The 54,411-nt window shown below is 68.1% G+C and carries 53 protein-coding genes and 1 pseudogene (2 of these 54 cut by a window edge); 23 read left to right on the forward strand and 31 right to left on the reverse strand.

All coding sequences use genetic code 11. The annotated features are described in order from the left end of the window. Window positions 1–865, forward strand: partial view of a DUF1501 domain-containing protein gene (locus tag ACS5PN_RS06510; RefSeq protein ID WP_439463111.1) — the 3' portion only. Its footprint begins 308 nt before the window's first position; the window shows 865 of its 1,173 coding nt (coding positions 309–1,173); its start codon lies beyond the left edge, outside the window; it ends in the stop codon at window positions 863–865. Here the strand turns inward: ACS5PN_RS06510 and ACS5PN_RS06515 are convergent. Both ACS5PN_RS06515 and ACS5PN_RS06520 read right to left on the reverse strand, forming a co-directional pair. Continuing rightward, window positions 862–1,422 carry a flavodoxin family protein gene (locus ACS5PN_RS06515; RefSeq protein ID WP_439463112.1) on the reverse strand — a complete coding sequence of 187 codons (561 nt, stop codon included), beginning with the start codon at window positions 1,420–1,422 and terminating at the stop codon, window positions 862–864. The two genes, ACS5PN_RS06510 and ACS5PN_RS06515, sit on opposite strands and share 4 nt — an antisense overlap. Before the next feature lie 37 nt (window positions 1,423–1,459). Further along, window positions 1,460–2,185 carry a pirin family protein gene (locus ACS5PN_RS06520; RefSeq protein ID WP_439463113.1) on the reverse strand — a complete coding sequence of 242 codons (726 nt, stop codon included), beginning with the start codon at window positions 2,183–2,185 and terminating at the stop codon, window positions 1,460–1,462. A 101-nt stretch (window positions 2,186–2,286) separates the two neighbouring features. Between ACS5PN_RS06520 and ACS5PN_RS06525 the strand changes: the two genes are divergently transcribed. From ACS5PN_RS06525 to ACS5PN_RS06550, 6 genes and pseudogenes are all read left to right on the forward strand, one after another. Then, window positions 2,287–3,255: a LysR family transcriptional regulator gene (locus tag ACS5PN_RS06525; protein WP_439463114.1), complete on the forward strand. Its 969-nt coding sequence runs from the start codon at window positions 2,287–2,289 to the stop codon at window positions 3,253–3,255. Continuing rightward, complete coding sequence (gene gluQRS / locus ACS5PN_RS06530) at window positions 3,255–4,130, forward strand: tRNA glutamyl-Q(34) synthetase GluQRS (RefSeq protein ID WP_439463115.1); 876 nt, start codon at window positions 3,255–3,257, stop codon at window positions 4,128–4,130. The genes ACS5PN_RS06525 and gluQRS overlap by 1 nt, the downstream gene beginning before the upstream one ends. After that, a pseudogene (locus ACS5PN_RS06535) lies at window positions 4,127–4,471 on the forward strand (FKBP-type peptidyl-prolyl cis-trans isomerase); the annotation flags it as partial. The gene gluQRS and the pseudogene ACS5PN_RS06535, both read left to right, overlap by 4 nt. 30 nt (window positions 4,472–4,501) lie before the next feature. After that, a complete protein-coding gene (locus ACS5PN_RS06540; RefSeq protein ID WP_439463701.1) occupies window positions 4,502–4,849 on the forward strand; it encodes an FKBP-type peptidyl-prolyl cis-trans isomerase in 348 nt (115 codons plus the stop codon). 90 nt (window positions 4,850–4,939) lie between these two features. After that, window positions 4,940–5,356 (forward strand): PilZ domain-containing protein, encoded by a 417-nt coding sequence (locus tag ACS5PN_RS06545; protein ID WP_439463116.1) that lies wholly within the window; start codon window positions 4,940–4,942, stop codon window positions 5,354–5,356. An 88-nt stretch (window positions 5,357–5,444) separates the two neighbouring features. Then, complete coding sequence (locus tag ACS5PN_RS06550) at window positions 5,445–6,197, forward strand: MgtC/SapB family protein (RefSeq protein WP_439463117.1); 753 nt, start codon at window positions 5,445–5,447, stop codon at window positions 6,195–6,197. Here the strand turns inward: ACS5PN_RS06550 and ACS5PN_RS06555 are convergent. After that, on the reverse strand, window positions 6,194–7,117 hold the full coding sequence (locus tag ACS5PN_RS06555; RefSeq protein WP_439463118.1) for a LysR family transcriptional regulator: 924 nt from the start codon (window positions 7,115–7,117) through the stop codon (window positions 6,194–6,196). The two genes, ACS5PN_RS06550 and ACS5PN_RS06555, sit on opposite strands and share 4 nt — an antisense overlap. 96 nt (window positions 7,118–7,213) lie before the next feature. Between ACS5PN_RS06555 and metE the strand changes: the two genes are divergently transcribed. Together metE and ACS5PN_RS06565 are read left to right on the forward strand one after the other, a co-directional pair. Next, window positions 7,214–9,544 carry a 5-methyltetrahydropteroyltriglutamate--homocysteine S-methyltransferase gene (metE, locus tag ACS5PN_RS06560; protein WP_439463119.1) on the forward strand — a complete coding sequence of 777 codons (2,331 nt, stop codon included), beginning with the start codon at window positions 7,214–7,216 and terminating at the stop codon, window positions 9,542–9,544. A gap of 96 nt (window positions 9,545–9,640) precedes the next feature. Continuing rightward, complete coding sequence (locus tag ACS5PN_RS06565) at window positions 9,641–10,066, forward strand: hypothetical protein (RefSeq protein ID WP_439463120.1); 426 nt, start codon at window positions 9,641–9,643, stop codon at window positions 10,064–10,066. Between the two features lie 70 nt (window positions 10,067–10,136). On the opposite strand, the gene map is transcribed toward ACS5PN_RS06565, so the two are convergent. Beyond that, window positions 10,137–10,928 (reverse strand): type I methionyl aminopeptidase, encoded by a 792-nt coding sequence (gene map, locus ACS5PN_RS06570; RefSeq protein WP_439463121.1) that lies wholly within the window; start codon window positions 10,926–10,928, stop codon window positions 10,137–10,139. Beyond that, window positions 10,925–11,173 carry a ParD-like family protein gene (locus ACS5PN_RS06575; protein ID WP_439463122.1) on the reverse strand — a complete coding sequence of 83 codons (249 nt, stop codon included), beginning with the start codon at window positions 11,171–11,173 and terminating at the stop codon, window positions 10,925–10,927. Before ACS5PN_RS06575 ends, map begins: the two co-directional genes overlap by 4 nt. A gap of 271 nt (window positions 11,174–11,444) precedes the next feature. Between ACS5PN_RS06575 and ACS5PN_RS06580 the strand changes: the two genes are divergently transcribed. Both ACS5PN_RS06580 and ACS5PN_RS06585 read left to right on the forward strand, forming a co-directional pair. Next, window positions 11,445–14,255, forward strand: coding sequence for a TonB-dependent receptor (locus tag ACS5PN_RS06580; protein ID WP_439463123.1), 2,811 nt, complete (start codon window positions 11,445–11,447; stop codon window positions 14,253–14,255). A 65-nt stretch (window positions 14,256–14,320) separates the two neighbouring features. Continuing rightward, complete coding sequence (locus ACS5PN_RS06585) at window positions 14,321–15,130, forward strand: endo alpha-1,4 polygalactosaminidase (protein WP_439463124.1); 810 nt, start codon at window positions 14,321–14,323, stop codon at window positions 15,128–15,130. Window positions 15,131–15,187: 57 nt separating this feature from the next. On the opposite strand, the gene ACS5PN_RS06590 is transcribed toward ACS5PN_RS06585, so the two are convergent. From ACS5PN_RS06590 to ACS5PN_RS06605, 4 genes are read right to left on the reverse strand one after another with little or no spacing between them, the layout of a single operon-like run. Further along, complete coding sequence (locus tag ACS5PN_RS06590) at window positions 15,188–15,634, reverse strand: acyl-CoA thioesterase (protein WP_439463125.1); 447 nt, start codon at window positions 15,632–15,634, stop codon at window positions 15,188–15,190. Then, window positions 15,627–18,443 (reverse strand): ATP-binding protein, encoded by a 2,817-nt coding sequence (locus ACS5PN_RS06595; RefSeq protein WP_439463126.1) that lies wholly within the window; start codon window positions 18,441–18,443, stop codon window positions 15,627–15,629. Before ACS5PN_RS06595 ends, ACS5PN_RS06590 begins: the two co-directional genes overlap by 8 nt. Then, window positions 18,443–19,126 carry a hypothetical protein gene (locus ACS5PN_RS06600; RefSeq protein WP_439463127.1) on the reverse strand — a complete coding sequence of 228 codons (684 nt, stop codon included), beginning with the start codon at window positions 19,124–19,126 and terminating at the stop codon, window positions 18,443–18,445. Before ACS5PN_RS06600 ends, ACS5PN_RS06595 begins: the two co-directional genes overlap by 1 nt. After that, complete coding sequence (locus tag ACS5PN_RS06605; RefSeq protein ID WP_439463128.1) at window positions 19,123–20,427, reverse strand: hypothetical protein; 1,305 nt, start codon at window positions 20,425–20,427, stop codon at window positions 19,123–19,125. Before ACS5PN_RS06605 ends, ACS5PN_RS06600 begins: the two co-directional genes overlap by 4 nt. Window positions 20,428–20,593: 166 nt before the next feature. Here ACS5PN_RS06605 and ACS5PN_RS06610 point away from each other — a divergent pair, with 166 nt between their 5' ends. The 5 genes from ACS5PN_RS06610 to ACS5PN_RS06630 all read left to right on the forward strand — a co-directional run bounded on the left by ACS5PN_RS06610 (window position 20,594) and on the right by ACS5PN_RS06630 (window position 23,984). Then, the gene (locus ACS5PN_RS06610; RefSeq protein ID WP_439463129.1) at window positions 20,594–21,463 is read left to right on the forward strand and encodes an L-type lectin-domain containing protein; all 870 of its coding nucleotides are present in this window, start codon (window positions 20,594–20,596) and stop codon (window positions 21,461–21,463) included. Between the two features lie 78 nt (window positions 21,464–21,541). Continuing rightward, on the forward strand, window positions 21,542–22,342 hold the full coding sequence (locus ACS5PN_RS06615) for a DODA-type extradiol aromatic ring-opening family dioxygenase (RefSeq protein ID WP_439463130.1): 801 nt from the start codon (window positions 21,542–21,544) through the stop codon (window positions 22,340–22,342). Between the two features lie 63 nt (window positions 22,343–22,405). Then, window positions 22,406–22,774 (forward strand): hypothetical protein, encoded by a 369-nt coding sequence (locus tag ACS5PN_RS06620; RefSeq protein WP_439463131.1) that lies wholly within the window; start codon window positions 22,406–22,408, stop codon window positions 22,772–22,774. Beyond that, on the forward strand, window positions 22,771–23,319 hold the full coding sequence (locus ACS5PN_RS06625; protein ID WP_439463132.1) for a MerR family transcriptional regulator: 549 nt from the start codon (window positions 22,771–22,773) through the stop codon (window positions 23,317–23,319). Before ACS5PN_RS06620 ends, ACS5PN_RS06625 begins: the two co-directional genes overlap by 4 nt. Continuing rightward, window positions 23,316–23,984 (forward strand): hypothetical protein, encoded by a 669-nt coding sequence (locus ACS5PN_RS06630; protein WP_439463133.1) that lies wholly within the window; start codon window positions 23,316–23,318, stop codon window positions 23,982–23,984. Before ACS5PN_RS06625 ends, ACS5PN_RS06630 begins: the two co-directional genes overlap by 4 nt. Here ACS5PN_RS06630 and ACS5PN_RS06635 read toward each other — a convergent pair. Both ACS5PN_RS06635 and ACS5PN_RS06640 read right to left on the reverse strand, forming a co-directional pair. Then, window positions 23,962–24,564 carry a DUF1294 domain-containing protein gene (locus ACS5PN_RS06635; RefSeq protein ID WP_439463134.1) on the reverse strand — a complete coding sequence of 201 codons (603 nt, stop codon included), beginning with the start codon at window positions 24,562–24,564 and terminating at the stop codon, window positions 23,962–23,964. The genes ACS5PN_RS06630 and ACS5PN_RS06635 overlap by 23 nt on opposite strands. Window positions 24,565–24,628: 64 nt before the next feature. Beyond that, window positions 24,629–26,326 carry a DEAD/DEAH box helicase gene (locus ACS5PN_RS06640; RefSeq protein ID WP_439463135.1) on the reverse strand — a complete coding sequence of 566 codons (1,698 nt, stop codon included), beginning with the start codon at window positions 26,324–26,326 and terminating at the stop codon, window positions 24,629–24,631. A gap of 521 nt (window positions 26,327–26,847) precedes the next feature. Here ACS5PN_RS06640 and ACS5PN_RS06645 point away from each other — a divergent pair. Then, window positions 26,848–27,387 carry a DUF2087 domain-containing protein gene (locus tag ACS5PN_RS06645; protein ID WP_439463136.1) on the forward strand — a complete coding sequence of 180 codons (540 nt, stop codon included), beginning with the start codon at window positions 26,848–26,850 and terminating at the stop codon, window positions 27,385–27,387. On the opposite strand, the gene ACS5PN_RS06650 is transcribed toward ACS5PN_RS06645, so the two are convergent. After that, window positions 27,367–28,200 (reverse strand): helix-turn-helix transcriptional regulator, encoded by an 834-nt coding sequence (locus ACS5PN_RS06650; protein WP_439463137.1) that lies wholly within the window; start codon window positions 28,198–28,200, stop codon window positions 27,367–27,369. The genes ACS5PN_RS06645 and ACS5PN_RS06650 overlap by 21 nt on opposite strands. A gap of 104 nt (window positions 28,201–28,304) precedes the next feature. Between ACS5PN_RS06650 and ACS5PN_RS06655 the strand changes: the two genes are divergently transcribed. Beyond that, entirely contained in the window at window positions 28,305–29,192 is an 888-nt protein-coding gene (locus tag ACS5PN_RS06655) for an SDR family oxidoreductase (protein ID WP_439463138.1), read from the forward strand. On the opposite strand, the gene ACS5PN_RS06660 is transcribed toward ACS5PN_RS06655, so the two are convergent. From ACS5PN_RS06660 to orn, 3 genes are read right to left on the reverse strand one after another with little or no spacing between them, the layout of a single operon-like run. Further along, window positions 29,177–30,934: a bifunctional chorismate-binding protein/class IV aminotransferase gene (locus ACS5PN_RS06660; protein WP_439463139.1), complete on the reverse strand. Its 1,758-nt coding sequence runs from the start codon at window positions 30,932–30,934 to the stop codon at window positions 29,177–29,179. The genes ACS5PN_RS06655 and ACS5PN_RS06660 overlap by 16 nt on opposite strands. A 10-nt stretch (window positions 30,935–30,944) precedes the next feature. After that, window positions 30,945–31,328 (reverse strand): hypothetical protein, encoded by a 384-nt coding sequence (locus tag ACS5PN_RS06665; RefSeq protein ID WP_439463140.1) that lies wholly within the window; start codon window positions 31,326–31,328, stop codon window positions 30,945–30,947. Next, entirely contained in the window at window positions 31,325–31,885 is a 561-nt protein-coding gene (orn, locus tag ACS5PN_RS06670) for an oligoribonuclease (RefSeq protein WP_439463141.1), read from the reverse strand. The genes ACS5PN_RS06665 and orn overlap by 4 nt, the downstream gene beginning before the upstream one ends. Window positions 31,886–31,936: 51 nt before the next feature. Here orn and ACS5PN_RS06675 point away from each other — a divergent pair, with 51 nt between their 5' ends. From ACS5PN_RS06675 to ACS5PN_RS06690, 4 genes are read left to right on the forward strand one after another with little or no spacing between them, the layout of a single operon-like run. Continuing rightward, window positions 31,937–33,208: a M48 family metallopeptidase gene (locus ACS5PN_RS06675; protein ID WP_439463142.1), complete on the forward strand. Its 1,272-nt coding sequence runs from the start codon at window positions 31,937–31,939 to the stop codon at window positions 33,206–33,208. Continuing rightward, the gene (locus tag ACS5PN_RS06680) at window positions 33,205–33,540 is read left to right on the forward strand and encodes a 4a-hydroxytetrahydrobiopterin dehydratase (protein WP_439463143.1); all 336 of its coding nucleotides are present in this window, start codon (window positions 33,205–33,207) and stop codon (window positions 33,538–33,540) included. Before ACS5PN_RS06675 ends, ACS5PN_RS06680 begins: the two co-directional genes overlap by 4 nt. Then, entirely contained in the window at window positions 33,537–34,439 is a 903-nt protein-coding gene (gene rsgA, locus ACS5PN_RS06685; RefSeq protein WP_439463144.1) for a ribosome small subunit-dependent GTPase A, read from the forward strand. Before ACS5PN_RS06680 ends, rsgA begins: the two co-directional genes overlap by 4 nt. Further along, window positions 34,436–35,305, forward strand: a complete 870-nt coding sequence (locus ACS5PN_RS06690) for a DUF3047 domain-containing protein (RefSeq protein WP_439463145.1) — start codon at window positions 34,436–34,438, stop codon at window positions 35,303–35,305. Before rsgA ends, ACS5PN_RS06690 begins: the two co-directional genes overlap by 4 nt. Window positions 35,306–35,340: 35 nt before the next feature. On the opposite strand, the gene ACS5PN_RS06695 is transcribed toward ACS5PN_RS06690, so the two are convergent. The 6 genes from ACS5PN_RS06695 to ACS5PN_RS06720 all read right to left on the reverse strand — a co-directional run bounded on the left by ACS5PN_RS06695 (window position 35,341) and on the right by ACS5PN_RS06720 (window position 41,934). Beyond that, entirely contained in the window at window positions 35,341–35,592 is a 252-nt protein-coding gene (locus tag ACS5PN_RS06695) for a hypothetical protein (RefSeq protein WP_439463146.1), read from the reverse strand. Between the two features lie 93 nt (window positions 35,593–35,685). After that, on the reverse strand, window positions 35,686–36,435 hold the full coding sequence (locus ACS5PN_RS06700) for an SDR family oxidoreductase (protein WP_439463147.1): 750 nt from the start codon (window positions 36,433–36,435) through the stop codon (window positions 35,686–35,688). Between the two features lie 55 nt (window positions 36,436–36,490). Continuing rightward, a complete protein-coding gene (locus tag ACS5PN_RS06705) occupies window positions 36,491–37,447 on the reverse strand; it encodes a CsgG/HfaB family protein (protein ID WP_439463148.1) in 957 nt (318 codons plus the stop codon). 95 nt (window positions 37,448–37,542) lie between these two features. Next, a complete protein-coding gene (locus ACS5PN_RS06710; protein ID WP_439463149.1) occupies window positions 37,543–39,903 on the reverse strand; it encodes a penicillin acylase family protein in 2,361 nt (786 codons plus the stop codon). Beyond that, entirely contained in the window at window positions 39,903–40,691 is a 789-nt protein-coding gene (locus ACS5PN_RS06715; RefSeq protein ID WP_439463150.1) for an SDR family oxidoreductase, read from the reverse strand. The genes ACS5PN_RS06710 and ACS5PN_RS06715 overlap by 1 nt, the downstream gene beginning before the upstream one ends. A gap of 130 nt (window positions 40,692–40,821) precedes the next feature. Next, a complete protein-coding gene (locus ACS5PN_RS06720) occupies window positions 40,822–41,934 on the reverse strand; it encodes an ABC transporter substrate-binding protein (protein WP_439463151.1) in 1,113 nt (370 codons plus the stop codon). A 191-nt stretch (window positions 41,935–42,125) separates the two neighbouring features. Between ACS5PN_RS06720 and ACS5PN_RS06725 the strand changes: the two genes are divergently transcribed. Then, window positions 42,126–43,760: a sensor histidine kinase gene (locus ACS5PN_RS06725; RefSeq protein WP_439463152.1), complete on the forward strand. Its 1,635-nt coding sequence runs from the start codon at window positions 42,126–42,128 to the stop codon at window positions 43,758–43,760. Here the strand turns inward: ACS5PN_RS06725 and ACS5PN_RS06730 are convergent. From ACS5PN_RS06730 to ACS5PN_RS06775, 10 genes are all read right to left on the reverse strand, one after another. Then, complete coding sequence (locus ACS5PN_RS06730) at window positions 43,754–43,954, reverse strand: hypothetical protein (protein ID WP_439463153.1); 201 nt, start codon at window positions 43,952–43,954, stop codon at window positions 43,754–43,756. The two genes, ACS5PN_RS06725 and ACS5PN_RS06730, sit on opposite strands and share 7 nt — an antisense overlap. A 56-nt stretch (window positions 43,955–44,010) precedes the next feature. Beyond that, window positions 44,011–45,507: a sucrose phosphorylase gene (gene gtfA, locus ACS5PN_RS06735; RefSeq protein WP_439463154.1), complete on the reverse strand. Its 1,497-nt coding sequence runs from the start codon at window positions 45,505–45,507 to the stop codon at window positions 44,011–44,013. Beyond that, window positions 45,504–46,808, reverse strand: a complete 1,305-nt coding sequence (locus ACS5PN_RS06740) for an MFS transporter (RefSeq protein ID WP_439463155.1) — start codon at window positions 46,806–46,808, stop codon at window positions 45,504–45,506. The genes gtfA and ACS5PN_RS06740 overlap by 4 nt, the downstream gene beginning before the upstream one ends. Next, window positions 46,805–47,701, reverse strand: coding sequence for a PfkB family carbohydrate kinase (locus ACS5PN_RS06745; RefSeq protein ID WP_439463156.1), 897 nt, complete (start codon window positions 47,699–47,701; stop codon window positions 46,805–46,807). The genes ACS5PN_RS06740 and ACS5PN_RS06745 overlap by 4 nt, the downstream gene beginning before the upstream one ends. A gap of 5 nt (window positions 47,702–47,706) precedes the next feature. Beyond that, window positions 47,707–49,998, reverse strand: a complete 2,292-nt coding sequence (locus ACS5PN_RS06750) for a TonB-dependent receptor (RefSeq protein WP_439463157.1) — start codon at window positions 49,996–49,998, stop codon at window positions 47,707–47,709. Between the two features lie 227 nt (window positions 49,999–50,225). Then, entirely contained in the window at window positions 50,226–51,284 is a 1,059-nt protein-coding gene (locus ACS5PN_RS06755; RefSeq protein WP_439463158.1) for a LacI family DNA-binding transcriptional regulator, read from the reverse strand. Between the two features lie 119 nt (window positions 51,285–51,403). Further along, window positions 51,404–53,083: an MFS transporter gene (locus ACS5PN_RS06760; protein ID WP_439463159.1), complete on the reverse strand. Its 1,680-nt coding sequence runs from the start codon at window positions 53,081–53,083 to the stop codon at window positions 51,404–51,406. Window positions 53,084–53,415: 332 nt separating this feature from the next. Continuing rightward, window positions 53,416–54,075 carry a 2-hydroxychromene-2-carboxylate isomerase gene (locus tag ACS5PN_RS06765; protein WP_439463160.1) on the reverse strand — a complete coding sequence of 220 codons (660 nt, stop codon included), beginning with the start codon at window positions 54,073–54,075 and terminating at the stop codon, window positions 53,416–53,418. Beyond that, window positions 54,072–54,299, reverse strand: a complete 228-nt coding sequence (locus tag ACS5PN_RS06770; RefSeq protein ID WP_439463161.1) for a DUF1289 domain-containing protein — start codon at window positions 54,297–54,299, stop codon at window positions 54,072–54,074. The genes ACS5PN_RS06765 and ACS5PN_RS06770 overlap by 4 nt, the downstream gene beginning before the upstream one ends. After that, on the reverse strand, window positions 54,296–54,411 hold the end of the coding sequence (locus ACS5PN_RS06775) for a YbaK/EbsC family protein (protein ID WP_439463162.1). Its footprint extends 388 nt past the window's final position; only the last 116 of its 504 coding nucleotides appear in the window; its start codon lies beyond the right edge, outside the window; its stop codon occupies window positions 54,296–54,298. The genes ACS5PN_RS06770 and ACS5PN_RS06775 overlap by 4 nt, the downstream gene beginning before the upstream one ends.

A 54,411-nucleotide genomic window follows, 5' to 3' on the forward strand; every position in this document is an offset into this window, starting at 1 on the left:
CACGACGCGCAGCCATTTCGAAACCCAGGACCACATCGAGCTGGGCCAGGCCGACGAAGGCTCTCGCGACTTCCGCAGCGGCTTCATGAACCGCCTGGCTGGCGTACTGGGTGCGGGATCGCGCCTGGAGGCCATGGCCTTCACCGACCAGGTGCCGCTGATCCTGCGCGGCAACCTGCCTGTCGCCAACCAGGCTCTGCGCGACCTCGGCAAACCGGCCATCAATGCAGCGCAAGCCCAGGTCATCGCCGGCATGTATGCCAACACGCGCATGGCCAACACGGTCAGCGGCGGCTTCGAGGTGCGTGACGAGGTGTCCAAGGAGATGGCCGGCGAGATGGAAGCCGCCAGCCGCGGCGCCATCGCGGCCAAGGGCTTTGCGTTGGAGGCACGGCGCATCGCGCGGCTGATGCGCGAGCGCGTGACCCTGGGCTTCATCGACGTCGGCGGCTGGGACACCCATGTCGGCGAAGGCGGCGCCACCGGCCAGTTGGCGACCAAGCTGGGTGAGCTCGGCAAGGGCCTGGCCTTGTTCGCCGACGAGATGGGGCCGCAGTGGAACAACACCGTGGTGGTGGTGGTCAGCGAGTTCGGCCGTACCTTCCGCGAGAACGGCAACCGCGGCACCGACCATGGCCATGGCAGCGCCTATTGGGTGCTGGGCGGTGGGGTGAAGGGCGGGCGCATTGCCGGCGAGCAGGTGGAGGTCAAGGCCGCCACGCTGTTCCAGAACCGCGACTACCCGGTGCTCAACGAGTACCGGGCCCTGTTCGGCGGCCTGTTCAGGCGCATGTACGGCCTGAACGACGCGCAGCTGGCCCAGGTCTTCCCCGGGGCCAGCGCGCGCGATATCGGCCTCGTTTAAGCCGACTTGCTCCAGCGCTCAACGACCGCCTTGACGCGCTCGCCGAAATGGCGGGCCGTGGCGATGTCGCCCGGGATCATTTCTTCGGCCGAAGCGTCGCTGGGCGTCTGGGTGATCAGGCCGGCATAGCCGCCGAGGTTGTTGACCTCGTCGCGCGTGGCGGCCTTGTGGTTGGGCGCCTTCAGGCCCATGCCGACCCAAATCATGCCGTGCTGCTGGCTGAGGGTGTGCAGGTACTGGATGGTGCCCTGCTTGTCGCCGTTCAGCGTGGCCGAGTTGGTGAAGCCGGCGGCGATCTTGTCCTTCCAGACCTGGGCATACCAGGGCTTGCTGCTGGCATCGGCGAACTTCTTGAACTGCCAGCTCGCGCCGCCCATATACGTCGGCGAGCCGAAGATGATGCCGTCGGCCGCAGCCAGCGAAGCCCAGTCGGCTTCGGTGATGTTGCCTTCGGCGTCGATGGCGATCAGCTGCGCGCCCGCGGAGCCGGCGACGGCCTCGGCGACCTTCTTGGTGTGGCCGTAGCCGGAGTGGTAGAGAACGACGATCTTGCTCATGGAGGACTTCCTCTGTGGGTGGGGGGAATGAGAAAACTCAGGCTGCGAGGTCGAACACGAGAACTTCCGCGTCCTTGCCCGCCGTCAGCGCGAGGCGCAATGTTTCGCGAAGCTGCAAGGCATCACCTGCCGTCAGGTCTTGGCCGTTTGCGGTAAGCGCGCCGCGGATGACATGCACATAGGCGATGCGGCCCGGCGCCAGATTCAGTTCGGCGGCTTCGCTGCCGTCGAACAGGCCGGCATACAGCTTGGCATCGGCGTGGATGGTCACCGAACCCTCCGCGCCGTCATTGGCCGCCACCAAGCGCAGCTGGCCGCGCTTGGAGCTGGCATCGAAATGTTTCTGCTCATAGCTGGGCGCAATGCCACGGGCATCGGGCTGGATCCAGATCTGCAGGAAGTGCGTCGTCTGGTCCTTGGCATGGTTGAACTCGCTGTGCAACACGCCGCTGCCGGCACTCATGCGCTGCACATCGCCGGGGCGGATGACGCCGGCGTTCGCGCCGCCCTTCTCGCCATTGCCCATGCTGTCCTTGTGGGCCAGCTCGCCGGACAGCACATAGCTGATGATTTCCATGTCGCGGTGGCCATGGGTGCCGAAACCGGTGCCCGGGGCGATCTTGTCCTCGTTGATGACGCGCAGCGGCCCGAAGCCCATGCGGGCTGGATCGTAGTAGTCGGCGAAGGAGAAGCTGTGGAAGGACTTCAGCCAGCCGTGGTCGGCGTAGCCGCGGTCACAGGACTTGATGAGTTGGCTGGTCATGCTTGGACTCCTTGCTTGTGGTCGATGGACTCAATGTAGGAGTCGACGGCACGATGACCACTCAGCCTGCCTTGAGGACATCGTTCAAATAGACTGAACTGATGTCGACCTCCCAAGACAAGCGCCGCGCCCTGACGCCCGAAGCCCTGTCCATGATGGACACCATCGCCCGCACCGGCAGCTTTGCCGCCGCGGCACGCGAGATGGGGCGGGTGCCGTCGGCCCTGACCTATTCCGTGCGCCAGCTGGAAGACGCGCTGGATGTGCTGCTCTTCGACCGCAGCTCGCGCCAGGCCGTGCTGACCTCGGCCGGCCAGGAGCTGCTCGTCGAGGGCCGGCGACTGCTGCAGGAGCTGGACGCCGTCGCCAACCGCGTGCGCCGCATCGCCACCGGCTGGGAGAGCGAGCTGACCTTGGCCGTCGACGACGCCATCGCCCGCCGCGCCCTCTTCGACCTGATGGAAGAGTTCTACGCCCAGAAGACCGAGGGCGGTGGCCCGCCGCCGACGCGGCTCAAGCTGCGCATCGAAGTGCTGGCCGGCACCTGGGAGGCCCTGCTCAATGGCCAGGCCGACATCGCCATCGGCAAGCGGCCCGAGCAGCCCACCAGCAGCATCGTCTGCGAGCCCGCCGGCGAGATCGAGTTCGTCTTCTGCGTCGCGCCCCATCATTCGCTGGCCAATGCGCCCGAGCCGCTCACGGCGGCGCAGATCTCCGAGCACCGCATCATTGCCGTGGCCGACAGCGCCCGCCAGCTGCAGCCCATCACCATCGGCGTGCTGCCGGGCCAGGATGTGCTGACCATGCCGTCCCTGGCCAGCAAGCTCGAAGCCATGCTGCGCGGCCTGGGCTGCGGCTCCCTGCCGGCGCCCATGGTGCGCCGCCATGTCGAGGCCGGCCGCCTGGTGCAGAAGTCCACCTACGAAGGCCGGCGCGTCAGCGCCATGAGCTTCGCCTGGCGCGACACCGGCCAGGCGCCGGGCAAGGCCCTGGCCTGGTGGCTGGCCAAGCTGCGCGGCGCGGCGACCCAGAAGGCATTGCTGGAGCAGCACGAGGGGCTGCTGCTCTGATGGGCCTGTATCGCGGCCGTTTTGCGCCCTCGCCCACCGGCCCCCTGCATGCCGGCTCCCTGGTCGCCGCGCTGGCCAGCTGGCTGGACGCCCGCGCCCACGGCGGCCAGTGGCTGGTGCGCATCGAGGACGTCGACGGCCCGCGTTGCCCGCCGGGCCTGGACGAGGTCATCCTCGGGCAACTCGATGCGCTCGGCCTGAGGTCCGACGAGCCGCCGGTCTGGCAGTCGCGCCGTGGCGACCTCTACCAGGCGGCGCTGGACCGGTTGATCGCGTCCGGCCACGCCTATGGCTGCGCTTGCACACGCGCCGAGATCGCGGCAGCGGCCGGCCCTCGGCCCAAGCATGGCGAACTCGTCTATCCCGGCACCTGCCGCCACGGCACGAATGGCCGGCCCGTGCGGGCCTGGCGTTTCAGAGTGCTGGGTTGCATCGACTGGATGGACCGCCGCCTGGGCGTCCAGTCGCAGGACCTGGAAGCCGAGGTCGGCGACTTTGTCCTGAAACGCGCCGATGGCCTCTGGGCCTACCAGCTCGCCGTCGTCGTCGACGACGCCGATCAGGGCATCACCGACATCGTGCGCGGGGAGGACCTGGCCGACAACACACCGCGCCAGATCGCGCTGCAGCGCGCCCTGGGCCGGCCCACACCCCGCTATCTGCACACGCCGCTGGTGCTGGCCGAGGACGGGCACAAGCTGTCCAAGCAGAACGGGGCGGCGGCCATTGATCTCTCCGATCCCGAGTCGCGGCTGCGCGAAGCGGCTGCCCGCCTCGGCTTGCATCTGCACACCGCCGATCCCCTCGCCGAGGCCATCGAGCGGTGGCGCGCGGCGACAATCGCCGGATTTCCCCAACTCAAGGATCCCCCATGAACACCACCCCCAGCGGCCTGCAGTTCGAAGACACCGTCGAGGGTGACGGCAAGCAGGCCCAGGCCGGCCAGGACGTGACCGTCCACTACACCGGCTGGCTCTGGGTCGATGGCGCCAAGACGACCAAGTTCGACTCCAGCAAGGACCGCGGCGACCCGTTCGAGTTCGAACTCGGCGCCGGCATGGTCATCAAGGGTTGGGACGAAGGCGTGCAGGGCATGAAGATCGGCGGCAAGCGCACGCTCATCATCCCGGCCGACCTTGGCTATGGCGCACGTGGCGCCGGCGGCGTCATCCCGCCCAACGCCACGCTGTGCTTCGACGTCGAGCTGCTCGGCCTGGCCGGCGGCCCCGAGCATGTCGAGCTGAACCTGCACACCACCTCCACCGGCCTGCAGTACGAAGACCGTGTCGTCGGTGAAGGCGCCGAGGCTGCCAAGGGCCAGCGCGTGTCGGTGCATTACACCGGCTGGCTCTACAAGGACGGCATGAAGGGCAAGAAGTTCGACTCCAGCAAGGACCGCGGCCAGCCCTTCAAGTTCCGCCTCGGCGGCGGCGAAGTCATCGCCGGTTGGGACGAGGGCGTGCAGGGCATGAAGGTCGGTGGCACGCGCATGCTGGTGCTGCCGCCCGAACTGGGCTACGGCGCCTATGGTGCCGGCGGCGTCATTCCCCCCAACGCCACCCTGCTGTTCGAGGTCGATCTGCTGGCGGTTTAACCGTCCTCAAATCAGGGGACGGCGGCGCTGCTGACAAGCGCCTGTCATTCGCGGATGCTGTGATCCAAACTCCACGTTCAAGCTCACACCATGTCGATCGACCAACGCCGTTTCCCCCGCGTCGAGTTCTTCCTCGTTCCTGAGCAGCACGAGCAGCTGCCGGTCTGGGTCATCAAGCCCGAGGGCCTGGCCGAGGCGCGTGGCGGTGTCGTCGTCAACCTCAGCGAGGCCGGCCTGCAGATCCTGGCCGCGGCCGATCCGCCGCTGGACGCCCAGCACTACGAGCTGCGCCTGCTGCTCGGCGAGGACGAGGGCGTGCCCCTGTTCAGCGCCGATGTGCGCCGCGTCTGGACCCGGCCGCTGAGCCGCATCGTGCAGCTGGGCGGTTTCGAGTTCGAATCGGCCAACTCCCAGGCCGAGGAATTCCTGCTGGCGCAGACGGCGCACGTCACGGCGCGCAAATGGGTGCGCTGCGTGCTCGTGGAGCGCATGACCGCCCTCGCTTGAGCATGCCTGCAACGCCCCCTCTGGCGGGCCGAAACAGACTGCGTTAGCGTGGCCCCGGGGCAGCATCGCCCCGCCATGGTCACGCCCGATGCTCGAACCCGACCACCTGCTGCGCTACTGGCTCCACAACCAATGGGCCGCCAATGTACTGATGCTGATGCATCTGCTGGGCGCCATGGTGCTGGGCCTGCTGCTGGGCTACGAGCGGGCCTATCACGGCCGCGCGGCGGGCATGCGCACCTACGCTTTGGTCTGCATGGCCTCCTGCGCGGTGACCATCCTCGTCGGCTACCCCGACCAGTGGTTTGGCGGCCACGCCGCCGGCGGTTCACTGCCGCAATTCACCGACCCGACGCGGGTCATCCAGGGCGTCGTGACCGGCATCGGCTTCCTGTGCGCCGGCGTCATCATGCGCGAGGGCATGAACATCTCCGGGCTGACGACGGCGGCCTCGCTGTGGGCGGCTGCGGCCATCGGCATCGTGCTGGGCATGGGCTTCTATTTCGCGGCCATCGCGCTGACGCTGCTGTGTGCGTCGCTGATGATGTGGGGCGCCCGGCTGGAGAACTACCTGCCCTCGCACCCGGCCATTGCCGTGACGCTGCGTAGCGAGTCGGGTCGCAGCTTCACCCAGGTCGAGCTGGCCGAGTTTGCCGACGGCCTGGGCTACCGCTTCGCGCCGGGCTCACTCAGCATCGAGAAACAGGGCGATCACGAGGAATGGCGCTTCGTCTGCACGGCCAAGAAGAACTTCAAGGGCCAGACGCTGTGCCGCTTCACCGGCCGACTGCACGAACTGCCGGGCGTGGCGGGCTACCGCGTCACACACGCTCGCAACTAGAGAAGACTCACGGCCGCCAGGTTCAGCAGCGAGGTCTCGCGCATCAGCCGCACGAAGTCGGCCAGGAAGGGCTTGGCTGCCAGGTTCGGCGTGCTGACGGCATAGAGCCGCCCCGTCAGCCCTGACTCGCCAATGCGCTGTCGCGCCACATAGCCGCGCGCCAGATAGCCTTCCACCGCCCACAGCGGCAGCGCCGCAATGCCGCGGCCGCTGGCCACCAGCTGCAGCATGGCCACCGTCAGCTCGCTGGTGCGGCGCGGCGGCGCGATGCCCGCGGGCTGCAGCACGCGGCGCACCAGGTCCAGCATCTCGTCGGGCACCGGGTAGGTGATGAGGGTGTGATCGGCAAAGTCGGCCGCGTCCAGCCACGGCTTGGCCAGCAAGGCGTGCCCCTTGGGCAGCAGGGCAATGATCTCGAAGCTGAACAGCGGGTGCACGACGACGCCGGTCTCGTCGGCATCCACGTCGGACACGATGGCCAGCTCGGCGCGGTCCTGGTGCAGCAGGCCCACGGGGTCGGCCTGGAAGCCCGAGACGATGTCCAGCTCCACCTCGGGCCAGCGTTCGCGGAAGGCGTCCATGGCCGGCATCAGCCAGTCGAAGCAGGTGTGGCATTCCACGGCAATGCGCAACTGGCCGGCCGAGCCGTCCACCAGGCGGCGCACATCGCGATCGGCCTCGTCGACCTGGGGCAGCACGGCATCGGCCAGTTTCAGCAGCCGCTGGCCGACGGCACCGAAGGCCAGCGGGTTGCTCTTGCGCGCGAACAGCTCGGCGCCGTAGTGCTCCTCCAGCCCCTTGAGCTGGTGGGACAGCGCCGACTGCGTCAGGTTCAGCAGCTGCGCCGCGCGGGACAGATTGCCGGCCTCGCGAAGGGCGACCAGGGTGCGCAGATGGCGCAGTTCGAGCGGCGTTTGCATGAGCAGAACTGTTGATGAACCCGAAAACGTTTCGTTTGATTCATTGTGCCCGACTGCGGATCATCACGAACGAAATTCATCTACTTCTCGATAGTCATGATCAAGACTCATATTCTGGGCTTCCCGCGCATGGGCGAGCACCGCGAACTGAAGACCGCGCTGGAGCGCCACTGGCGTGGCGAACTGCCCGCTGCCGAGCTGGAGGCCCAGGCCGCAGCACTGCGCGCCCGCCACTGGCAGCTGCAGCAGGACGCGGGCCTGGACCATGTCACCGTCGGCGACTTCGCCCTCTATGACCATGTCGCCCACCTGATCCAGCTGTTCGGCTGCGAGCCGGCCCGCTTCGGCTTCAGCGACCAGCAGACGCCCCTGGAGCGCTATTTCGCGATGGCCCGCGGCATCACGACCAGCCACGCCCGCACCGAGGCCTGCGGCTGCAGCGGTGCCCACGTCGACGGCGTGCCCGCGCTGGAGATGACCAAGTGGTTCGACACCAACTACCACTACCTCGTGCCCGAGTTCGACAGCACCACCGAGTTCAGCCTGCATGCCGAGCGCCTGCTCGCCGAGGTCGACGAAGCCATCGCCCTGCCCGCCAGCCCCAAGGTCGCGCTGCTGGGCCCGGTCAGCTTCCTCTACCTCGGCAAGAGCAAGCAGGAAGGCTTCGACCGCCTGGTGCTGCTCAAGCGCCTGCTGCCCGCCTACGAACAACTGCTGACCCGTCTGGCCGCCCGCGGCGTGACCTGGGTGCAGCTGGATGAGCCCATCCTCGGCCTGGACCTCACACCTGCCTGGCAGGACGCGCTGCGCCTGGCCTATGCGCGCCTGGGCGTCGTCGGCCAGCCGCTGCTGCTGGCGACCTATTTCTCGCCGCTCGGCGACAACCTCGCCCTCGCCTGCGAACTGCCCGTGGCCGGCCTGCATGTGGACGCGGTGCGCGCCCCCGACGAGCTGTTGCCCGTCGCCCTGCGCCTGCCGCTGGACCGCGAGCTGTCGGTGGGCATCATCGACGGCCGCAACATCTGGCGCAGCGACCTGGACCAGGCTCTGCTGCAGCTGAACAAGGCGCGCGAACTGCGCGGCGGCCGGCTGTGGGTGGCGCCGTCCTGCTCACTGCTGCACGTGCCCTTCAGCCTGCGCCGTGACACGGCCCTGGATACCGAGCTGCAGGGCTGGCTGGCGGGCGCCGTCGAGAAGCTGGACGAGCTGCGTGTGCTCAAGCGCGCGCTGTGGGGCGATGAGGCCGGCGTGGCCCGCGAGCTGGCCGAGTCCCGCGTCGCCCGCGCCACCCGCGTCACCAGCCGGCGCGTGCGCAACGGCACCGTCTCAGCCCGACTCAGGGCCCTGCCAGCCGATGTCGACCAGCGCCGCTCGCCCTTCCCCGCCCGCCAGGCCGCGCAACGCCATCGCCTCAAGCTGCCCGCCTTCCCGACGACCACCATCGGCTCCTTTCCGCAGACACCCGAGATCCGTGCCGCCCGCGCCGCCTTCAAGCGCGGCACGCTGGCTGAAGACTCCTACCGCGAGGCCATGCAGCGCGAGATCGAGCTGGCGGTCCGCAAGCAGGAGTCATTGGGCCTGGACGTGCTGGTGCATGGCGAGGCCGAACGCAACGACATGGTCGAGTACTTTGGCGAGCAGCTGTCGGGCTTTGCCTTCACGGCCAACGGCTGGGTGCAGAGCTACGGCTCGCGCTGCGTGAAGCCACCAGTGCTGTTCGGCGATGTGTCGCGGCCCCAGGCCATGACGGTGGACTGGACCGTCTTCGCGCAGGGCCTGACGAACAAGCCCATGAAGGGCATGCTGACCGGCCCCATCACCATCCTGCAATGGTCCTTTGTGCGCGACGACCAGCCGCGCGCCGATACCGCCCTGCAGATTGCGCTCGCCATCCGCGATGAAGTGGCCGACCTGGAGGCCGCCGGCATCGCCGTCATCCAGATCGACGAGCCCGCCATCCGCGAGGGCCTGCCGCTGCGCCGCGCAGCCTGGGGCGCCTACCTCGCCTGGGCCACGCGCGCCTTCCGCGTCTCCGCCAGCGCGGTGCGCGACGACACCCAGATCCACACCCATATGTGCTACTCGGAGTTCAACGACATCCTGCCCGAGATCGCGGCCATGGACGCCGACGTCATCACCATCGAGACCAGCCGCTCCGACATGGAGCTGCTGCGCGGCTTTGGCGACTTCCGCTACCCCAACGAGATCGGCCCCGGCGTATACGACATCCACTCACCCCGCGTGCCCGACACGGCCGAGATGCTGCGCCTGCTGAAGAAGGCCGCCGAAGTCATTCCGCCGGGGCTGCTGTGGGTCAACCCGGACTGTGGGTTGAAGACGCGGGGATGGGTGGAAACGGAGGCGGCGTTGGCGCGCATGGTGGAAGCCGCGCGCGAGTTGCGAAGAGAAGTGCCGCAGGCTGGCTGAGTGGCGAAACCCTCAGGTAGTCGGCGGCCCGGGCCAACTCGATTGGCATGATGGCGCTCGCCCGGTGCCGAAGGAACGCTTTGCAGCAGATCAGCAATGAGCAACGACTACTTTGAACACCCGAGCCGCTTTCCGAAGAATGCGGCTGGGGCCTTCTACACGTTGGGCGACATCGCTTCCGACGGAACCTGGTGCGGGCAGTGCCTCTCATGCGCTGCGCCCGAAAACGAAGCCCCCGCGCTGCTCGCGCCACTGACCGACACCAACTCTGATACCTACTTCGTCAGGCAGCCAGAAACAGAGGCAGAGATTGAGCAAGCCTGTCGTGCGATTGAAGTGTGCTGCGTCGACACGCTCCGATACGGCGGGCAAGACCCAAGAATCCTGGTCCGATTGAGACGAACGGACTGCTGCGACTATTCAATTGATGGAGATGGCGCCATCACCGGCCCATCTCTCGAAAGCAAGCCTGCGTCCACAGCAATTCCAGAACCCTGGAAGTGGTGGCAGCTGTGGAAGTAGCTCCCCAGCAGCCGAGTGCGCAGCGAATAGCAAAATTCGCCACCCAGCGCGAATCAAGCTCAAGCCCCCATCAATCAATCGCCGGATACTCGCCCACCCCATCCGGCCAAGGCGTCAGGATCTCGAAGCCGTCCTTGGTCACGGTGACCATGTGCTCCCACTGCGCCGACAGCGACTTGTCGCGCGTGACGACGGTCCAGCCGTCGTTCAGTTCGCGGATGCCGGCACCGCCCGCATTGATCATGGGCTCGATCGTGAAGATCATGCCCTCCTGCAGCTTCAGGCCTTCGCCCGGGCGGCCGAAGTGGTTGACGTGAGGTTCGTCGTGATAGACGTCGCCGATGCCATGGCCGCCGTACTCGCGCACCACGCTGAAGCCAGCCGCATGGGCCACCTTCTGGATGGCATGCCCGACATCGCCTAACGTCGCACCCGGGCGCACCTGGCGGATGCCGGCGCGCAGGGCTTCGTAGGTTGTCATGACCAGGCGGCGCGCCAGCACATTGGTCTCGCCGACGATGAACATGCGGCTGCTGTCGCCGAACCAGCCGTCCTTGGTCAGCGTGACATCCACGTTGACGATGTCGCCCTTCTTCAGCTTCTTGTCCTTGGACGGGATGCCGTGGCAGACCACATGGTTGGGCGAGATGCAGGCCGTCTTGGGGTAGCCGTGATAGCCGACGTTGGACGGGATGCACTTCAGCGTGCCCACGATGTAGTCGTGGCAGATGCTGTCCAGCTCCTCGGTCGTCACGCCGGCCACGACGTGGGGCTTGAGCATGGCCAGCACCTCGGCGATCAGGTGGCCAGCCTCGCGGGCCTTGGCCACCTCGTCGGGCGTGCGCAGTTTCAGGCTCTTCATGCCCGGGCTCCCTTGGCCTTGGCCGGCTGAGCCCAACCCGCGACGCGCGCCAGGTCCAGGCCGCCTTCCTGCTCGGCACGGATCAACAGCTGGCAGATCTCGCTGTGGCTGAGTTGCGGATGCAACTCGGCCAGCATGCCGATGCGCATCCAGTGCTCGGCCTGGGCATTGATGGAACGCGACAAGGCTTGGCTGGCGACGCGCAGGCTCTCGTGCATCGGATCGGAGATTTTGACGATTCCCATGCCGCGACTATATACGGTTCGTATACGAAACATATAAGCGCCGGGCAGATGTGCGTCATGGCGCCGCAGATGCCATCGGTTGCACGTTGTTTTCTTTTGTTTCGATTTCGATTTTTCACCTTCGAAAACACCAATTTCGAAAGTACAAATCCTGGGTGCAAACCATATACGAAAGCAAACGAAGTAATTCGTAGACTTTCGCCAGCCCAAAACGGGTTGAGACCTGATGGATTTGCGCCGCCTCGATGCGGCATCACCGAGGAGGAATCCGATGACCCCGAGCCTGCGCGCAACCCCTGGCGGCCGCTTCGCCCTGCACCCCGTGGCCGTGGCGGCCTTGATGTCGCTGGCCGGCCCCGCGCTGGCGCAGATGGCGCCGGCTGACGCACCGGCCGGCACCAAGGAGACGGATACCTCGCTGACACGCGTCGAGGTGGTGGGCGCCCGCGCCAGCCTGGAGCGCTCGCTGACGCTCAAGCGCAATGCGGCCGGCGTGCAGGACAGCATCAGCGCGACGGAGCTGGGCCGCTTTCCCGACGACAACGTGGCCGACTCGCTGAGCCACATCACCGGCGTGGCCATCCGCCGCGCGCCGGGTGGCGAGGGCCTGTCGGTGAGCGTGCGCGGCCTCGGGCCCGGCTATTCGCTGACGACGCTGAACGGCCGCATCCTCGCCACCGACGGCGCGGGCCGCGACTTTGCTTTCGACGTGCTGCCAGCCGAAATCCTCAGCGGCGCCGACGTCATCAAATCGGCCCAGGCCTCGAACACCGAGGGCGCCATCGGCGGCCTGATCGCCTTGCGCACCGCCCGCCCGCTCGACCAGAAGGGCCAGCGCGGCATGGTCAGGCTCGACGCCGACCGCAACCAGATGTCCCGCCTCAACGGCAGCAAGCTCAGCGGCGTGTGGAGCAACAGCTTCGCCGGCGACACCGTCGGCGTACTGCTGGGCGCGGTGGTGCAGCACCGCAAGGTGCGCACCGACATGGCCGAGTACACCTACTTCCGCGACTACGACATCGACGTCAACGGCAACGGCCAGATCGACGCCGACGAGCACAAGCTCTTCACCACCTGCTGCATGACCTTCGGCGCCATCATGGAAGACAAGCGCCGCAGCGCGCTGTCGGGCACGCTGGAATGGAGGCCCTCGGCGGCGTTGCGCAGCAGCGTCGACCTGCTGGCCACCGAGCTCAAGTCGCCCCAGGTCGGCTACCGGCAAGCCTACTACCCCGACTACGCCGAGGGCCGCTGGCACGACGTGCAGGTTAATAGCGACGGCATGGTCACCGGCATGGCGATGAACGACCTCGTGCCCGAGCTCGCCAACATCACCACCGACCGGCGCGTGCGCACCCGCATGCTGGGATGGGCCGGCGAGTGGAAGCCCAGCGACAAGCTGACGCTGAACAGCGACCTCTACGTGTCCACGTCGCGCCGCAGCAGCGGCGGCAACGACACCTATGTGGTGGCCGACCTGACGGCCCCGGCATCGGCCACCTGGAAGGCCGACGGCGACGCCCTGCCCCGGTTGTCGGTCACGCTGCCGGGCGGCGGCGACCTCGCCACGGCCCTGGCCCAGGGCAAGCTCGGCAATGCCGACTTCGGCCCGCACTACGTCGGCCTGCGGGGCGACAACCTGAAGGACCGCGTCACCGGCATCAACCTGGGCGGCAAACTCGCGCTGGACGCGCGCTGGGGCGGCGTGACCTGGGACGCGCTGAACTTCGGCATCTCGGCCACGCGCCGCCAGAAGTCGCGCGACACCTACGACAACGACTTCACCAACGGCTCGGTGCAGTACTCCGGCAGCGAGGCCACCAGCTTCGCGTCCCTGGGCGCGGACGTGCTGCAGCGCCAGTTCACGCTGCCCAACTACATGCCCAAGGCCGGCGGCAACGTGCCGGGCAGCTTCCTGGCCTTCGACGTGCAGGCCTACCTGGACGCGCTCAAGAAGCTCGACGGCAAGACCAACCCCGCCGACGGCACGCCCTTCGACCTGAACAAGACCCTGCCCATCCTCAACCCGATGCAGAGCTACCGGGTGCAGGAGAACACCACGGCCGCCTTCGTGCAGGCCGACCTGTCGGGTGACAACTGGAACGCCGACTTCGGTCTGCGCCTGGTGCGCACCCGCACGCAGGCCCAGAGCGCCACGAGCAACATCCTCGTGACCTACCAGGTCGACCCCACGGTCCCCACCAGCGCCTTCATCGTCCAGTACAGCGACCCGCAGGCGGTGTCAGACAGCGGCCACTACACCCAGGCCCTGCCCTCGGCCAACATCTCCTGGCAGTTCGCCCACAACTGGCAGCTGCGCGCCGGCGCGGCCAAGACCATGGCCCGCCCGGGCGTGGACCAGCTCGCCCCGACGCGCTCGGACGGCGCCGCCGGCGGCATCGACGTCATTACCGTCTCCGGCGACCCCAAGCTCAAGCCCTATAGCGCGCGCCAGCTCGATGCCTCGCTGGAGTGGTACTACCAGCCCCGCTCGGCCCTCACGCTGGCGGTGTTCTCCAAGCGCATCCGCAACTTCGTCACCCAGGTGTCCGACCGGGACCTCGACCTCGGCACCAAGGACGACCACGGCCAGCCGGTGCTGTTCACCGTCATCCACCCCGTCAACGGCGACCGCGCCAGCGTCAGCGGCGTGGAACTGGGCTGGCAGCATCTGTGGGACAACGGCTTCGGCGTGCGCGCCCAGTACACGCGCAACCGCTCCCGCTCCGTCGTCAACGGCCAGTACGCAGGCCCGCTGGAGAACGTGGCGCCCGCCACCACGTCGCTCGGGCTGCTGTACGAGCGCGGCCCGTGGAGCACCAACCTCGCCTGGGACCGCACCCAGTCCACCGTGGTGGCCAACGACGCTGCGGGCCTGGGCTTGCGCTCCATCGCGCGGCCGCTGACCTGGGTGACCGCGCAGGTGTCCTACGAGATCACCAAGGGCTTCAAGCTCAGCCTCGAAGGCCGCAACCTGACCAACAGCGTCGAACGCACGGACCTCGAGATCGGCTATCGCCCGCCGCTGAACTATTCGGCCTATGGGCGCTCGATCACGGTCGGCGCCTCGTACGCCTTCTGACTTTTGCGCCACGGCGCAACCACCCGCCCGGCATGGCGCCGGGCAACACCCCTGGAGACGCACGGATGAAGAAGGCAACTTCCTGGATCAAGCACGGCGCTGCACTGGCGCTGGGGTTCTCGCTGCTGTCGGCGGCACAAGCACAGTCGTGGTGGAAACCGCCCGTCAACCTCAGCTGGCAATGGCAGCTTAAAGGCACGGTCAACACCAGCTACAACGTGGCCGCCTACGACATCGACCTGTTCGACACGCCCCAAGCCACCATCAACGCACTGCACGCCCAGGGTCGCAAGGTGATCTGCTACTTCTCGGCCGGCAGCTCGGAAGATTGGCGCCCCGACTACAGCAAGTTCCATGCAGCCGACAAGGGCAACGACCTGGACGGCTGGCCCGGCGAGAAGTGGCTGGATACGCGCTCGGCCAATGTGCGATCCATCATGCTGAGCCGCCTGGACCTGGCCCGCTCCAAGGGCTGCGACGGCGTCGAGCCCGACAACGTCGATGGCTACACCAACGGCACCGGTTTCCCGCTGACCTCCGCCACCCAGATCGACTACAACAAATACATCGCCAATGCAGCCCATGCGCGCGGCCTGGCGGTGGGCCTGAAGAACGACGTGGATCAGCTCACGACGCTGGAGCCCTTCTACGACTTCGCGCTCAACGAGCAGTGCAATGAATACAGCGAGTGCGGCGGCTACTCGGTGTTCACCAGCAAGGGCAAGCCGGTGCTGAATGCCGAGTACGCCAGCAAATACCGCAAGAACACCAAGGGGGCGCGCGACAAGCTCTGCACTGCGATGAATGCCGCCAAGATCCGCACCCTGGTGCTGGCGCTGGACCTGGACGACACCTACCGCTATTCCTGCTTCTGACAGGACCCGCAACGCCCGGTAAGGCGGCTCACACCCGAGCCCGCCCGCCGGGCTTTTTCATGCTGCGGCGCTGGGCACCACCGCGGCGTCGTAGATGCTCAGGAATTCGGGCGGCATGCGCTTGGGCCGGCCGCTGCTGATCTCGATGCAGATCAGCGCCCAACGGCCGCGCATCAGCGTCACGCCGTCACTGGCACGCTGGAGCTGAAAGCGCCGCTCCATCGTCAGCCTGCTGTCGCTGGCCGTCAGCCAGGTGCCCAGCACCAGGGCCTCGCCTTCGAAGGACGGCAGCAGGTACTCGTAGTGCCCCTCGCGGATGGCCATGGCGCGGTCCAGGCGGCGGTAGTCGTCCAGCGACAGGCCCAGCGCCTCGGAGTGAGCCCACCCCGCCTGTTCGCACCACTGCACGTACACCGCGTTGTTGGTGTGGGCCAGCCCGTCGATGTGCTCAGGCGCCGGCGTCAAGGCCAGCGTGAACGGCGACGGGTAGTCCCAGTCACTCATAGACGGACACTTCCGGCCGGCGCGCCAGCACGGCGATGGGCGGCGCCCAGCGTTCGCCGCGCGGCTTCTTGCTCGTCACCAGCGTGATCTCGCTGGGCTCGAAGACCTCGACGTTGTGCGTGATCGGCGTCGTCAGCAGGTATTGGGCCCGCGTGCTGCGCAGGAAATGGCCGACCAGTTGGATGTTGCGCACGTCCAGGTGGGCGAAGGGCTCGTCGATGAAGACAAAGCCGCCCGGCGTCTCGTCGTCCTTCATCAGGCCCACCAGCAGGATCAGGCTCTTCAGCACCTGCTGGCCGCCCGAGGCCTCGCCATCGTTCAGGCCGACTTCGCCCTTGCCGTCAAAGTTGAACTTGACCTGCAGGCCGGCCTGCGACAGCACGGTGTCGTCGTTGTCCAGGTGCGGCAGCACGGCCTCGGCGGTCGTGCCGGCCAGCTCGCCCAGCTCGGCGACGTTCTTCTTGTAGCGGCGCACCGTGGCGCGCAGCACATCGATATAGCGCTCGCGGGCATTGAAGGCGGCGATACGGGCCATCTCGTTGCTGGCGCGGCGGTCGCTGAGCTGGCTGTCCTGCTCATGCACCTGGGCGGCCATGCGGGCGTGGCGCTCGACGACGCTGGCATCTACCTCCCAGTGGCCGCCTTCCAGTTCCTGGTCGACGTGATGGGCACGGATCTCGGCCTGGCGAGCGTTCTCGAATTCGTCGCGCGCGGCGGCAAGGGCCGCGGGCGTAACCCAGGACTTGGGGAACTGGCTTTTTTGCTTGCGCGACTCCTGCGACGCCTTGCGCAGCGCCTCGCGCCTGGCCTCATGCTCGCGCAGACGACCTGCGGCCGAGCCCTCGCCGTCCTTCAGCGCAATCTGCGCGCCTTCATAGGCCTGCTCACTGCGCGTGGACTCGCGCACGACGCGGTCGTGCTCGCTGTCCAGCGCGCTCATGCGCGTGGACGCTTCGGCACGCGCCTGGCGCAGCACGGGCAAGCGCGAACGCGCTTCGGCGAACTCGTCGGCGCGCTCGCTCAGCTCCTGCGCCGCCTTGTGGCCGACAGCCGCGCGCTGCACATCCTTGAACTGGCGCTCGACCTCGGCCTGCGCCTTGGCGATGCGGCTCAGCTCGCCGTCCCAGCGGGCGAGTTCGCTCTCCAGCGCGCCACGGCGCGAATCGACGGCGGAAGCACCGAACTGGTGGTCGCGCGGCTCGACAAAGACGCTGCGACCACCGCGGCCATCGCGGTAGTAGGCGTCGGTCGTGATCCATTCGCCGCCGACCTGGGCGCCCTCTTCCGTCGACGTGACACAGCGGATGCCGCCGAGCTGTCGAGCGAGCCAGGAAGGCAGCGGTGCGCTGACGTTCAGCGCTGCGAGCAGCGTGCCAGCAGGTGCCTGCGTGACCGGTGATGTGTCGGCGACGACATAGTGGCGGTAGCGCTGCTTGGCGGCGATGTCGAAAGCACGGCCTTCGTCGCTGCGGTGCTTGAGCACGACGACCCAGCGCGACGGGCGCAGCAGGCCTTCGGCGGCGGCGCGCCAGGTCTCGTCGGCGATGTCGATGCTGTCGGCGACGAGGTAATGGGCGATGCCCGCATCGTCCAGCGCCCGCTTCATCGGCGCGACCTCGGGCGGCGGCGGAGGCAGGCGCTTGCCGCTCAGCTCGCCGAGCTGAGCCTGGGCGCGCGAAGCCTTGTCGCTGGCGCGGGTGTAGTCGGCCCGCAGGCGCTCGCGTTCGCTGGCCAGCTTCTGCATCCTGGCCGTCAGCGCGGCGGCATCGGCCTCGACGTCGGCCAGGGCCTTCAGCTCGTCCTCGCGCTTGACCAGGGCCTCGGCGGGCCGTTCGGCCTCACGGGCGGCGTCGAAGGCGGCGCGGGCTTCGCGGCGCTCGCCATCCAGCGCCTTCAAGCGCTCCTTCGCCGCTTCCTGTGCGGTGAACAGGCCGTGCAGGGCCGCGCGCTTTTCACTCAACGCCTTCACGTCGCCCGACGCAAACAAGCGCTGGCGGTGCAGTTCGCGGGCATCGCGGGTGATGCGTTCGCGCGCCTCGCTCCAGCGCAGCACAGGCAGCACCTCGGTGGCGAGGCGCTCGCGCTCCTGGATCTTGAGCTGGTACTGGCGGTGGCTGTTGACGCGGTTGGCCAGGTCGCTGAGCTGGGCCTGGGTGTGCGCCAGTTCGGCGCCGGCCTGCTCGACTTCCTTGCCCAGATGCTGCTGGTGGCTGCGGGCCTGCTCGTAGCGGTCCAGCACTTCCTGGTCGCCGAAGACCTCGAAGACGAGGCGCAGCAGCTCCTTGGGCGACAGCTCGCACAGGCGGTCGGTCTGGCCCTGTTCCAGCGCCAGCACGCGGCCGATGGCGCGCGTCAGCCCGGCGGCTTCCAGCCGCTTCTTCCACGCCTCGATGCCCAGCCAGTCGCGGTCGCCCTTCTCGGCGAGCTGCTCGATCTCGTGCACGCCGTCCAGGATGGTGTAGCGGCGCACCCAGTCGCCGCCGTGGCGCTCGATGCGGCAGGCCAGCGTCACCTGGTCGGCATACAGCAGCGAGCTGGCGAACGGCCGGCTGCTGTTCTGGCGCGAGCGGGGACGGTTGTCGACGAGGGCGCGCAGCCAGGCCGTTTCGGCATTGGCATGGCGGGCATAGGTCTTGTAGGTGCGGCCGCCCGAGCATTCCAGGCCCAGCAGGGTGCGCATGGCATCCAGCAGCGTGGTCTTGCCCGAGCCGTTGGGGCCGGCGATGGTGATGATGGCGCCGTCCAGCGGCAGCGTGACGCGCTGGCAGTAGTCCCAGTGCAGCAGTTCAAGCGATTGCAGGTGGAACATCAGTCGTCGATATCTTGTTGTTCGGCTTCTTCGGGGCGCGATACGGGATGGCCAGCGCGGGCCAGCACGTCACCCAGGGCGCCGTCGAGGATGCGCGGCGCCAGCAGGTCGTAGTCGATCAGCAGGTCCAGCAGCGGGCCTTCGGCGATGTCCTCGCCGCGGCGCGTGACGAAGCCATGGCGCTCCAGCAGCTTGAGGTTGGTGTCCAGGCGCAGCTTCTTGCCGAGCTGGTCGCCGAAGTCGGCCAGCAGGCTGCGGTAGCTGATCAAGGGCGCAACGCTCGCAGCCTGAGGCATGGGCTTGTCGGTGGCGAAGAACTCGCCCTGGCCGGCGTGGATGGCGTCGCTGCGGGCCACCTGGCGCTGGCGCTTGGGCAGCACGATCAGCGACCACAGCACCACCAGCAGGGCCACGCCATCGCGCGGGATGTCGAGATTGTTGTTGGCGGCCAGGCCGGTCTCGCCGAAGACGGCGCTCTCGGCCGGACGCATCAGCGCGACGGCGATGTGGTCGGCGTGCACGTTGTCCACCAGTTGCAGGCCGACGCCGGCCAGGCGGGCGCCGAGCTGGTTCCACAGCTCGGTGTCGATCAGCGCGCGCTTCACGAGGGGGTGGCTGCGCGGCAGCCAGCGGCGGGCCAGCAGTTGCGCGGCGAGTTGCTGGGAGTCGTCGAGTGGGCTCATGTAGCAGGAGATTCAGGGGTGAGGACGCCGCGGCTCATCCATTTGACGAACTCGTCGTCGACTTCGCCTTGCTCGGCGGACCAGCGCACGCTCCAGGGCTGGCGGGCCATGTCGCCGGTGGCGCCCTTGAGGTGACGCGCCTGGGCGTCGCCCAACAGGGGCAGCAGCTGGGCGCGGTAGGCGGCGCGGGCGTAGCTGCCGCCGAGGATGGCGGGTGTCAGGTCGCGCTCGACGGGGTCGGAAGCGGCCCAGGTGGTCAACAGGGCCTGCATCTGGTCCATGTCGGGCGGCAACTGCATGACGGCCAGCTCGCCGGTCGGCGCTGCCTGGCCTTGGGGCAGTGCGGCGGCTTCGGAGGGCTTGGGGCGATCGCGCTCGAACTCGGCCTCGGCGGTATCGACGAGGTCTCGCTGGGCGACCAGCACCGGATGCACCGGGCGCTGCAAGCCACCGGCCATGAGCGCGGCCAGGTCGCCCTGGCTCTGCAGCCAGCGGCGCACGTCGGTGGTCGTGATGCCGGTGGAGCCCAGAGTCACACGCTGGCGGTCGGCCTGCTGAAGGGCACGGTTGAACTGGCTGGCCATGGCCAGCAGCCGCGCCTGGGCCAGGCCCAGTTCACGCGCCAGCCGCTCCAGGCGCGCCTCGCCGGCCGATTCGGCCTGCGCAATGATGGCGCCCAGGGCCTCGCCGGCCCGGTCCACCAGGGTCAGCGCCTTCTCGAAACGGGTGCGGGCGCGGCGCAGCGCGAACTCGCTGCCGCTGGCAATGGCGTCGGCAAACTCGTCATACAGGCGGGAGAGCTGGGCCAGCAGATGCTGCAACTGGGCCGGTTGCAGGGTGCCGAGCTGGTGGGCGCCGGCCACACCGGCCAGCAGGGAGGCCAGGTCACCGTCGGGCGCCTGTTCCTGCGTGAGGGGCTGCAACAGGCCGACGACCTGCTGGGCCAGAGGCGTCACCGCATAGGTCTGGGCTGTCGAGTCCCAGACCAGCAGCTCGGCCTCGCGCAGGCGCTTGAGCACGTTGTCCAGGGCTTCGTCGCGCAGCACATGGAAGGCCTGGTTCAGCGCCTCGCGGGTCAGACGCGATTCGCGCAGGGCCATGAGCTCGAAGAACACCCAGAGGCGCAGCCGGGTCAGGCCGGCCGGGCCCTGGAACAGCGCCCGCAAGGCGATCTGCAGCGCGTCCTGGCGCTCGAGCTGCCACCACAGCAGCGCCTCCACCGGCGCCGCGCCGTCACGGAAGTAGTCCTCCACGCGGTCGGGGCGCAGCGAGTCGTCGGTGTCCTGGGGAGTCGTCAACATGGGGCGCGGATTATCGACGGGCCTCGATGCCGACAAATTAGGGGGTGTCGAGGGCTTTGACAACGGAGGCCGGCGCAGAGCGATGGGGAGTCGTCCGCCCCCATGAACGAATGGCTCTGGCATCGGTTTTGCATACCTGATGCCAAACCTCTGGAGGAGACAAGACATGACCCGTCGCTCGCTTTTCGCCGCTGCCGCTCTTGCCCTTGCCGCGGCCGCCCCGCAGGCCCAGGCCGCCCTGGTCATCGACTACGCCAACTTCACCGGCGCCTGCGCCTCTTCGCTGACCTGCGTGGGCTCCACGGCGGTCAATGGCGGTGATCTGCGCCTGACTCCTTCCACCTTCAACGCCGCCGGCGCGGGCTTCAGCACCACGGCCATCTCGCTTGGCGCCGGCGCCACTTTCAGCACCGGCTTCCAGTTCCGCATGGACCAGGCCGGCGGCATCGACCCGGCCGACGGCTTCACCTTCGTGCTGTCCAAGGCCTCGTCGGGCCTGGGCGGCGTGGGTGGCGGTCTGGGTTATCAGGGCGTCGCCAACAGCGTCGCCATCGAGTTCGACACCTATGACAACGGCGAAACCGGCGGCAGCAACCACGTCGCCGTGGACGTCAACGGGTCGCTGAACAGCCTGGCCACCGCTTCGCCCTATGGCGTCAACAACTGCCATCTTGGCAACCACCTGGCCGCTGGTTGCATGAGCAACGGCAAGATCTGGTCGGCCTTCGTCAACTACGACGGCAACACCAAGCTGCTCAACGTCAGCGTGCAGGAATCGGGCTCGGCCCTGATCCAGCTCATCACCGACTTCAGCATCGACATTGCCGCCGCCCTGGGCACCAACGACGCCTTCGTCGGCTTCACGGCCGCCACCGGCTCCGGCATCGAGAACCACGACATCCTGAACTGGCAGCTGGCCAACGACACCTCCATCACCGGCCCCGGCAACCGCCTGCCCGAGCCCACCAGCCTGGCCCTGATGAGCTTTGCCGGCCTGGCTGCCCTGGCCGCCGGCCGCCGCCGTCGCGCCGCCTGATCGGCGTTCGACTTTTGCGAATGCCGGCGTCAAGCCGGCTGAAACCAGGCCCGCTCCGGCGGGCCTAGTCTTTGGGGCATGCAAAACACTCGCCTGCCCACCTTCTTCCTGTCCCATGGCGGCGGCCCCTGGCCCTTCATGGATGGCGACTATCGTCGCGCCCACGCCCAGCTCGAAGCCTCGCTGCAGGCGCTGCCCGCCACGCTGCCCGCGAAGCCGAAGGCCATTTTGATGATCTCGGCCCACTGGGAGGAGACCGCCTTTACGGTCATGACCTCGCCGGCGCCGGGCATGCTCTATGACTACGGCGGCTTCCCGGCCCACACCTATGAGGTCGTCTACCCGGCCCCGGGCGACCCGGTGCTGGCCGAGCGTGTCGTCGCCCTGATCCAGGCCGCCGGCCTGCCCGCGGCGCGCGACGCCCAGCGCGGTTTCGACCATGGCGCCTTCTGCACCCTGGTGCCCATGTATCCGGACGCCGACGTGCCGGTCGTGCAGCTGTCGCTGAAGCGCGGCCTCAGCCCTGCCGACCACCTGGCCCTGGGCCGGGCGCTGGCGCCGCTGCGCGACGAGGGCATGCTCATCCTGGGCAGCGGCTTCAGCTTCCACAACCTGCGCCTGTACGGCATGCAGGGGCGTGAGCCCTCGGCCGCCTTCGACGGCTGGCTGCAAAGCGCCCTACCCACCCCGGATGGCCGTGCTGAGCGCCTGCAGGCCTGGGCTCAGGCCCCGGCGGCCCGCCTGGCCCATCCGCGCGAGGAGCATCTGCTGCCCTTGATGGTTGCGGCCGGCGCCGCCGAGGGCGACACGGCCACCTGCAACTATCACGAGACCGGCTTCCTGGGCGGCGTGACCGCGTCCAGCTTCCGCTTCGGCTGATGAAGCCCTTGACCTGACGGCTGCCGTCACCCTGAGGCTCATGGTTTTCCTTTCGGAGACGCCATGAGCCTCGACGACGATTCCTTTCTCGCGGCCCTGGCCGCCTGCGAATTTCCAGCCAGCGAATTCGGCCACCGCCAGCATCTGCGCCTGGCCCGGCTGCATCTGCAACGGGCGCCGCTGGAGGTCGCCATCGAGCGCACCTGCGCCGACATCGCCCGCTTTGCCGCCCACCACGGCGCCCACGCCAAGTTCCACCGCACCGTCACCGAGGCCCTGCTGCGGTTGATGGCAGCCCTCGGTCCCGACGACGTGGCCTTGCTGGACGACGCGCGAGGGCTGCTGGCCCGCCACTATTCGCCGACACTGCTGGCCACACCCGAAGCCCGCCTGCGCTTCATCCCCCCCGACCTGCTGCCACTGCCCGCATGAGCCCGCCACTGACCCTGGGTCGCCTTGCCCGCGCCACGGGCCTGGCGCGTTCCTCGTTGCTGCACTACGAATCGCTCGGCCTTCTGAAGCCGCTGGCGCGCAGCGAGGCGGGTTATCGGCTCTATGGCGAGGCCGAGGTGCAGCGGCTGCAGACCATCCGCCGCTACCGCGAAGCCGGCTTGTCGCTGGACGCCATCCAGCAACTGCTGTCGAGACCCCCAGCCAGCGGGCCGGCCGCGCTGCTTGAGCAACGCCTGCTTGCATTGAGCAACGAGGTCGATCGCCTGCGCGAGCAGCAGCAGGAACTGGCGCGGCTGCTCGCCATGCCGGAGTTCCACGCCCTGCGCCGCGCCCGCGGCAAGGCTGACTGGGTGGCCCTGCTGCGCCAGGCCGGCTTCAGCGACGAGGACATGCGTCGATGGCATGCCGGCTTCGAGGCGGCGTCGCCCGAGCAGCACCAGGCCTTCCTGAAGTCGCTGGGCTTGCCGGACCCGGAAGTCGCGGCGATTCGTCGGGCAGCCGCCTCGCCGACACTGCGGTCATGAACAAGAACGCGCTGATCGAAAAGCTTGCGGCCTGCCATCGTGACGGCAGCCTGTTGAAAGCTGGCGACTGGGTCGATGTCGTCCGCCACGAGGCCGATGCCTATGCGGTGCAGGACGGCGTCGCTCTCGCTCTGGGCTGGCGCTTCGATCGCTGGAAGTCAGGCGGCGCCAGTGCCTCAGGACCCTTCAGCCATTCGCCAGTGAATCCGGCGGCCGGCACTGCGCTGCTCGGCGTCGAGGCCGAAGTGGCCCTGCGCATCGAAGCCGACGGCAGGCCCGAAGCCATGTGCATTGCCGTCGAGCTGGTCGCCTCGCGCTGGCAGGAAGGCCTGGACGCGCCGGCCCTGCTGCGCATGGCCGACCACCAGTCCAATGCCGGACTGCTGCTGGGCGCCTGGCAGCCTTGGCGCGAGCTGGATTGGGGTCAGCTCGAATGGCGCCTCAGCCTCGAAGGTCAGCCCGACATCGTGCGCCGCGGCGGGCATTCGCTGAACAACCCGTCGGGCGTGCTGCCGGCGTGGTTGAAGCACGCGGGTGCAAGGGCTGCCGCGGGAACCGTCGTCACGACCGGCGCCTGGGGTGGCCTGCATGCACTGAGGGGCCCGGCCCGCGGCAAGCTGGCCTTCGAGGGCCTGGGCGAATTCAGCTTTTCAGCAGCGGCGTGAACACCAGGACGAAGGCGGCGACGTTGAGGACCACCGTCGCCCAATAGACGCGGCGGAACGCCGGCTTGACGCTCTTGTGTCTCAGCAGCTGCTGGGCCAGCAGCGCCCCCGGCCAGCCGCAGGCCAGCGACAGGGCGTGGAGGGTGTTCTCGCCGACTCGCCAGTCGCCACGCCTCGCTGCCCGCTTGTCCAGCGCATAGACGATGAAGCTCGCCATGCTCATGGCGGAGTAGATGCCCCACAGCCAGTTGGGCACGCCCCACAGCAGATGCACCGTCAGCACGAGGCCGGCAAAGGCCGGGATCAGCAACAGCACGCGCTGGCGGTCGCGCGGCGCGGCGGGTGCGGCCGGCACCTTGATGGGCCGCACGACCAGAGCCCGCGGCTTGCCCTGGGCGTCGCGCCCTGCCGCGAAGCTCAGCCTCTCGCCCACCACCGGCCGCTGGGGGCGGGCCGCGAAGGCATGGATGTGCACGAAGAGCCGTGCCGCGCCGCCATCGGGCGCGATGAAGCCATAGCCCTTGGCATCGTCCCATTGGACGAGGGTGCCGGTCTGTCGATCGCTGGAGGAAGGGGACATGAAAAGAAAAAGGGCCCGCTAGCGGGCCCTCCATCATCGCCGGGCAGCTGACGCTGCCTCGACATCAGCGGCCGAAGCCACCCTTGCGCGGGCCACCGGGGCCACGACGCTCGCCGCCAAAGGACGGACGGTCACCGCCGCCACCAAAGCTGGGCTTGGCACCGAAGGCAGGCTTGCCGCCACCATGGAAGGGGCGGTCGCCACGCGGCTGGAAGCCACGGTCGTCGCGGGGCTGGAATTCACGCGGTTGGAAACCACGGTCTTCACGGGGCTGGAACTCGCCGCGGGGCTGGAAGCCACGATCTTCACGAGGCTGGAAGCCGCGGTTCTCACGCGGCTGGAAGCCACGGTCGTCACGTTGCTGGAAAGCGGGCGCGTCGCCACGCGGGGCAAAGCCGCGGTCGTCACGGGGCGCAAAGCCGCGGTCCTGGCCTTGGTTGCCGTGGCCGAAGGGCTTGCCGCCACCATGGAAGGGACGGCCGCCATCTTCACGACGGAAGGGCTTGTTGCCGAAGCCGGGACGGCCGCCGAAGTTGCCACGCGGGCCACGGTCGTCGAAAGAACCGGCCGGGCGCGGCGGGAAGATGCGCGGCTCTTGCGTCTTGGGTTCCAGGCCAGCGATGTGCGAGACGGGGATGGTCTGCGTCGTGAACTGCTGGATGCGGCGGATCATGGACACGTCGTCGCGCAGGCCCAGCGTGATGGCCAGGCCCTGGCGGCCGGCACGACCGGTACGGCCGATGCGGTGCACATAGTCCTCGGCCTTCATCGGCAGGCCGTAGTTGATGACGTGACTGATGGTAGGCACGTCGATGCCGCGGGCGGCGACGTCGGTGGCGACCAGCACCTTCAGGTCACCGCGGCGCAGGCCCATCAGCACGCGGTTGCGCTTGCCCTGGGGCATGGCACCGTGCAGCGGAGCGACGGCGTGGCCGAGTTCGGCCAGGCGGTCGGCCAGCCAGTCGGCATCACGCTGGGTGCTGGTGAAGACGACGGCCTGGTCCAGTTCCGGCTGGGCCAGGATGGACTCCAGCAGCTGGTCCTTGTGGTGGGGGTTGTCGGCCCAATGCAGGCGCTGCTCGATGTTCTCGTGCGTGTCCGTGTGGGACGCGACCTCGATACGCTGCGGGTCCTTCAGCAGCTGTTGCGCCAAGCGACCGACGTGGCCGGCGAAGGTGGCGCTGAACATCACGGTCTGGCGTTCCGCCGGCGTGTTGCCGGCGATCATGTTGATGTCGTCGATGAAGCCCATGTCCAGCATGCGGTCGGCTTCGTCCAGCACCAGCATCTCGACGTTGCTCAACACGCACTTGCCCGAGTTGATGTGGTCGATCAGGCGACCCGGGGTGGCGATAAGGATGTCCAGCGGGCCCGTCAGCTGGCGGATCTGCAGCGGGTAGGGCATGCCGCCGAGCACGGTGGCGACCTTCAGACCGGGGATGAAGCGGCCGTAGGTTTGGGCTGCCTTGGCCACCTGCATGGCCAGTTCACGCGTCGGCGCCAGCACCAGGATCTTGGGGCCATAGATGACGCCCTTTTCACGGCGCTTGGTGTTGTCGCCGCGGGCGGCCAGGATCTTTTCCAGCGCCGGCAGGATGAAGGCGGCGGTCTTGCCCGACCCGGTACGCGAAGAAACCATCAGGTCCTTGTTCGCGATGGCGGCGGGGATGGCTTGGGCCTGCACGTCGGTGGCGGTTTCATAGCCAGAATCCTTGACGGCTTGCAGCACGGCGGGGCTCAGGCCCAGGGTCTCGAAACTCATTACTTCGTTCTTTCGTTCATTCACACCACGCACTGGCAAACAGCAGGCAAACGCGCGGCGCCGAGGGGCAGTCTTGGCCCTTCGGAATCACATAAGTCGCTGGGAGATAGATCAGCTCGCGTCGTGCGGCTCGGGCTTGTTACAGCAGCCCGGGTGCGGCGCGGGGAACAGTCAGTCAAAGCGACGGCTTCATCGCCGCCGACCGATCCGTGTTCGGAGTTTGATGCGAATGATCAAACGAGGTCAGAGGAGACGTGGAACACCTGGAGCAGGCCCCAGGCGAAGCCGCGACTGTAGCACAGATCAGGGTTTTTACGGAAGCGACCCTTGAGTCGCGGGTGTGAGGTCTGGCACACTCGCGACCCCGGGTCGGCAGAACACCCAGGCCTTGCCGCGCGGCACCCGCCGCGAGCTGAACCTGCCAAGCATCGCCCTCGTTCACGTGAAGCCCAAAGCGTGCGCCCTGGCTGCAAGTCGGCAAGCCCAGCCTCTTCTCGTTGGCGTGCGCATGGAGTGCCACCATGGCCCGTGAATCCCTGCCTCTCTTCGTGGACGACCTGTCCACCTTCGCCAAGTCCCTGCGTGCCCAGCTGTTGCAGCATGAGCTGCCGCAGCCGCCCGGCCACCAGACCCTGTTGAACATGCTGGCCCGCGCGGCCGGGCATCGCAATCTGCAGACGCTGAAGGCGAGACCTCCAGCGCCCCGGCCCCAAGTGGCTGCGCCCCCTGCCGACCTGAGCGACATCGTCAAGCGCACGTTGCGCCTTTTCGACGAGCAGGGCCGGCTGACCCGCCTGCCCGTCAAGCGCTCGCTGCAGCTGATGGCGTTGTGGGGCCTGTGGATGCATTTCGACGCCAAGCGGCCCTACACCGAGCGCGAGGTCAACCACATCCTGACCGCCTGGCACAGCTTCGGTGACTACTGCACGCTGCGCCGCGACCTCGTCACGCAGAAGCTGATGCACCGCACACCGGACAGCTCGGTCTACACCAAGCTGCCGGCGCGGCCGGACGAAGACGCGATGGCGCTGATGCGGACGCTACGCCAACTGGCCCATTAGCAGCTGCCGCACCCGCGCCTCGTCAGCCGGCGTGGCGGGGTGGTAGACGATCATCGTCAGGTCCGGCCGGCCTTCCACGGCCAGGCCGCTGTACTCCAGCGAGATCGCCCCGGCCACCGGGTGGTGGATGAGCTTGGCCATCTCGCCATAGCCCTCGCGCACATCGAGTTCACTCCACATCGCGGCGAACTCGGCATTGGCCGCGCTCAACTCGTCGACCAGGGCCTGCACGGCCTCACCGGCGCCCGCCCGCGCGACGTCGGCCCGGAAAGCCGCGACGACGAAGCGCGCGTCGCGGTCCCAGTTCGGGATGCGCCGGCGCGCCGCCGGGTTGCCGAAGATGTGGCGCAGGATGTTGCGCCGCTCGGGCGGCATGGCCGAGTAGTCGTTCAGCACGGCCGCGCAGGCGCGGTTCCAGGCGAGGACGTCCCAGGTCGGCGTGCGGATCATGGCGGGGCAATAGGCCAGCGCATCCAGCACCCGCTGCAGCCGCGGCGGCACGCCAGCCGTGGCCTGGAAGCGGACTTCCGGCGGACGGTTCTGCGCCAGCAGGAAAAGATGCTCGCGCTCCACATCGCTCAACTGCAGCGCGCCGGCCAGGCGCTCCAGCACCTCCGTCGACGGCGCACCGCCCCGCCCCTGCTCGAGCCAGGTGTACCAAGTGGGGCTGACATGGGCGCGCAAGGCGACCTCCTCGCGGCGCAGGCCCGGCGTGCGCCGGCGCGCCAGCGGCAGGCCCAGGGCGGCCGGGTCCAGGCGGGCGCGGCGCTCCTTCAGATAGCGGCCCAGCGGGTTGTCTTCGACAACGGACATCGTGATCCTGTTAGTGGCAATACCGGTATGCCGTCACGGCTTCACGCAAGCGACCCGGTTCGCGACAGTGGCGCCACTCCCACTGTTTTGCAAGGACTCTTCCCATGCATGTGTTCGTGACGGGCGCGACCGGCTTCATCGGCTCGGCCATTGTGCAAGAACTGCTTTCCCACGGTCATCGCGTGACCGGCCTGGCGCGCTCGGAGGCGACCGTCGAGGCACTCAACGCTGTCGGCGCCTCGGCGCACCGCGGTGACCTGACCGACCTCGACAGCCTGAAGCGCGGCGCGGCTGCGGCCGATGCCGTCATCCACACGGCCTTCAACCACGATTTCAGCCGCTTTGCCACCAGCTGCGAGGACGACCGCCACATCATCATGGCCCTGGGCGAAGCGCTGCTGGGCAGCAATCGCCGCCTCGTCGTCACCTCGGGCACCGCCCTGGTGGCGGCTGGCCGGCCCTTTGCCAAGGAGACGGACACGCCCTCCCCTCACCACCCGCGCGTCGCTTCAGAGCAGGCTGCGGCCCTGGCTGAACGTGGCGTGAAGGTCAATGTCGTACGCCTGCCGCCCTCGGTCCATGGCGAAGGCGACCATGGCTTTGTGCCGCTGCTGATCAACCTCGCGCGCCAGAAGGGCCTGGCCGCCTTCATCGGCGACGGCAGCAACCGCTGGCCGGCCGTGCACCGGCTGGACGCTGCCGAGCTGTTCCGCCGCGTCGTCGAGCAAGGCCGGCCTGGCGCCAGCTATCACGGGTCTGCGGAGACGGGCGTGGCCTTCGCCGACCTTACGGCCGTCATTGGCCGGCGCCTGGGCCTGCCGGCCCAGGGTCTGGAAGGCGAAGCGGTGGCGGCCCACTTCGGCTGGTTCGAGAAGTTCGCCGCGATGGACAACCCTTGCAGCAGCGAGGCGACGCAGCAGGAACTGGGCTGGCAGCCGCGGCACACCGGCCTGCTGGCCGATGTGGACCAGACGGCCTATTTCAGCAGCTGAGCCGGCAGCCAGCCACGCAGGCTGTTGAAGAAGGCCAGGCCCGTGACGCGGGCCAGGTCCTCGCGTGTCAGGCGCGCCTCGCGCACACGCCCCTGCGCCAGCAACTCGGCGCGCAGCACGCCGGGCAGCAGGCCGACCGCCAGCGGCGGCGTCAGCCAGTGGCCGTCGAGTTGCAGGGCGAGGTTGCCGAAGCTGCACTCGGTCAGCTCGCCGCCCTCGTTCCACAGGATGAGGTCAAAGGCCTCGGCCGGCTTGTCCAGGGCATAGAGCTCGCGCCGCGTCGTTTTGTGGGCCAGATATTCGGCCCGCGGGCCGCGCGTCGGCATCGGGCGGTCGGCGAGGGCCAGCTGCACCGGTTCGGCCGTTGGCGTGAAGACGGTCAGCGTGTGGCCGAATCGCCCCTCGGCATCGCAAGTCAGGCGCAGCCGCCAGCTGCCTTCCGGCTTTTCCGCAGCGATGGCCTTGAGATGCGCCCTCGCCTCGGCCAGCGAGAAACGCAGGCCGAAGTGGCGCGCCGTGCGCTGCATGCGGGCCAGATGGGCGTCGCCGCGCAGGGCCACGCCGGCTTCCAGGCGCAGCGTCTCCAACGCCTCGACGGGCGCCTCGGCGCGGGCCAGGAAGCGCGACTTGGCCCGCCACTCGGCGATCTCGGCGGCGGGTTCGCTGTCCAGCGTGATGGCGCTGCCGATACCGCAGGTCAATGCATTGCCGCCGAACTCGACCGTACGGATGGGCACATTGAAAGTCGCCACGCCGCCGGGCTGGATGAGGCCCAGCGCACCGCAATACCAGCCACGCGCCGTCGGCTCCAGCTCGCGGATGATCTGCATCGCCCTGACCTTGGGCGCGCCAGTCACGGAGCCGCAGGGGAAGAGAGCCGCGAAGGCATCGGCCAGCGTCAGACCACTGCGACTGACAGCGGTCACCGTGGACGTCATCTGCCAGACCGTGGGCAGCGCATGCAGCTCGAACAGGCGTGGCACGCGCACGGTGCCGAGCTGCGCGACGCGGCTCAGGTCGTTGCGAAGCAAGTCCACGATCATCAGGTTCTCGGCGCGCTCCTTCTCGCTGGTGCGCAGATGCTGCTGGGCCGCTTCGTCGTCGACGCGGTCGCGGCCGCGCGGCGCCGTGCCCTTCATGGGCTGGGCAGCCAGCAGCCAACTGGCCTTGGCGCCGGGCACAGGGCGCCAATCGAAGAAAAGCTCGGGCGACACGCTGGCCGCACCCGCCTCTCGCAGGAACAGGCTGAAGCCGCCGGGCTGGCTGGCATGCAGGGCCAGGAAAAGCTGCTCGGCATCCAGTGCACCAGCCTCGGCGCGCAGCCGCGTCGTCAGGTTGACCTGGTAGCAGTCGCCATCGCGGATGTAGCTGCGAATGCGCTCGATGGCGGCCGTGGCGTCGGGCTCGGAGTCGCGCCAGCTGAGCAGGCCGCTGTAGGCCGGCGGTGCTTCTGGCCAGGGCTCGGGGGGAGCGTCGTAGACGGCAAATTCGGCCAGCGGCGCTTTGCCCACATGCGTGGCAAAGGCCCGGTCGAAGGCCGCAGCCGCTTCGAAGCGCAACCCACCCAACACCCAGGCACCCGCTCGCGCGGCGGCCTGGGCTTGGCCGATGACAGCGGCCACCTCGTCCAACCGTGTCGCCCGCAGCCAGCGCGCCGGCGGCGTGCTCCAGCAGCCACGCAGGCGCTCGCCGTCCTCGCGGGCCAGCGGGTGGCGGGGGAAGTCGAAGGCGGCGTGCAGCACGCGGCCAGGCTTAGAAAGCCGTCAACGCGGACAGCGGCTCACAGGCCTTGTCGTCACCCACGTCGGGGCGGAAGCACAGCGCGTAAGCCTTGCCCTGGATCGTGCGGTCGACGGTGCTGCCTGCCGGCACGCCGATCCACTCGACATGCAGATCAGCTTCGGGCGCATCGGCATGCGGCGCGTCGATGAGGCGCACGCCGCAGCGACCCGTCATGGACTTGACGCAGCGCAGGCTGAGCTTGTGGTCGCTCAGCGTGTAGGCCAGCTCCCAGTCGCGACGCGTGTCGGTGCTGCGCACGACCTTCTGCACCAGGCGTGGCGCGCTGGCCGCTGGCTCTGCCGCATGGCTGGCGCTGACCAGCAGCGGCAGCGCGAGAACCAGGAGCGCCCTCATGCCAGGTTCAGGAAATGGGTGCGGTAGTGCACGAGCTCGTCGATGGACTCGTGGATGTCGGCCAGGGCGGTGTGCGCCTGGGCCTTCTTGAAGCCTTCCAGCGCGGCGGGCTTCCAGCGCTTGGCCAGTTCCTTCAGCGTCGACACGTCGAGGTTGCGGTAGTGGAAGAAGCTCTCCAGCTCCGGCATGTAGTTGGCCAGGAAGCGGCGGTCCTGGCAGATGCTGTTGCCGGCCATCGGGCTCTTGCCCTTGGGTACGTATTGCTTCAGGAAAGCGATGGTCTGGGCGGCGGCCTCGGCTTCGGAGACGGTCGAGGCCTTGACGCGGTCGATGAGGCCGCTCTTGCCATGGGTGCCCTTGTTCCAGGCATCCATCTTGTCCAGCGTCTCGTCGGTCTGGCGCACGGCGAAGACGGGGCCTTCGACGCGCTTCTCGAGGTTGGCATCGGTGACGACGACGGCGATCTCGATGATGCGGTCGGTGTCGGGGTACAGACCCGTCATTTCGAGGTCGATCCAGATGAGGTTGTTTTCGCTGAGGGCAAGGGTGTCGGACATGGTGGGCTCACTCTGAGGAAGCGGAATTCTCGCAGCCTAAACTTGAGGCTTATGTCTCCCCTGCTGTTGTCCCTGGCTTTTGCCGTCGCACTCGCGGCCTCCACCCTCGTCAAGTTCTGGTTGTCCTCGCGCCAGATCCGCCATGTCGCCGCCCACCGCAGCCGGGTGCCGGCCACCTTTGAAGGCAGCGTCACGCTGGCCGCCCACCAGAAGGCGGCCGACTACACCGTTGCCCGCTCCCGCTTCGGCCTGCTGGCCCTGGCCTTCAACGCTGCCGTGCTGCTGGGCTGGACGCTGCTGGGTGGCCTGAACGCACTCAACGGCTGGGTGCTGGCCGCCAGCGCCGCCTTGCCCGAGGCCTGGCAGGCCATGGGCTATCAGCTCGGCCTGGTGGCCGCTTTCCTGTTCATTGGCTCGCTGCTGGACCTGCCTTGGGAGCTTTGGTCCACCTTCAAGATCGAGCAGGCCTTCGGTTTCAACCGCACGACGCTCAAGCTCTTCATCGTCGACATGGCCAAGGGTTTGGCGGTCGGCGCCCTGCTGGGCCTGCCCATCCTGGCCCTCATCCTGTGGCTGATGGGCGCCGCCGGGCCGCGCTGGTGGCTGTGGGCCTGGGGCTCGTGGATGGGCTTCAACCTGCTCGTCATGGTCATCTACCCAACCGTCATCGCGCCGCTGTTCAACAAGTTCGAGCCGCTGACCGATGTGGCGCTGAAGGAGCGCGTCGAGCAACTGATGGCGCGCTGCGGCTTCGCGGCCAAGGGCCTCTTCGTCATGGACGGCAGCCGCCGCTCGGCTCATGGCAATGCCTATTTCAGCGGCTTCGGCCCGGCCAAGCGCGTTGTCTTCTTCGACACCCTGCTGTCCAAGCTCAACGGCGGCGAGGTGGAAGCCGTGCTGGCCCATGAGCTGGGCCATTTCAAGCACAGGCACATCACCAAGCGCATCTTGTTGATGTTCGCCATGAGCCTGGCCGGCTTTGCGCTGCTGGGCTGGCTGATGCAGCAACCCGCCTTCTACCTGGGCCTGGGCGCCCAGCCCAACCTCGGCGCGCCCAACGACGCGCTGGCCCTGATCCTCTTTCTGCTGGCCGGTCCTGCATTCGGCTTCTTCGCGACCCCTATCGCCAGCCACTTCTCGCGCCGCGACGAGTTCCAGGCCGATGCCTATGCCTGTGCCCAGGCCAGCGGCGCCGACCTGTCCTCGGCCCTGCTCAAGCTGCACGAGGACAATGCCGGCACGCTGACGCCCGATCCGGTCTACGCCCGCTTCTACTACTCCCACCCACCCGCTGCCGAACGGCTCGCAGCGCTCGCCTCATGAACGACCTGCTGCTCGCCCAATGTGACCCCAAGGCGCCGCTGATGGACGCCGACACCCGCGGCCGCGTGCTGGCCCAGTTGCCGGGCTGGCTGCCTGACGCCGAAAACAAGGTGATTGGACGGCGCTTCGGTTTCGAGAACTTCTACCAGACCATGGCCTTTGTCGACGCGGTCGCTGAGATTGCGCATGCCCAGGATCACCACCCCGAAATGCTGGTCGGCTACAACGCCTGCACCATCAGCTGGACGACGCATTCACGCGGCGGCCTGACCTTGAACGACGCGATCTGCGCGGCACAAGTGAGCGCCTTGCCCGAAGCGTCCGGCGGATGAGCCGTTTCAGCAATCTGGATCTGGGACTGGTGGTGCGCGGCCACGGCCGCCACTACATCGTCGAAGACTCCGAGGGCAAGCGCCTGGTCTGCCACCCGCGCGGCAAGAAAAGCGACGCCGTCGTCGGCGACCAGGTGCGTTTTGCCGAGACCGGCGACGAAGGCGTCATCGAGGCGGTCGAGCCGCGCCGCAATCTGCTGTTCCGCCAGGATGAGTGGAAGACCAAGAGCTTTGCCGCCAACCTCGACCAGCTGCTGGTGCTGGTGGCCGTCGAGCCCGTCTTCAGCGAGAGCCAGCTCGCGCGCTCGCTGATCGCGGCCGAGTCCGCCGGCATCCGCATGGCCATCGCGCTGAACAAGACCGACCTGCCCGGCACCGATTCGGCCCGTGAGCGCCTGGCGCCCTATCGCGCCATGGGCCTGAAGATGTTCGAGGTGGCGCTGAAAGCCGACCGAGAGGGCTCGCGCGCCACGCTGGACCCCTGGTTGGCGGATCAGCGCACCTTCGTGCTGGGCCCCAGCGGCACGGGCAAGAGCACGCTGATCAACCTGCTGGTCAAGGACGCCCAGGCCCAGGTCGGCGAGATCTCCCAGGCCCTGAACTCGGGCCGCCACACGACGACGACGACGCAGTGGTACTGGACCGACGAGACGCGCACGACAGCCCTGATCGACTCGCCCGGCTTCCAGGAGTTCGGCCTGCGCCAGATCGCTGCCGCCGACCTCTGGCGCTTCATGCCCGACCTGCGCGAGCACGCCGACTGCCGCTTCGCCAACTGTTCACATATTCACGAACCCGGCTGCGGCGTGCGCGCAGCGGTCGAGACGGGCTTGATCAGCGCGAGTCGATACCGCATATATGGCGAGATCCTCGAAGAGCTGCAACGCAAGACCTGGTGAAGACCGCCCTCCTGCCCCTGTTCGCCGCCGCCCTGCTTGCGGCCTGCGCCGCCCCCAACCCTGCACCTCCGTCCACTGCTGAAGGCTGGCAGCCGCTGGCCCTGCCGGGCAAGAAGCCGACGATCTATCACTGGACCGAGAAGGACGGCCGCCAGGCGCTGGAGGCTTCGTCCGAGCGTTCGGCCAGCATCTGGCGCAAGCGCCTGGACCCGGCCCTCACCAACGTCGGCGAGGTCAGCTTCTCCTGGTGGACCCAGGGCCTCATCGCTGGCGCCAATGTGGCCGACATCGACCATGAGGACGCCGTCGCCCGCGTCATCTTCGGCTTTGCCGGCGACATCGACAAACTGCCGCTGCGCACGCGCATGAAGTTCGAGCTGGCCCAGGCCCTGACCGGCGAGGTGCCGCCCTATGCGACGCTGATGTATGTCTGGGACAGCAAGCTGCCTGTGGGCAGCGTCGTCATCAACCCGCGCAGCGACCGCATCCGCAAGATCGTCGTCGACTCCGGCCCCGCCGAACTGCGCCGCTGGCGCGACCACAGGCGCAACCTGGCCGAGGACTTCCGCCTGGCCTTCGGCGAAGCACCGGGGGCGTTGACTTCGATGGCCGTCATGACCGACAGCGACAACAGCCGGGCCTCCGCCCGCACCTGGTACGGCCCCGTCGAATTGGAAGCCCCTCGCCCAGCCTCGCTGAACGCGAGCGAGTCTGGTCGGTCTTGCAGACCGCGCTGCGGCAGTGCCGCAGCTCTTCGGCAGGCACATGCCGCCCACCGGGCGCCATGTGTCCGGCCTCAGCCCCCGAGGGGACGGCGATGCTTGCGGCATCGAGCCGCAAGCACATCGCCAGCGCGGGCCGGCTAGGGAGCGGCCCGTCGCTCGGCCCGCAAATTCCCGAATCAGCGTTGCTCGGGCGAGCGCAACGACAGCGGCGCCGTCTCCGGCACTTCACGGGCCTCGACATCCACCACATCGCCCGCGGGCTCACGGCGCTGGGCCCAGGGGTTCTTGTTGACGCGGAACTGCAGATTGGGCTTGCGGCCGGTCAGCAGGCTGACCAGCAGGAAGCCCAGGAAAGCCAGCACGGCGATCAGGAAGAGGCCCAGGCCGATGAGGGCGCCAGCGGCGATCATCAGCAGACGGAGAAGCATTCGGAACAACGGCATGGCCCTATTCTGAACCCTGCCGAAATCGCCGGACTGTGGCAATGGTCACCCATTGCACATGCCGCGTCTGAGGGAGCCTCAACCCCGACCGACAAACGGCATGGTCGTGGCCATGACGGTCATGCTCTGCACATTGGCCGACAGCGGCAGGCCGGCCATGTAGACGACCGCCCGCGCGACGTCCTCGACGTCCATTCGCGGCTCGACCGCCATGGTGCCGTTGGCCTGGGGCACGCCGCGCGCCATCTTCTCGGTCATGTCGGTGGCGGCATTGCCGATGTCGATCTGGCCAGCCGCAATGTCGAAGGCGCGGCCGTCCAGGCTCAGGGCCTTGGTCAGGCCGGTGATGGCGTGCTTGGTGGACGTGTAGGGCGCCGAGAAAGGCCGCGGCGCGTAGGCCGAGATGGAGCCGTTGTTGATGATGCGGCCGCCGCGCGGCGACTGCGACTTCATCAGCGCGAAGGCGGCACGGGCGCACAGGAAGCTGCCGGTCAGGTTGGTGTCGACGACGGCCCGCCACTGTGCCACCGTCAGCTCGTCGATGGGCACCGGCGGGGCACCGATGCCGGCGTTGTTGAACAGCAGGTCGAGCCGGCCGAAGCGTTCGCGCAGGCTCGCGAAAGCCGCATCGACCTGGCCTTCGTCGCAGACATCGGTCGGCAGGACCAGCGCATCGGCCAGAGTCTCGCGCAGCGTTTCTTCGCGGCGCCCCATCAGTGCCAGCGTCCAGCCCTCGGCGGCCAGCGCGCGGGCCACGGCCCGCCCGATGCCGGAACCGGCGCCCGTGACGAGAGCGACCCTCAGTGGCGCACGGCCGTACGAAGCCACTGAGACGCCCCCCCGGGGGGCAGCTTGCGAAGCAAGCGTGGGGGCCGACATTTCTTCAGCGCCCGCTCGACGACACCAGGGTGCGCTGCACCCAGCCGCTGAAGTTGGCTGCGTCGACCTTGACGAAGCCGTCCTTGACCTCGCCGGTGGCGACGAGTTCGTCGCTGCGGTTCAGCGTGGCAACAACCTTGCTGTCGCGCGACGGGGCGGCATAGGCCTTCACATTGGAGATCTTGGCCACCAGCATCTGGCCGGCCGCGATGGGCGCGCCGGCTTGCGTGGAGGCGCCCGCGTTGGCGTCGCCGGCAGCGCTGCCGGTGCGGATCAGGCTTTGCTGGTCACGGATGGTCAGCACGATCTTGTTGTAGTTGTCCAGCAGGCTGGCGGCGATCAGCTTGCCTTCGGGCGTGCTGGTGTAGCCACCCATGCTGCCGATGGCGCCGTGGCCATAGCCCCAGCCGCCGATGGAGAAGTCAGTCTTGGTGGCCTTGCCTTCGGCGGCCGCCACCTGGATGCTGGAGCGCACATCGGCGACCAGCAGGCTGGTGCTGGCTTCCTTGAACTTGAGGCCGCCGGCGATGGCACCGATGCCGCCCAGCCGGTTGCCCAGCAGGCCACCGATGGCGCCGCCGACGCCGCCGGTGTTGTTGGCCGCGACCAGCACATTGGGCGTCATGACGAAGTCGGCCGCCTGCATCTGGCCCTTGCCGACATTGGATTCCTGGCGCATCTCGCCGGCGGCGGCGAGGTTGCGCTCCTGCTGCAGGTTCTGCATGGCCACGCCGCGCTCGACGACGTCGAAGCAGCCGGACTGCTGCACCATCATGCGCAGCAGCGACGCGGGCGAACCCAGGCCGTAATGCGACAAGTGGTTCCAGCCGCTCTGCGGCTCGGCCACGGCCAGCACGCCCATCTTCTTCTGGCATTTCTCGACATTGGAGCCGGCATCCTGCGCCTGGGCGCCCATGGCGGCCAGAGCCAGCACGGCCATGCTGAGAGTCTTGTTGTTCATCCTGAACCTCGCGTCGTCGTTGTCCAAAGCTGATGATTGTGCCCAGCACCCGGCCCATCCGGCGTCCCCATTCCGCTGGAACGGGGTCGCCTGGATCAGGGGCGCAGCACCAGGCGGTGGGTGGTTTCGCCGGGCAGGAAAGGCAGCGGTTCCCCCGCCAGCCAGGCGGCATGGTCGCCGCGGTAGAAGGGTGACATCGGGTGGCCGCTCTGGCCGCCGGGGATGACCAGGATGCCGCTCTCCTCATGGCCGGGCGAGACCACCATGCGCTCGCTCTGGCCATGGCCATGGTTGTGCACGCGCGGCATGTGGCTGTCGCCGGCCATGCCCTGGGAGGCCTGGTCCAGCCAGCCGGCCAGGGCGGGCACGGCCGCGCTCAAGGGGTGGCGCATGCTGGTGGAGTTGTCGGCTCCCCAGGTGGCCGCAGCCAGGCTGCCGTATTTGCCGATCAGCTCCTTGCGGCTGTCCAGCACGGCACGCTGCAGCAGTTCAGGCCAACTCTTGAAGGCCGCCGGCAAGGTGTCGGGCCGGGCGGCCTGGATCAGGGCCCAAGCCGGCGTCTCGGGCACCAGCTTCAAGTCGGACAGCTTCAGCCCCTGGGCCTCCAGCAGACCGGCCAGCGGGTCGAAGAGGTTCTTCAGGGCCTGCAGGCGGAAAGACCTCACCAGCAGATAGCCGACCGCGTCCGGTCGGGCCGCGTCGGCGCTCTTCTCGACCTCGGCACGGTAGTCGGCCAGGCCATTGGCGGCGACGAAGTCGGGCGTCAGCACCTGTTCCAGCAGCAGCTGGCGCCAGTGCTGGTGGAAGAGCGCGCGGTGGTCGAGCTGGATGGCGTGCAGGCCGGCCTCGTCGAGCTTGTCCTGGGCGCGCAGGCCGTCGCGGATCTGCATGCCGCGGGCGCCAAGGTCGTAGCCGCCGTTGCCCAGGGTCTTCAGTGCGTCACCGCCCACCATGCGCGAGTTGGCCGTCCACAGCCGGCCGTCGGCCGGATCGATGATGCGCGGCTGCTCCGACGCGCCGAGATAGCCCTGCCAGCGCGAGCGACCGTCGTTCCAGTCCTGCGGGCGGTCGATGTCACCGGCGTCGACTCGCTTGGGCATGGCGCCGATGACGGTCCAGGCGATCCGGCCGCCGGCATCGGCGACCAGCAGATTCTGGGCCGGCATGCCGGCTCCCACGGCCAGTTGCACGGCCTCGTCGACATTGCCCGCCGTCTCCATATGCATCAGCCGCAGATTCATGCCCTCGCGGTCGTGCGCCACCCAGCGCAGCACATAGGCCTGGCCTGCCGGCGCCTTCTGCGGCATGACCGGGCCCCATTCGCTTTCCAGCACGACATGGTCGACGGCGGCCTCGCCGGCGATCTCGATGCGCTCCACCGCCTTCTGCAGCGGCTTTTCCGCGCCGCCCGCCAGGTAGTGCGTGCCGGCCGCATTGAGCTTGAGAGCGACGACGTCGGCCCAGTCCGAGGTCGTGTTGGTGAAGCCCCAGGCCACATGACCGTTGCTGCCAACCACCAGCAGCGGCGCGCCCGGGAGCGTCACGCCGGCCACGTCGTGGCTGCCGGCGCCGTCCTTCCATTTCATGCGCGCCTTGAACCAGGTGCCAGGCGTGCGCAGCCCCAGATGCATGTCGTCGGCCAGGATGGCACGGCCGGCGGCGCCGTGGGCCGCCGCCACGGCGAAGTTGTTGCTGCCCAGGTCGCGCGCGTCGCGCAGGCTGCAGTCGCTGCAGGCCACCTTGGCGGCGCGCAGGGCGGCAGGCAGCGGGCTCGCCGGGAGCGGCACGGCGGCCACGCGGCTGTCGTCCATGGCGGCCTGCCAGTCGGCGCTGTGCTGGGTCAGGAAGGCGTACCAGTCGTCTGGCACGGCCTCGCGCAGCAGGCCGGTGGCGACGTCGTCGCGCCCCTGCGAGCCCTGCAAATCGAGATACATGCCGTAGGCGACCAGCACGGTGTCGGCCGGCAGCCAGGGCTGGGGCTGCTGGCGCAGCAGCAGGTATTCGGGCGGCCGGGCCGACAGGCCGGCCAGCCCCGCGTTCACACCGCTCACATAGGCGTCCAGCAGCGCGCGTTCGTCAGGCGGCAGCAACGCGATGCCGGCTTCGGCGCGATGGCGGAAGCGGTGCATGCGGCGCGCCTTGTCCAGCGGCAGGGCCTTGGCCCCGACCAGGGCCGACAGCTCGCCGGCAGCGTTGCGGCGCATCAGATCCATCTGGAAGAAGCGCTCCTGGGCATGCACAAAGCCCAGCGCCCGGGCCACGTCCAGGCGGTTTTCGGCCGTGATGGTCAGGTAGCCACGGGCGTCGCGCTGCAGTTCGGCCGGCGCGCTGAGGGCCGCAACCGCACGCTCGCCATCGAGTTGGGCCAGGCTGCCGCGCAGGGCCAGCCAGACGCCCAAGGCGAGCAGCAGCACGAGGGCCAGCAGGCCAATGAGGATGCGCTTGAGCCATGTCATCAGAAAGTCCCTGGATAGTTCCCGCCATCGAGCAGGATGTTCTGACCGGTCAGATAGCCGGCCTGGGCGCTGCAAAGCATGGCGCAGAGAGCGCCGAACTCGGCCGCGGTGCCGAAGCGCTGGGCGGGGATGGTCGAGCGTCGCTTGGCGGCTACTTCGTCGACGCTCGCGCCAGTCTTGGCCGCACCGGCCGCCATGGTCTTCTTCAAGCGGTCGGTGTCGAAGGCGCCGGGCAGCAGGTTGTTGATCGTCACATTGGCGCCCGCCAGTCGCGGCTGCCTGGCCAGGCCCGCGACGAAGCCGGTGAGACCCGAGCGCGCGCCATTGGACAGGCCGAGCACGTCGATGGGCGCCTTCACGGCGCCCGAGGTGATGTTGACGATGCGGCCGAAGCCGCGTGATGCCATCGCATCGACCGTCGCCTTGATGAGCTCGATGGGCGCCAGCATGTTGGCGTCCAGCGCGGCGATCCACTGATCGCGGCCCCAGTCGCGGAAATCCCCGGGCGGCGGACCGCCGGCGTTGTTGATGAGGATGTCGACGCGCGGGCAGGCTGCCAGCGCCGCCGCGCGACCCTCGGGCGTGGCAATGTCGCCGGCCACGACACGCACCTCGACGTCAGGGTTCAGGGCCCGCAGCGCATCGGCCGTGGCCAGCAGATCGGCCTCGCCGCGCGCCGTGATGACGACGTTGACGCCCTCGCCCACCAGCGCCTCGGCGCAACCGCGGCCCAGCCCCTTGCTGGCCGCGCAGACCAGGGCCCAGTGGCCCTTCAATCCCAGATCCATGATGCTCCCTGCAAAAAGCTGCGGCTCGCGCCAGCGAGCCGCATCATCGCGCGACTGCCGCGGAGCTGGCTTTGCCAGGCCGCTGGCAGTGCCCCCTTTCAAAGGGGGGCAGCCGTCAGGCCGTAGGGGGTTAGCGCTTAAATTTGCCTTCCTCGCCGATGATGGACACGTCGGCGTATTCCAGGCCGTTGTGTTCCTTGTCGGTGTAGTGCACCTGCAGGCCGCCGAGGTCGATGCGGGCACCGTCCAGCGCCTTGACCAGGCTTTCGCGCGTGACGTCCTTGCCCGGCACGCGCTTGAGCGCTTCGACGACCAGCTTGGCCGCGGCATAGCCTTCGACGTGGGCCGGCGTCAGCTCGTTGCGGCCGGCAGCCTTGGCCAGCAGCAGCGCCTCCCGCACCATCAGGTTGGCGGTGGAGCGCTCGTAGGGGAAGAGCTGGGTCACGATGACGCCGCGGCCTTCGTTGCCCAGGGCCTTCACGAAGTCAGCCGAGGCGTTGTTGGACAGCGTGGCCACATGGGCCGTGGAGCCGGCCTCGCGCAGCGCCTTCACGCCTTCCACGACGGCATAGGACGGGCCGATCAGCACGACGGCCTCGATGCCGGCCTTGGCGATGGACTGCATCACCGGCGCGAGATCGGGCTTGTTGCGGTCGAAGCGCAGGCTGGACATGGCGCGCAGCTTGATGTCGTCCAGGCCCTTGATGGCGCCCTTGCCGGCGTCGTTGCCGAAGGGGTCGTTGACCTGCACGATGGTGATGCGCTTGACGCCGATGCTGGCCAGGTTCTTGACCGCCTTCTCGGCCTCTTTCTGGTAGCTGGCGCGCAGGTGGTAGACCCAGGGCTGGACGGGGTCGCGCAGGCTGGCCGCACCGGTGGCGGGCGCCAGCAGCGGCAGCTTGTTCTCCTTCAGCACCGGCAGCAGGGCCTCGGTCGGGCCGGTGCCGCGGCTCAGCATCAGCGCCAGCACACCCTGGCTGGCCAGGTTCTTGGCCGCGGCCACGGCGGTCGCGTTGTCGTATTTGTCGTCCTGGGTGATGAGCTCGATGTTCTGGCCCTTGATGCCACCCTGGGCATTGATGGAGTCGAAATAGAGCTTTGCGCCCTCGACGCTCTCCTGCACGACACCAGCGACCGGGCCGGTAAAGCCCGCCACCATGCCGATGCGCAACTGCGCAAACGCGATGTTCGATGTTCCGATGCAAGCAGCGAACAAGGCCGCCAGGCCAACCCAACGCTTCACTGTTTTTCTCCAGGACATGCGCCCACAGGGGCGCCTTTATGGCCGCGGATTGTGCGGCCAGCCCCCCCGCCCCCAGCAGCCCCTCTCCCCCAGGAAAAACCCGAGCCTCACCGGGTCGGAATGCGCATTTCGACCGCTTTTGCCCGGCCTACACTCGGACGGCCCGTCGCGTTCCTCGGGCGTAACCGTCCATGCCGGAAAGCCCCCTGCCGCCGCCGCCGATCGCCCTGCCCCGCGCGCCCCTCCCCGCGTTCGGCTGGCAGCGCAGTTCCCTGACCTTCGCCGTCGTGCTGGCCCTGCTGCTGGGCCTGCTGCTGCCGACGACGGCCGTGCTGCTCTACGACGGCCAGAAGACCCGGGCCACGGCGATGGAAGACCTCAAGCGTGACCTGGCGCGCGCCACCGAGGTCATGGCCCTGTCGCTGGCCGAACCGGTCTGGCAGGTCTCGCCCGACCTGGCCGACCCCATGGTCAAGGCTCAGATGGACGACCCGCGCTTCGTGTCCGTGCAGGTGGTGGAGCCGGCCTCGTCGGCGCCCTTCCTGTCGCAGCAGCGCGCCGGCGACAAGCCCGATGCCGACCTGGTGCTGAGCCAGACCCGCCCCATCCAGCGCGACGGCCGCGAGATTGCCAAGCTGACGGTCAGCATGAGCGCAGCCCCGCTGCTGCAGGCCAAGCAGGCCGAGGTCTGGCGCACGGTCTGGCGCAGCGTGCTGACCCTGACCCTCTCCCTGGTGCTGATGCTGTGGGTGTTGCAGCGCTATGTGATGCGCCCCATGACCGAGTTGACCGGCGCCGCCGAGGCCCTGGCCGCCGGACGGCTCGACCAGCCCCTGCGCGTGGCCGGCGCCGACGAGATCGCGCGCGTCGGCGTGGCCATGGAGCGCATGCGGCAGGCCTTGCTGTCGGCCTTCGAGGCCCTGCGCCAGCACAACGTCAACCTGGAAGAGACCGTCACCCAGCGCACCGCCGAGCTGACGGCCAGCAATGCCGAACTGTCAGAGGCGCTGGAGACCCTGCAGAAGGCGCAGCGAGAACTGGTCGAGTCGGAAAAGCTGGCCTCGCTGGGGAGGCTGGTGGCCGGCGTCGCGCACGAGCTCAACACGCCGCTGGGCAATGCGCTGACCGTGGTGTCGGCCCTGGACGACCGCTACAAGCAGCTGGAAGCCATGCTGTCGGGCACCGTGCAGATGCGCCGCAGCACGCTGGAGGAACTGGCCCGCGACACGCGGCGCGGCCAGGACATCCTGCAGCGCAATGTGCAGAAGGCCGCCGACCTGGTGCGCGACTTCAAGCAGGTGGCCATCGACCAGACCGCCGACCTGCGGCGCGACTTCGACCTGGCCAAGGTCGTCGAGGACGTCATGGTCATGGTGGAGCCCAGCTTCAAGCACACGCCGTTCGTCATCGACACCGACCTCTGCCACGGCCTGGTCATGAACAGCTACCCCGGCGCCCTCGGCCAGGTGTTGACCAATCTGCTGATGAACGCGCTGCTGCACGGCTTCGAGGGCATGGAGAACGGACACGTCAAGGTCCATTGCGCGCGGCTGGATGAAGAGCAGGTCGAACTCAGCGTGACCGACGACGGCCGCGGCATGGACGAATCCGTGCGGCGGCGCATCTTCGACCCCTTCTTCACGACCAAGCTGGGCACCGGCGGCTCGGGCCTGGGCATGCACATCGTGCACAGCATCGTCACCAATGTGCTGGGTGGCCAGATCGAGGTGAGGTCCTCGCCCGGCCAGGGCACCCAGATGCTGATGAAGCTGCCGCTGCTGGCGCCCCAGCGCGCCACACCGGGCTCAGACAGCCAGGTTCACTGAGACGCGGCCGAGGCCGGCGCCGACGGGGCGTCGACAGCGGCGATCGCGGCCGACGCCGCCGAAGCAGCCGGCTCATGGGCACCCGCGGTCACGTCGTGCTTCTCGCCGCCCATGTCGATATTGCCGCCGCTCTTCATCAGGATGAACAGCGCCAGCGCGGCAAACACGGCAAAGCCGACCACGATCTTCCACATGAGATTCACTCCGGTTGTGTTGAAACCGGAGGGATTCTGCTCAGCCAGGCTGACGCTCAACTGAAGGCGAAGCCTGCGGCCTGCCCGTCCTCGGCGCTGTAGGTCAGTTCATGGGCCAGGGTCGCGAAATCCACGCGCAGGGTTGCCTTGTCGAAACCATGCTGCCAACGCAGATGCAATACCTCATCACCGCTGGTCAGCACCTCGAAGCTGCCCCCGAAAGCTGGATGGCGGTTGCGCAGCTGGATCAGTTCGATGAGGCGGCGCACGACCGGCCGCTCGCAGTCGCCGATGATCTCGTCGGCGCTGTAGAAATGGCGATTGATGTCGCGGCCAACCTGGGTGCGGGCCAGCAGTTCCATGTCGTTGTGCCCGGCCAACAGGCCGACGTAGTAAACCTGTGGCACGCCGGGCAGGAAGAACTGGATCGCACGGGCCAGCAGATAGGCGGTCTCATCGCGGCCCATGGCGTCGAAGAAGCTGCAGTTGACCTGGTAGAGGTCGAGGTTGCTGGCCGCGGCACCGGTGGCCTTGCGGCTGTCGCCCTGGCTGGCGGTGTGGATGCGCTCGACCAGGGCGTCCAGCTCCTCGGGCGGCACCAGGCCGGGGTGGGCGACGCGGTCACCGGCATCGGCGCCGATGTCGATGATGCCGATGCCGTCGTGGGTGTCGAGCACGGTCAACGCGTTGGTGGGGCGGATGGCGATCCAGCGCTTGAGCGCGGCGGCGGTGCGGAAGCTGAAGGCGTGCAGCACCAGCGGCGGCAGCGCGAAGTCGTAGACCCAGTCGACCTTGGACGCGATGTCGATCTGGCGCTGGAAGTAGCTGTGGATCTCCACCAGCACCTCGATGCCCAGCGCCCGCGCCTCGCACGCGAACTCGGCGATGAAGTCGAAGGTCTCCGGCATCATGAAGCAGCTCGCGCCGGCCTTCTTGATGGCATAGCCGACGGCGTCCAGCCTCACCATGCGGATGCCGCTGTCGGCCAGCGTATGCAGAATGCCGCTGAGGTAGGCACGCCCCTGCGGATGGCGCACGGCGATGTCGATCTGCGCGGCGGTGAACGTCGTCCACAGGATGCGGCGCTCGCCGTTGCGCAGCGTCGCATAGGTCAACGGCAGACCGGGGCGGGGGCGATAGACGCTCAACAGGTCCCGCTCGGTCGCGCCGTTCGGAAACACGACGTCCAGCGTCAGGAAGAGGCCCGCATAAGCCGAGGCATCGCCATTCGCGGCGTAGTCGACAAACTGCGGCGACTCGCTGGACATGTGGTTGACGATGACATCGGCCATCACGTCGACGCTCTCGGTCAGGGTCTTGATGTCGCTCCAGCTGCCCAGGCGAGGGTCGACCTGGGTGTGGTCGATGGGGTCGAAGCCGGCATCCGCACCATCGATGGCATGAAAGAAGGGCAGCAGATGCACGCCGCCGAAGACGCCGGCCAGCGGCGAACCCGGCTCGGTGAGCAGTTTCCCGAGCCGAATCAGGTCGGCGCCGTCGCGCTGGCCGCCGAGGCGGTCGACATAGGTGATGAGCTGGACCTGATTCTTCATGAGGGGGACTTCGGGGTCTTGACCGCCAACACGCAAGCCGCGGCCATCGCGAGCAGCACGCCGGCGAGGCGGATGACGTTCTCGGGGCGGCTGCCGAGCAGGGCGTCGTAGAACAGCGGCAGCGTCACCGCCTGGATCAGCATGGGGATGACAATGAACATGTTGAAGATGCCCATGTAGACGCCGGCGCGCTCGGGCGGGATGCTGCCGGCCAGCAGCACATAAGGGTTGCCCATGATGGAACCCCAGGCCAGTCCGACGCCCACCATGGGCAGGAAGAGCCAGGCCTTGTCCTGGATACCGGGCAGCGCCCACATGCCGGCCGCTGCGCAGGCCAGAGCAAAGGCGTGGACCCATTTGGCGCCCAGTCGGCGGGTGAACGGAACCATCGCGAAGGCGGCTACGAAGGCCACGGCGTTGTAGAAGCCGCCGACCTGGCCATTGAGCAGGGCCGCATCACGAAAGCCGGCGCTGCGCGGATCGTCCGTGCCGAAGACGGTGGTCGCGAGCGTGGGCACGATATAGATCCAGTAGCACATCATCCCGTACCACTGGAACAGCGCCATCCACCACAGGCGCCGCATGGTGGCGGGCATGTCGCGCAGCGCGGCCCAGATCTCGGCCAGGGTCGCGCCCAGGCCGTGAGGCAGCGCGCGCAGCCGCGCCACCTCCTCGGCCGGAAGCGGCAGCTCAGGCACCTTGTGGATGGACCACCAGACCGTCGTGAAGGACAGCAGCGCACCGACGCCGAAGGCCAACGTCGTCACCAACGGAATGCCGTTGGCACCCAGCGCGTCCTTGTTCATGCCAAAGGCCACGAGCAGGCTGGGCGTCAGATAGGCCAGGGTCTGCGCCAATCCCGTGAACGAAGCCTGGGTCAGGAAGCCGCTGGCATGCTGCTCCTCGCGCAGGCGGTCGCTGACATAGGCGCGGTAGGGCTCCATCGTCACGTTGTTGGCCGCGTCCAGGATCCACAGCAGACCGGCCGCGAACCACAGCGCCGGGCTGAAAGGCATGGCCAGCAGGCCCAGCGAGCAGATCAGCGCGCCGATGAGAAAGTAAGGCGTGCGGCGGCCCAGGCGGTGCGTGGTGCGGTCGCTCATCGCGCCGATCAGCGGCTGCACCAGCAGGCCGGTGATGGGCCCGGCCAGCCACAGATACGGCAGGTCCTTGCCTTCGGCGCCGAGCATCTGGTAGATCGGGCTCATGTTGGCCTGCTGCAGGCCGAAGCTGAACTGGATGCCGAGGAAGCCGACATTCATGTTCACGATCTGCGAGAAGGACAGATGGGGCTTGTTCATGCGCGGGCCTCTCCGGCGGGCAACGAGTGGAGGGCCTCGCGCCAGGAGGCCAGGGCCGCCGGGTCGTCGGGAAGCGGGCCCCGGACGCCGCAGATCATCGAGGCATAGCGGTTGGCCAGGCTGAGCGTCGCGGCCAGGCTGCGGTGCAGCGACATCCCGGCCAGCAGCATGGCGGTGAAGGCGTCGCCTGCGCCGACACTGTCGACGAAGGCGGGCTGTACCACCCCGTCGCCACTGGCGAGCAGCTGCCCCTGCTCGCCGTACAGCGCGTAACCCTGAACACCCCGCGTGACCAACAGGCCCTGCAGTGCGAAACGGGCCATCAGCGCGGGCAAGGCAGGCTCGAACCAGCCGAGCAGACGGTCGAGCTCGTCTTCGTTGATCTTGACCCAGTCAGCCAGCATCAACGACTCGGCTGCGAGGGCCGGCGAGTCGGTGCCCGGGCGAAGGTTGAGGTCCAGCAAGCGCGGTCCCGCAGCCCGTTTGACGACCGAGCGGATCGTGGCGCGAGACACCAGGTGCCGCTGGGCCAGGCTGCCGAAATAGACCATGCCCGAGCCGACGGCGCCGGGGCGTTCCAGGTGGTCCCAGGCGGCGTCGGCATGGATCTCGAAGCGGTGGCCGCCGCCCTCCTCCTCGTGAACGCTGACCCGGCCCGTGGCATGGTGGGCATCCCGCTGCAAGCCGGCCACCGCCAGACCGAAACGGGCTGCACTGTGCAGCACCAGACGGCCGCCCACGTCGTCGGCTCCGATGCGGCTGACGAAGCGCACCGGGGCGCTGAAGGCCGCCAGCGAACGAGCGACATTGAAGGGCGCGCCGCCGGCAACCGGCCCGTCGTGGAACCCGTCCACCAGGGCTTCGCCGAGCACGAGGATGGGGGTGGCGGCCATGCGCTTCAGAAGCTGTAGCGCAGCGAGGCCTTGACCGTGCGACCCGTGTAGGCCCGCGCGGCGCCGCGGCCATCGTTGCTCTCGGTGTAGGCCAGCTCGTTGAAGAGGTTGTTGGCGGCCAGCGAGAGCGTGGCGCGGTTGGTGATGGCGTAGCTCGCGAAAGCGTTGACGACGGTGTAGGCCGGCAGCGTGATGGTCAGTGGACCGGTCGGGCCGTCGTCCAGGCTCTTGGTGGTGCCGACGATGCCGACGCCGAAAGTCAGCGCGTCATTGAGGTTGACCGTGGGCGTGAGCTGATAGACGACCTTGGCCTGCCGTTTCGGCGCCCGCCCATCAGCCTGCTTGGCGTCCGTGTACGTCAGCCCCCCCAGCAGGTTGACAACGCCCCAGCGGGCCGAGCCTTCCAGTTCCAACCCGTTGCTGCGGTAGCTGTTGGCCTTGGCGACGATGGGGTTGGTCGTCACGTCGACGTTGACCTCGTCGGTCTTGGCGTGGAAGAGCGTGGCAAACAGGCTCATGCCGCCGCCGCGAATCTTGATACCGGCCTCGGCCTGCTTGACCTTGTTGGTCGGGATGGTCGGGCTCTTGCCGTTGACCAGGTTGGGGTTGTTGAAGAAGGTGATGCGGTCGGCGTTGTAGGCGGCGCCATCGGAATAGCGGGCGAACAGCGACAGGTCCTTGTTCAGCGCGTAGTTGCCGCCCAGCGAGTAGGAGGTGCGACCGAAGTCGTAATCGATGACGTTGGGCTTGCCGAGGTCATAGGCCAGGCCGGCGTTGGACTGGTAGTAGGCCCCGCTGGCGTTCTGGTTGTCGCGGCGCAGGCCGATGTCGGCGGACAGCGCGCCGGACTCCAGGTTGAGCACCAGATAGGGCGCGGTGGTCGTGTACTTGCTGTCCTGGGTGTTGCTGCAGCAGCCGCCGAAGCCGGGTGAACCGTTGACGGCACCGGGCACGTTGAGCACGCGGGCGCCATCCTGGTCGGCCGAGAGCGAGTACTGGTTGAAGTTCCACGTCAGGTCGAGCTTCTGCACCGAGGTGTAGAGGCCGGCGACGGCGCTGAGCCGGGTTGCGCCGCCGAGGTCGAAGTCGCGTGAGAACTTGAGGTCGTTGGCCATCAGGCCGACGTTGTCGACCTGGGTGTTGAAGACGACGGCGGTGAACTTGCTGCCGGTGTAGGCCTTGCCAGCGTCCGGGCCGGTCGCGATCGTCGTGCCGGCCGGTGCCGCGGCCACATCGTCGCCCGGGAAGATGCCGATGAAGCGGCCGGAGTTCTTGCTCCAAGAGAACTTGTTCTGCAGGCGAAAGCCACCGCCGGCATCGAGGTCCATCTCGGCGCCAAAGGCATCGCTCTTGGCGGCCAGACCATCACGAATGTTGCTGGTGGCGCGGCCGTTGGTGTTCGTCAGCGTGCTGTCCATGGGCCAGGCAGCGTCGTAGAAGGCCGTACGCCGTGGGTCCAGGCCGGGGATCTGCTGGATGCTGCCGTTCACGTAGCGCACCGGCGTGGGCATGAAGGTCGGGCTGTGGTCGTCCAGGTGCTTGAGGCTGAAGCGCACATAGCTCCTGCCCTCCAGCTCGAACGTCACGTTGGCGCGGATCTGTCCGCCATTCTCCGTGCCGTCGGCACCCTTGCGGCCCCCATCGCCGACCCGGTAGAAGCCGCCGATGAAGAACCGCGTCTTGGGCGCCAGACGGCCGCCATAGCCGAAGTCGACGCGGGTCTGGTCGAAGTCCAGGCCCTTGGTCAGCTGGATGCTGCCGCCCTGCTCCACCCCGGTCTTGCTGATGAAGTTGATGATGCCGCCGGGCGCGCCCGTGGCCAGCAGCGCTGCCGAGCCGCCGCGCACGACTTCCAGGCGTTCGAAGCCGGCGTCGGCCCGCATCCAGGTGTCGGGCGTGGCAAAGGCGATATCGCCGAACTGCAGCAGCGGCAGGCCGTCTTCCTGGAACTGGATGTAGCGCGCACCACCGGCCGAGACCGGGATGCCGCGCACCGCGACGTTGGCATTGGATTCGCCGCCGCTGGCCTCGGCGCGGATGCCCGGCACAGCGCGCAGCACATCAGTGGCGCTGGCGGCAGTGACGGCTGTGACGCCTTCGCTCTCGATGGTCGAGATGGCGACGCTGGAGCGCATCTTGGACTTGGCTGCTGAGCTGCCGGTGACGACGACGGCGTCAAGCTTGAGGCCGTCGGGGGTCTCGGTGGCGGCGGCCTGTTGGGCCTGGGCGGCGGCGCCGATGAAGCCCAGGGCCAAGGCAGCGGCCAGGGGATGGGGGCGTGGGCGGGTGATGGGCATGTCGTCTCCTGTTGTCGGTATGCGGGCGCCTTCTGCGAGGCGAGGCGGCAGGCGCCGCGATGAGCGCCTATCCGTGTCGACATTCTGTGCGCGTTCAGCTTGTTTTGCAATCGATTGCAATTCAGTAGAAGCACTTATATAAATGAATAAATTGAGATCTTCACAAATTCAATGGAAACGATCGCAAGCCGCCGGAGGCGCGCTCCGGACTCCAAATACCTCGGAGTTCAAGCCTTGGCCGCGGGGGCGCTCTCGCGCAGCCTCAGGTAGACGGGCATGGTGCGCGGCCCGGCACGCTCGCCACGCAACTGACCCAGAAGCGCCTCGACAAGCTCGGCGCCAGCTTCCGCCACGGGCTGGTGCACGGTCGTCAGCGGCGGATCGCAGTAGGCGGCCAGCGGCATGTCGTCATAGCCGACGACCGCGACATCGTCCGGCACGCGGCGACCGGCGGCGCGCAGGGCCTGGACCATCAACATGGCCAGTACGTCACTGCAGCAGACGACGGCATCGAAGTCGCTGTGCGCGGCGCAGAACTCGCGCACCTGGCCCGTTGCGACACTGGGCTCGAAGGGCGCCGGCAATTCCAGCGCTGGATTGACCTCCAGGCCCGCCTCGCGCAGCGCCTGCTGATGGCCCTGATGACGCAGCCAGACTTCGGGCAGGCGGGCGTCACCGATGAAGGCGATGCGCCTGCGCCCCAGCGCCAGCAGATGCCGCGTGGCCAGTGCGCCCCCCAGCACATTGTCGCCACCGACGCTGCAATACAGCTGCTGCGGCATCTCGCCGCCCCAGACGACCAGCGGCAGCTTGCGCGCCGCCATCTCGTTGAGCTGGTCGTGCTGGCGCCACTGGCCGATGAGGATGACGCCGATGGCCTTGCCGGACTCGAACCAATGCGAGGCCAGGTCCAGCCGTTCGGCATCGACGCGCGACAGCAGCATGTCGTAGCCGCGGTCGGTCAGCGCGTCGGCGATGGCGCCGACGATGGACAGGAAGAAGGGGTCGGAGATGTGCTGGCGCGACTTGGCGTCATAGGGCACGACGACCGCCACCGTCTTGTTTTCTTGCAGGCGGAGATTGCGGGCGCCGAAGTTGATCGAGTAGTTCAGCGAGCGTGCCAGTTCGGCGACGCGCTGGCGGGTTTCGGCATTGACGAGTTCGCTGCCGTTCAGGGCTCGCGACACGGTGGACACCGACACGCCGGCCAGGCGGGCGATGTCGACCATCTGCAGCCGCCGCTGTTCGCCGGCGCCGCCGTCGGGGGAGTCTTTGGACTTGGACATCCGCGGCATCCTCGCAGGGCCGGGTGCAATCGACAAGCAGGGCTAGCCTGGGCCAAAAAAAAGGCCGGCATGAAGCCGGCCTTGCGTTCGACACCCGGGCAGGCCCGGGAGGAACTCGCTCAGTCGCGGGCGTAGATGTCCACGTCCTTGGTCTCGCGGACAAAGAGAACGCCGATGACGAAGGTGATCGCCGCGATGACGATGGGGTACCAGAGGCCGTGATAGATGTTGCCGTTCTGCGCCACCATCGCGAAGGTGATGGAAGGCAGCATGCCGCCGAACCAGCCGTTGCCGATGTGGTACGGCAGGCTCATCGACGTGTAGCGGATGCGGGTCGGGAACATCTCGACCAGCATGGCCGCGATCGGGCCATAGACCATGGTCACGTACAGCACCAGCACGAACAGGATGGCGACGACCATGGGCACGTTGGCCTTGGCCATGTCGGCCTTGGCCGGGTAGCCGGCGGCCTTCATCGCTTCGCCCAGTTCCTTCTTGAAGGCGGCGATGGCCTTGGTCGAAGCTTCGTCGAACTTGTGCTCGGTCAGCTTGCTGGCGGTCGGGACGGCGATTTCCTTCTCGCCGACCTTGACGACGGTCGAAGCGCCGGCCGGGGCGTCGACCGTCTCGGAGCTGGCCGACGAGCCGGCCAGCGCGCGCTTGGCGATGTCGCAGGCGCTGGTGAAGTCGACTTCGCGGGCGATCGGACTGCCCTGGAAGGAGCAGGAGGCCGTCTGCGTCGACAGCGTGACCTTGGATGTTTCCTGGGCCTTGGCGAGGTCAGGGTTGGCCGCGCCGGTCAGGGCCTTGAACAGCGGGAAGTAGGTCACCGCGGCGAGCAGCAGGCCGGCCATGATGATGGGCTTGCGGCCGATCTTGTCCGACAGCGTGCCGAAGATGACGAAGAAGGGCGTGCCCAGGATCAGCGCGATGGCGATCCAGATGTTGGCGGCGGCGGCGTCGACCTTGAGCACCGACGTCAGGAAGAACAGCGCGTAGAACTGGCCCGAGTACCAGACCACGCCCTGGCCGGCCACCAGGCCGAAGAGGGCCAGCAGCACGATCTTCAGGTTCTTCCACTGGCCGAAGGACTCGGACAGCGGCGCCTTGGAGGTCTTGCCCTCGGCCTTCATCTTCTGGAAGGCGGGCGATTCGTTCATGGACAGACGAATCCACACCGAGATGCCCAGCAGCAGGATGGACACGATGAAGGGAATGCGCCAGCCCCATTCGGCGAAGTCCTTTTCGCCCAGGGACGTGCGCACGCCCAGGATGACCATCAGCGACAGGAACAGGCCCAGGGTCGCCGTGGTCTGGATCCACGAGGTGTAGGCGCCGCGCTTGCCGTGCGGTGCATGCTCGGCCACGTAGGTGGCGGCACCGCCGTACTCACCGCCCAGGGCCAGGCCCTGCAGCAGGCGCAGGCCGATCAGGATGACCGGGGCTGCAGCGCCGATGGTGGCGTAGGTGGGCAGCACGCCGACGATGAAGGTCGACAGGCCCATGATCAAGATCGTCACCAGGAAGGTGTACTTGCGGCCGATCATGTCGCCCAGGCGGCCGAACACCAGAGCGCCGAAGGGACGCACGATGAAGCCCGCGGCAAAGGCCATCAGCGACGCGATGAAGGCGGCGCCAGGCTCCAGGCCGGCGAAGAACTGCTTGGCGATGATGGCCGCCAGAGAACCATAGAGGTAGAAGTCGTACCACTCGAACACCGTGCCCAGCGAAGAGGCGAAGATGACCTTCTTCTCTTCCCGGGTCATCGGCGTGGCGGCCGTTGAAGTCGCAGTTGCCATGAAAAGTCTCCGTCTGTTGTCGGGCCGCCCCACAGGCTTCCCTCAGCCGTGACTATTCACACCGCCTCTGACCGTGTTCTGACGCCATTCTGAATCGAGGCTGACAAACTCCGCAGGAACCCGCAGTCAGCATTTCTCAATGCGAGATGAGATGACTCTCGCGGGTAAATCCTGAGACGTTTTGAATCATGCCTGCCGGCCTGCATGCCGGCAGTCCCTCGCGAGGCGTCGAACAAGCCGCAGGGCTGAGCCCGGACATGATCAGTCCAGTGGACTGATCGTGCCTGGCGAAGGACAGGGCCACTGGCCCTGGCATGGTTCTCGGTCCGCGCTCAGTGTTTCCGGGTGACACCGGGTCGGGCCTGAGCCGCCGATTCCCAGACGCCGCTGCGGAACCACGGGTCGCCGTCCAGGGCCGCGCGCAGCATGGGCAAGGCATCCTGCCCCCAGAACAGCCGGCCCTCGAACTCCACCGTCGGCACACCGAAGACGCCCAAGTTCAGGGCCGCCTCGGTCTCCTGACGCAGGCGCTGCTTGACCGCCTCGCTGGCCGGATCCTGGGCAGGCGCCAGTCGCTCCGCCAGGGCCGCCAAGCGATTCGCGTCATTGGCATCGGCGCCGGCGCCGCGCCACACGTGATGGAAGAGTTGCTCGACCACCCAGCGCCCCGGCGTGTCGCCGGGCTGCCCTTCCGGTGCCGCGCTGGCCCAGGCCAGGCGCAGCAGCGGCAGCGGGTTGAAGGGATGCTGGGCCGGCGCGTCCAGCACCACGCCCTGGCGGTGGGCCAGCCAGGCCACCTGCCGAAAGGTCCAGCGACGCTTGGCGTCGATCTCGGCCGGCCCCTTCTGGCCCAGGGCCTGCAGCAGGGCGGCGAACAGGATGGGCCGGTAGACGACCTCGACGCTGTGCCCCGCCAGCGCTTCGGGCAAGGCCTCGAAGCCCAGGGCCGCGTAAGGCGAGATGGGGTCGAAGTAGAAGGTCAGCCGCTTCATCGATCCTGTTCCTCGCTGTGGGGCCAGGGCCCGAGCCACAGGCCGTGTCTATGCATCTCCACGCGCCTTTCGGGCAACTGGTCGAGGACGTGGCGTTGCACGGTTTCGGGCGCCCCGCCCCAGCCGGCAATCTCGTTGAGGCTGCGCGCGCAGCCGCGGCACCAACCGGTGGCCGCGTCCATCTGGCAGACGTTGACGCAGGGCGAGGTGACCGCGGGTTTCACGTTTGAACCACGTCGATGACGGGCGCTCCGGTGATCTTCTCCAACTCGCCCGGCGTCAGCTTGAAAACGCCGTTGGGATGCCCGGCGGCGGCCCAGATGATGTCGAAGCGGA

The organism is Roseateles sp. NT4, assembly GCF_051857475.1.
Lineage (GTDB): Bacteria > Pseudomonadota > Gammaproteobacteria > Burkholderiales > Burkholderiaceae_C > Pelomonas.

Bases quoted from the DNA above. Each gene is read 5' to 3' on its own strand.
- ACS5PN_RS06515 (WP_439463112.1), bottom strand. From the start codon at position 1,422: ATGAGCAAGATCGTCGTTCTCTACCACTCCGGCTACGGCCACACCAAG.
- ACS5PN_RS06520 (WP_439463113.1), bottom strand. From the start codon at position 2,185: ATGACCAGCCAACTCATCAAGTCCTGTGACCGCGGCTACGCCGACCAC.
- ACS5PN_RS06525 (WP_439463114.1), top strand. From the start codon at position 2,287: ATGTCGACCTCCCAAGACAAGCGCCGCGCCCTGACGCCCGAAGCCCTG.
- gluQRS (WP_439463115.1), top strand. From the start codon at position 3,255: ATGGGCCTGTATCGCGGCCGTTTTGCGCCCTCGCCCACCGGCCCCCTG.
- ACS5PN_RS06545 (WP_439463116.1), top strand. From the start codon at position 4,940: ATGTCGATCGACCAACGCCGTTTCCCCCGCGTCGAGTTCTTCCTCGTT.
- ACS5PN_RS06550 (WP_439463117.1), top strand. From the start codon at position 5,445: ATGCTCGAACCCGACCACCTGCTGCGCTACTGGCTCCACAACCAATGG.
- ACS5PN_RS06555 (WP_439463118.1), bottom strand. From the start codon at position 7,117: ATGCAAACGCCGCTCGAACTGCGCCATCTGCGCACCCTGGTCGCCCTT.
- metE (WP_439463119.1), top strand. From the start codon at position 7,214: ATGATCAAGACTCATATTCTGGGCTTCCCGCGCATGGGCGAGCACCGC.
- ACS5PN_RS06565 (WP_439463120.1), top strand. From the start codon at position 9,641: ATGAGCAACGACTACTTTGAACACCCGAGCCGCTTTCCGAAGAATGCG.
- map (WP_439463121.1), bottom strand. From the start codon at position 10,928: ATGAAGAGCCTGAAACTGCGCACGCCCGACGAGGTGGCCAAGGCCCGC.
- ACS5PN_RS06575 (WP_439463122.1), bottom strand. From the start codon at position 11,173: ATGGGAATCGTCAAAATCTCCGATCCGATGCACGAGAGCCTGCGCGTC.
- ACS5PN_RS06580 (WP_439463123.1), top strand. From the start codon at position 11,445: ATGACCCCGAGCCTGCGCGCAACCCCTGGCGGCCGCTTCGCCCTGCAC.
- ACS5PN_RS06585 (WP_439463124.1), top strand. From the start codon at position 14,321: ATGAAGAAGGCAACTTCCTGGATCAAGCACGGCGCTGCACTGGCGCTG.
- ACS5PN_RS06590 (WP_439463125.1), bottom strand. From the start codon at position 15,634: ATGAGTGACTGGGACTACCCGTCGCCGTTCACGCTGGCCTTGACGCCG.
- ACS5PN_RS06595 (WP_439463126.1), bottom strand. From the start codon at position 18,443: ATGTTCCACCTGCAATCGCTTGAACTGCTGCACTGGGACTACTGCCAG.
- ACS5PN_RS06600 (WP_439463127.1), bottom strand. From the start codon at position 19,126: ATGAGCCCACTCGACGACTCCCAGCAACTCGCCGCGCAACTGCTGGCC.
- ACS5PN_RS06605 (WP_439463128.1), bottom strand. From the start codon at position 20,427: ATGTTGACGACTCCCCAGGACACCGACGACTCGCTGCGCCCCGACCGC.
- ACS5PN_RS06610 (WP_439463129.1), top strand. From the start codon at position 20,594: ATGACCCGTCGCTCGCTTTTCGCCGCTGCCGCTCTTGCCCTTGCCGCG.
- ACS5PN_RS06615 (WP_439463130.1), top strand. From the start codon at position 21,542: ATGCAAAACACTCGCCTGCCCACCTTCTTCCTGTCCCATGGCGGCGGC.
- ACS5PN_RS06620 (WP_439463131.1), top strand. From the start codon at position 22,406: ATGAGCCTCGACGACGATTCCTTTCTCGCGGCCCTGGCCGCCTGCGAA.
- ACS5PN_RS06625 (WP_439463132.1), top strand. From the start codon at position 22,771: ATGAGCCCGCCACTGACCCTGGGTCGCCTTGCCCGCGCCACGGGCCTG.
- ACS5PN_RS06630 (WP_439463133.1), top strand. From the start codon at position 23,316: ATGAACAAGAACGCGCTGATCGAAAAGCTTGCGGCCTGCCATCGTGAC.
- ACS5PN_RS06635 (WP_439463134.1), bottom strand. From the start codon at position 24,564: ATGTCCCCTTCCTCCAGCGATCGACAGACCGGCACCCTCGTCCAATGG.
- ACS5PN_RS06640 (WP_439463135.1), bottom strand. From the start codon at position 26,326: ATGAGTTTCGAGACCCTGGGCCTGAGCCCCGCCGTGCTGCAAGCCGTC.
- ACS5PN_RS06645 (WP_439463136.1), top strand. From the start codon at position 26,848: ATGGCCCGTGAATCCCTGCCTCTCTTCGTGGACGACCTGTCCACCTTC.
- ACS5PN_RS06650 (WP_439463137.1), bottom strand. From the start codon at position 28,200: ATGTCCGTTGTCGAAGACAACCCGCTGGGCCGCTATCTGAAGGAGCGC.
- ACS5PN_RS06655 (WP_439463138.1), top strand. From the start codon at position 28,305: ATGCATGTGTTCGTGACGGGCGCGACCGGCTTCATCGGCTCGGCCATT.
- ACS5PN_RS06665 (WP_439463140.1), bottom strand. From the start codon at position 31,328: ATGAGGGCGCTCCTGGTTCTCGCGCTGCCGCTGCTGGTCAGCGCCAGC.
- orn (WP_439463141.1), bottom strand. From the start codon at position 31,885: ATGTCCGACACCCTTGCCCTCAGCGAAAACAACCTCATCTGGATCGAC.
- ACS5PN_RS06675 (WP_439463142.1), top strand. From the start codon at position 31,937: ATGTCTCCCCTGCTGTTGTCCCTGGCTTTTGCCGTCGCACTCGCGGCC.
- ACS5PN_RS06680 (WP_439463143.1), top strand. From the start codon at position 33,205: ATGAACGACCTGCTGCTCGCCCAATGTGACCCCAAGGCGCCGCTGATG.
- rsgA (WP_439463144.1), top strand. From the start codon at position 33,537: ATGAGCCGTTTCAGCAATCTGGATCTGGGACTGGTGGTGCGCGGCCAC.
- ACS5PN_RS06695 (WP_439463146.1), bottom strand. From the start codon at position 35,592: ATGCTTCTCCGTCTGCTGATGATCGCCGCTGGCGCCCTCATCGGCCTG.
- ACS5PN_RS06705 (WP_439463148.1), bottom strand. From the start codon at position 37,447: ATGAACAACAAGACTCTCAGCATGGCCGTGCTGGCTCTGGCCGCCATG.
- ACS5PN_RS06710 (WP_439463149.1), bottom strand. From the start codon at position 39,903: ATGACATGGCTCAAGCGCATCCTCATTGGCCTGCTGGCCCTCGTGCTG.
- ACS5PN_RS06715 (WP_439463150.1), bottom strand. From the start codon at position 40,691: ATGGATCTGGGATTGAAGGGCCACTGGGCCCTGGTCTGCGCGGCCAGC.
- ACS5PN_RS06725 (WP_439463152.1), top strand. From the start codon at position 42,126: ATGCCGGAAAGCCCCCTGCCGCCGCCGCCGATCGCCCTGCCCCGCGCG.
- ACS5PN_RS06730 (WP_439463153.1), bottom strand. From the start codon at position 43,954: ATGTGGAAGATCGTGGTCGGCTTTGCCGTGTTTGCCGCGCTGGCGCTG.
- gtfA (WP_439463154.1), bottom strand. From the start codon at position 45,507: ATGAAGAATCAGGTCCAGCTCATCACCTATGTCGACCGCCTCGGCGGC.
- ACS5PN_RS06740 (WP_439463155.1), bottom strand. From the start codon at position 46,808: ATGAACAAGCCCCATCTGTCCTTCTCGCAGATCGTGAACATGAATGTC.
- ACS5PN_RS06745 (WP_439463156.1), bottom strand. From the start codon at position 47,701: ATGGCCGCCACCCCCATCCTCGTGCTCGGCGAAGCCCTGGTGGACGGG.
- ACS5PN_RS06750 (WP_439463157.1), bottom strand. From the start codon at position 49,998: ATGCCCATCACCCGCCCACGCCCCCATCCCCTGGCCGCTGCCTTGGCC.
- ACS5PN_RS06755 (WP_439463158.1), bottom strand. From the start codon at position 51,284: ATGTCCAAGTCCAAAGACTCCCCCGACGGCGGCGCCGGCGAACAGCGG.
- ACS5PN_RS06760 (WP_439463159.1), bottom strand. From the start codon at position 53,083: ATGGCAACTGCGACTTCAACGGCCGCCACGCCGATGACCCGGGAAGAG.
- ACS5PN_RS06765 (WP_439463160.1), bottom strand. From the start codon at position 54,075: ATGAAGCGGCTGACCTTCTACTTCGACCCCATCTCGCCTTACGCGGCC.